Genomic DNA, 54,994 nt, shown 5'->3' on the forward strand with positions numbered 1-54,994 from the left:
CGCCGCCCTTCGGGTCGCCTTAACCAATCGCGTTCGGCTCTTGAAGGCTCAAGCTCTCTCCCATCGGGAGAGGGGAGCTCCCCGGCGCGGCGCCAAGCGAAGAGAGACAAATCTCAACGCTTGACGAAGCGGCCCTCGGCCAGATTGCGGGCCAGACGGTCATAGGCGCGCTGGGCGTCGGTCCATGTCGTGCTGCCGCGGGCGTCGGTCAGGGTCGGGGTGTAGTAGTCGAACTTGACCGGCTGGACCTCTCCCGAGGCGGTCGTCACCGTGCCCTCGACCGCCGCGCCGCCGATCGACAGGCTGCGCATGGAATCCAGACCCGGCTTGTCGGCCAGTTGCTGCATGGTCGGGCGGTTCGGCTTCAGATCGGTGATGACCAGTTCGACGCGGGCGCCGTCCAGGGCGTTGCGCTGGGTCAGCACGCGCTCGACCGTGCGGGTCATGTCGCTGACCTGCTGCTGGACGTCGCGCTCGCCCAGTTCGGCGGCGCCCTTGGCGAAGTCGGGGCTGACCGTCACGACGACGGCCGAGGGTTGGGCGGTCGCTGCGCCCGACAGGGCGAAGGCGGCGGCGAGCGGCGCGATAAAGGCGATATGGCGCATGGTTTCAGGCTCCAGATTCCAGGCCCCCCTGGAACACGGAACAAGATGGCGATGATTTTACCTTTTCGCTAGGGCGCGGCGTATTTTTGCTTGAGAAGCCGTCGGGAGGCCGGAATTCAGGCGAACGGATAGGGGCTGACGGACTTGGACCAGTCGTCGACCGTCAGGGCGCGGCCGACCGGCGGGGCGGCGCGTTCGGCGCAGGGGTGCCTCTCACAGAGTCTGCAGGCCGGGCCGATGGGGGTGACCTCGGGCTTTTGAAGGTCCAGGCCGCGCGCATAGGTCAGGCGGTGCGCGTGTTTCAGTTCACAGCCCAGGCCGATGGCCAGCTCATGCCCCTCGGTGAAGGCGTCCTGGCCCTGACGGTCGACGGTGCGGGCCAGGGTGAACCAGCGCGATCCGTCGGGCGTCTCGATGATCTGGGTGACGACGCGGCCGGGCGTTCTGAACGCCGAGTGCAGCCGCCAGCGCGGGCAGGCGCCGCCGAAGCGCGAGAATGGAAAGGCGCCCGACGCATAGCGCTTGGACACATTGCCCGCCTGATCCACCCGCATCAGGAAGAAGGGCACCCCGCGCGCCGTCGGTCGCGACAGGGTGGTCAGCCGGTGGGCGACCTGTTCGAAACCGACGCCGAACCGGGCCTGAAGCCGGGACAGGTCATAGCCGGTTTCCTCGGCCGTGCGCTGGAAGGCGGCGTAGGGCATCAGCACGGCGGCGGCCAGGGTGTTGGTCAGCGACGTCTTCAGCAGGTTGCGCGTCGGGGCGTCGGGGGCGTTCGCCGCCTCGGTCAGGGCCTGAAGTTCAGCGCCGTGCTCCATCAGGGCCAGTTGGTTGGCGACGGCGAAGGCGCGCGACGACGGGCCCAGCGCGTCGGACAGCAGCAGTCGCCCCCGGTGCGGATCGAAACGGCGGGTCCACTCGACCATGACCTCGGCGGGCAGGGTGCGGACCGTCAGGCCGTGACGGGCGAACAGGCGGGCGCGGGCCAGCGCCTCAAAGCCTTCGTCGGGGGCGGGGGCCTCGGCGTGCAGGGCGTCGTGCAGGGCCTCGCCCAGCGCATCGAGGTCGGGGAAGTGGTTTTGGCGCGACTGGACGTATTCGCGCACCCATTCGGACGGGCTGTCGGTTGGGGCCGCGCCGCCGCCCGCCTCGATCTCGGCTCGGTCGCGAACGCGGCGGTCGGTGAAGGCGCGGTAGAGGCGCAGCACGGCGTCGGCGGCGGCGGGCTGATCCTCGGCCAGTTGCATGATCTCGTGACGCGGCACGGCCAGCCCCTGAAACAGGGGGTCGGCGAAGACTTCGGACAGTTCCGCCTCTGACGCCGGGCCGCCGGACTGGCCGAGATTGCGCAGATCGACGTCATAGGTTTCCGCCAGACGCAGCAGAAGCTGGGCCGAGACGGGGCGCTGATTGCGCTCGATATGGTTCAGATAGGAGGGCGAGACGCCCAGATCCGCCGCCATCGCCGTCTGCGACAGGCCAAGCTCGCGCCGCAGCCGCTTGAGGCGGCCGCCCAGAAACAGCTTGCGATCAGCGGCGGCGTTCATGGCGCGATCATGTCACATCATGACTTCATGGCAAGTGTCATGATGTGACTGTTTGACTTGAATGATGGATGTGCAGGTGTGTCAATCATGACGGCGGCGTGTTCAGGTCTTTGGGACGGCGGCCCATTCTTCCTTCTTGGGGCCGCGCCTTATCGAGACCGAGACGAACATGACGACCTTCGCTGATCTGGTTCCTTCGCCCGCCGGCCGTTTCGACGGCATTGAGCGCCCCTATACGCCGCAGGATGTTCTGCGCCTGCGCGGGTCCGTGCCCGTCACCCATACGCTGGCTGAGCGCGGCGCTAACCGTCTGTGGGAACTGCTGCACTCAGAGCCCTATATCAACGCCCTGGGCGCCGTGACCGGCAATCAGGCGATGCAGATGGTTCGGGCGGGCCTGAAGGCCATCTATCTATCGGGCTGGCAGGTCGCGGCCGACGCCAATACGGCCAGCGCCATGTATCCGGACCAGTCGCTGTATCCGGCCAACGCCGCGCCGGAACTGTGCCGTCGCATCAACCGCACCCTGCAGCGCGCCGACCAGATCGAGCACGCCGAAGGCGGCGCTAAGCGCGACTGGTTCGCCCCCATCGTCGCCGATGCCGAGGCCGGTTTCGGCGGCCCGCTGAACAGCTTTGAAATCATGAAGGCCTTTATCGAGGCGGGCGCCGCCGGCGTCCACTTCGAGGACCAGCTGGCCAGCGAGAAGAAGTGCGGCCACCTGGGCGGCAAGGTTTTGATCCCGACCCAGGCGCATGAGCGCAACCTGATCGCGGCGCGCCTTGCGGCTGACGTCTGCGGCACGCCGACCCTGACGGTGGCGCGCACCGACGCGGAGTCGGCCCAGCTGATCACCTCGGACATCGACGAGCGGGACCACCCCTTCATCGACCGCGAGAACCGTACGCCGGAAGGCTTCTATCGCCTGAAGCCGGGCACGGGCCTGGACCACTGCATCGCGCGCGGCCTGTCCTATGCGAAATACGCCGACCTGCTGTGGTGGGAGACGTCGCACCCCGATCTGGACGACGCCAAGAAGTTCGCCGAGGCGGTCCAGAAGGAGCATCCGGGCAAGCTGATGGCTTACAATTGCTCGCCCTCGTTCAACTGGGAAGCCAAGCTGGACAAGGACACCATCGCCAAGTTCCAGCGCGAGCTGGGGGCTATGGGCTACAAGTTCCAGTTCGTGACGCTGGCGGGCTTCCACAGCCTGAACAACGGCATGTTCGAGCTGGCCAGCGGCTATCGCGATCGCGGCATGGCGGCCTATTCGGAGCTGCAACAGCGCGAGTTCGCCAATGAGGCGACCGGCTACACCGCCACCCGCCACCAGCGCGAGGTCGGCACCGGCTATTTCGACGATGTCGCCACGGTCATCTCTTCGGGTCAGTCGTCGACGACGGCCCTGAAGGACTCGACCGAAACCGCCCAGTTCAACGCCGCCTGAGTTCCACGTTTCACAGGAAAGGACGCATTATGGAACCGCTGAGCAGACCACAGGCCATCATCGACTTCTGTCTGGCGCCGCTGGGGCTCGACGGATCGGGCGAGGGCGAGCGTGAAGCGCGCCGCCGTCTGGAACACGTCATCAAGACGTTCCAGTCCAAGGCGAACCGGCCGCTGAGCGTGGACTTCTCGTCCATGCCCAGCCAGGTCATCAATGAAGCGGCGCACGGCTACGAATAGGCTGCGCCTCATCGCACAGACGAAACCTCAGGCCGCGGCGTTCGCGGCCTGAGGCGTTTTTGCGGTCAGTTCGGCGACCATGGCCAACAGGGCCTCGACGCTGAACGGCTTGGCCATGTGGCGGTCGGCCCCGGCGGCCAGCGCCTTCTCCAGATGTTCGGGCAGGGCGTTGGCTGTCAGCATGACCAGCGGCGCGCGCGGCAGGCCCATCGCCGCTTCGTGCAGGCGGATTTCCTGCACGGCGGTCAGGCCGTCCATCACCGGCATCTGCATGTCCATCAGCACCAGATCGAAGCTTTCCGCGCGATAGGCCTCGACCGCCTCGGCGCCGTTCTCGACCGAGACGAGGTCAAAGCGGGCGGCGTCCAGGATCAGCTCGACGACCCGCCGGTTCGTCGGATGATCGTCGGCGGCCAGAACGCGCAGGCGGGACGTGTCCGCCGCCTCCTGTCCCGGCGCATCGTCGAGGGCGGGGGGATCGGTAAACCCATCCGGCGGCGCGGCCGCCTTGAGCGGCAGGGTCAGGATGAAGGCGGCGCCTTCGCCCGGCGCGCTTTCGCAGCCCAGATCGCCGCCCATCATGGCGGCCAGTTCGCGACAGATGGCCAGCCCCAGCCCCGAGCCGCCATAATGGCGGGTGATGTCGCCGTCGGCCTGTTCAAACCGGTTGAACAGGCGCTGGTGGGTCTTGAGATCGAAGCCGATGCCGGTGTCCTGAACCACGAAACGCAGTTTTTGCGGCGCCTCGGCCGGGACGGCGTCCACCGTCAGGCTGACGAAGCCCGCCGCGGTGAACTTTACGGCGTTGGCCACCAGATTGGTCAGCACCTGTTTCAAACGCAGGGCGTCGCCCTGCACCCAGATCCGGGCCTCGGGGGCGATTTCGACAAGGAATTGCAGCCCCTTGGCCTGAGCGGTTTCGGCATAGAGGCGGGCGGCGTCTTCGACCGCACGAACGAGATCGAAGGGGTCTTCACTCAGCTCCATCCGCCCGGATTCGACCCGCGCCAGGTCCAGGATGTCGCTGAGCAGGGATTTCAGCGTCCGGCCCGAGGACTGGATCAGATCCAGCATCTCCTGCTGCTGGGGCGTCAGGTCGGTGCGCGACAGGGCCTGCGCCACGCCCATGACGCCGTTCAGGGGCGTGCGGATTTCGTGGCTCATATTGGCCAGAAAGCGGCTCTTGGCGCGGTTGGCGGCGTCGGCGGCGTCGCGCGCCTCGGCCAGAACCTCGGCGTTGCGCTTCAATGCGGTAATGTCCGAGCACAGGGTGACGACTCCGCCGCCGGGCGTGGGACGATCCTCGATCTTCAGCCAGCGGTCCCCCAGTTGAAGCTCGCGCGGCGGGGTGATGACGCGGTGGGTGGACAGGCACTGTTCGATCCAGACCTCTTCGCAACCGGCGGCGTCCGGAACCAGCCCGGCGTCCACCGTAGTCCGGACAAGGGTCTCGAAGGCGACGCCCGGTTTCAGCACGCGGCCGAGGTAGGGATTGATCTCTTGAAAGCGGCGGTTCCACAGGATCAGGCGGTCATCGGCGTCATAGACGCTGACGCCGTCGGGCATGGCGTGGATGGCCTCCAGCACCTGGCCCAGGGCGCTGCGCCGCGACCACCAGAGCATGCCGATGAAGAAGGCGGCGACGATGACCGTCAGGACGACGCCCAGCGCCGCCCACAGGGTGATCAGGGTCTGGCTGGCCGTCTGCGCGGGCAACAGCACCTGCGGCGCAGGCGTCAGGCCCACTGCGCCCATGGCGGTGAAATGCAGCCAGCATATGCCGGCCGCCATCAGCGCCGTGGTGGCCGCCAGCCGCCTCCACCGGCTGTTCAGGGGCACGACGGCTGAAGCCGCGAACAGAAGCAGGGCGCCTGTGATGGCCGCCAGCACCTTGGGCGTGTCCCAACTCAGCACGGCGCCGTCCATCCGCATGGCGGCCATGCCGATGAAATGCATGGCGACGACGCCCAGAGCCATGACGACGGCGGCGCTCAGGGAGGCGCGGCGACGCCACACCGTGTCGGCTCCGGCCAGATGCAGGCGCATGGCGGCGCAGAAGGACAGGGTGACGATCAGCAGGGAGGCGACCGTCAACAGGGCGTCGTAACGCACCGCCGCCCCGATGTCGTAGGACAACATGGCGATGAAATGGGTGGCCCAGACGCCCAGCCCTCCGACCAGCGGCGCGGACAGCAGATAGGGCCGCCGCGCGCGGGGCGACAGACGCCGGGCGCGATCGAACAGCACCATGGCGACGGCCAGGCTGAAGACGCAGACCACGACCGCGAAAGACGCGATCCGCCAGTCGTGCTGATGGATCAGCCCGTGCAGGAAGCCGTCCGTCATGACGCTATCCTTTCAACGCCTTGGCGTTCCGCCGTAAATCCGTGAAGAAACCAAGCTAGATACTGATCGTGCATCGACCCGGCCGAATCCGGCGGGCTGACGATGGGCAGTCTGTGTCAGGCTGTTGAACAATGAGATAACGTCGGTCGAAATGCCATACGATCATTCCCCGTCGCCGGTCGCGCCCACCGCTTCGTCCCGCCTGTGGACGGCGGGCGCCAGCGGCGGCGTGGCCATACTGGTGATGGCGGTGCTGGCGGTGATGAAGCCCGAGGTCGCGGGCTGGATGGCGGCGGGGGCGGTCGCGGTGGCCGTGGCGACATGGCTGGTCAACCGCAATCCCCTGACCGAGGTGGATGAGGCGACGTTCGAGCCGGGGGCGGTCGATCTGGGGCCGGACGCGGCCCTGCTGGGCGACGCCTTCGAGGCGCTGGACGATCCGCTGCTGATCATCAGCGGAGGCGAGGCGGACGACATCGCCGGGCGCCGCATCGCCCTGGCCAATGCGGCGGCGCGCGAACTGTTCAGACTGGGCGGAACCGGTGGCGGTCTGCTGGTGTCGGTCATCCGCGATCCGCGCGTGCTGGAGGCGGTGGACGAGGCCCTGTTCGGCGGCATCGGCGGCGAGGTCGACTATGTCGGCGGCGGCGCGCAGGAGCGGTACTGGAAGGCGCTGATCCGTCCCCTGCCGGCGCGCGAGGACTCAAGCTGGGGCGACGGGGCGCTGACGCTGCTGGCCCTGCGCGACGAGACGGACGTGCGCCGCATGGAGAAGATGCGCGTCGACTTCCTGGCCAACGCCAGCCACGAACTGCGTACGCCGCTGGCCTCGCTGTCCGGCTTCATTGAGACGCTGAAGGGCCATGCGCGCGACGACCCCAAGGCGCGCGACAAATTCCTCGACATCATGGCGGTGCAGGCCGACCGGATGCGGCGTCTGGTGGCCGATCTGCTGTCGTTGAGCCGGATCGAGCTGAACGAACACATCGCGCCGCTGGGGCGGGTCAATCTGGCGCGGGCGACGGCCGATGTGGTCGATGCGGTCAGCGTCATCTCGCGCGAGCGGCAGGTGACGGTCCACGCCGAACTGCCGCCCGGCGGCGCAGCCGTGACCGGCGACCGGGACGAGATCGCCCAGGTGGTGCAGAACCTGATCGACAACGCCCTGAAATACTCCAGCGCCGGCGGGACCATAGAGGTCGGCATCGAGATCGACCGCACCCTGGACGAGGCCATGTCGGCGCGGATGACCGAGGGCAACCGCCTGTCGCTGGCCACGCCGGACCGCGAGGCGGGCCAGCGCTACGCCGTCGTCACCGTGCGCGATCACGGGCCGGGCATGGCGCGCGAGCATCTGCCGCGCCTGACCGAGCGTTTCTATCGTGTCGAGGGCCAGAAAAGCGGCGATCGTCAGGGCACGGGTCTGGGACTGGCCATCGTGCGTCACATCATCATCCGTCACCGCGGCGGCCTGTCGGTGGACAGCGCGCCGGGCTGCGGCGCGATTTTCGCCGCCTGTTTCCCGCTGGCGCCGACCACGGAAAACTGAGTGAAACGAAGGAAATACGGTCGAACGCGGATTTCCCGTCACAGGACTGCGACATGACGGACCTGCGCCGTAACATAACTGTCATGCAGCCGTCTTAATCCGCTGACGTATCGCAGGCAGTTTCCGGGCCGAAACGCACCGCACCCGGCGCGTTCTGATTCCTGCGCTGATCGGACCGGATGATCTGGATATTCCTGCTGCTGCTGGTGGCGTTCGCCGTGCTGGCCTATCTGGCCGGGCGGGCGACGGCCGTTCGTCGGGGTCAGGGCGTGAAGTCGCATTCACGGCCCGGACAGCACGGGCTCTACGCCCTGATATGGGTCGGCATTCCGGCTCTGGTCGTGCTGATCGCCGCCTCGGTCTTCTCGACGCCGATCGAGCGTCAGATGATGCTGGCGGGCGCGCCGGACAGCGTGGTCGAGCTTGAACCCTTCCGCCGCGAGGCCTTCTTCGCCGACGCCCGCCTGGTCGGGGCAGGGCAGGAGGCGCGCCAGATCTGGCCCGCCCCCTATGCCGAGGAACTGCCCGCCGAAGGCCGCCGCGCCCACCGCATCGCCGCGAGCCTGAACTGGGGCGGGGGCGTCGCCGCCCTGATCGCCGCCGTGCTGGGCGGCCTGTTCGTCTTCACCCGCATCCGTCCGGACCTGCGCGCGCGCAACCGGGTCGAGGGCTGGATCACCGGCCTGCTGTTCGCCTGTTCGGCGGTGGCGGTGCTGACCACGGCGGGCATCATCTTCTCGCTGGTCATCGATTCCATGCGCTTCTTCAGCATGGTGCCGATCACGGAGTTCCTGTTCGGAACCAAGTGGAGCCCCCAGATCGCCATTCGCGCCGATCAGGTCGGATCGTCGGGCGCCTTCGGCGCCGTGCCGCTGTTCGCGGGCACCTTCCTGATCATGATCATCGCCATGGCGGTGGCGGCGCCCATCGGCCTGTTCTCGGCCATCTATCTGTCGGAGTATTCGGGCCGGAAGACCCGCGCCATGGTCAAGCCGGCGCTGGAGGTTCTGGCGGGCGTGCCGACCGTGGTCTACGGCTTCTTCGCCGCCCTGACGGTGGGTCCGGCGCTGCGCGTCTTCTTCAACAGCATCGGCGACATGCTGATCGGCGGGCCGCTGAACGATCTGGGCCTTTACCTGTCGCTGGTGCAGAACCAGATGGCGCTGGTCGCGGGCGCGGTCATGGGGATCATGCTGATCCCCTTCGTCAGCTCCCTGTCGGACGACATCCTGAACGCTGTGCCGCAGAGCTTGCGCGACGGCTCCTACGCCATGGGCGCCACCAAGTCCGAGACGATCAAAAAGGTGCTGCTGCCCGCCGCCCTGCCGGGCGTCGCCGGGGCCCTGCTGCTGGCCATGTCGCGCGCTATCGGCGAGACCATGATCGTGACCATGGCCGCCGGTCTGGCCGCCAAGCTGACCCTGAACCCGCTGGAGACGGTCACGACCGTCACCGTCCAGATCGTCACCCTGCTGACCGGCGACCAGGAGTTCAACAGCCCCAAGACCCTGGCCGCCTTTGGTCTGGGCCTGACGCTGTTCGTCGTCACCCTGCTGCTCAACATCGTCGCCATGCGCATCGTGCAAGCCTATCGGGAACAGTATGACTGACGCCGCCTCTCCCTCGACCGGCGTCAGCCCGCGCACCCAGCGCCTGAAGAGCCGCCTGCGCGCCCGCTATGCGCGTGAGAACCGCTTCCGCTGGTATGGCCGCGGCGCCATCGGCGTGGCCCTGGCGTTTCTGGTGATCCTGCTGACCAGCATCGTGGCTCAGGGCTACACCGCCTTCTACGCCCACACCGTCACCCTGCCGGTGCATATGGATCCGGCGCGGATCGACCTGGCCTATCCGCAGGGCGCCAATTTCGAGCAGATCGCCGCCGAGCAGCAGGTCCGCCGTCTGGGCGTTCAGGACGACGAAGAGGGGACGAAGGCGGCGGCCATGAAGTCGCTGCTGTCCTCGGAACTGAAGTTCCAGGCCGCCAAGATGGTGGCGCGCCAGCCCAGCCTGCTGGGCCAGACCGTGCCGATCGTCGCCCCCCTGTCGGACGACGCCGAAATGTATCTGAAGGGCAAGATCACCCGCGATCAGCCCGAGGACCAGCGCCGCGTCTCCAATGAGCAGATGGACTGGCTGGACCGGATGAAGGCCTCGGGCGCCATCCGCGCCCACTTCAACGCCGCCCTGTTCACCAAGGGCGACTCGACCCAGCCCGAGTTGGCGGGCCTGCTGGGCGCCGTGGTCGGCTCGGCCCTGATGCTGATGGTGACGGCCCTGATCGCCATTCCGGTCGGCGTCGGCGCTGCGGTGTGGCTGGAGGAGTATTCCCCCCGTAACCGCATCACGGCGATCATCGAGGTCAACATCAACAACCTGGCCGCCGTGCCGTCCATCGTCTACGGCCTGCTGGGTCTGGCGCTGTTCATCAACTTCATGCACCTGCCGCGCGCCAGTCCGCTGGTCGGGGGTCTGGTGCTGGCGCTGATGGCCCTGCCGACCATCATCATCGCCACCCGCTCGTCGCTGAAGGCGGTGCCGCCGTCGATCCGCGAGGCGGCCCTGGCCATGGGCGCCAGCCGCACCCAGACGGTGTTCGGCCACGTCCTGCCGCTGGCCATGCCCGGCGTGATGACCGGCGCCATCATCTCCATGGCCCATGCGCTGGGCGAGACGGCGCCGCTGCTGCTGATCGGCATGATCAGCTTCGTGCCGGGCGTGCCGCACGCCATCGACGAACCCGTCGGCGCCCTGCCGTCGCTGATCTACATCTGGGAGAATGCGTCCGAGCGCGCCTTCCACGAACGGACGGCGGCCGCCATCCTTGTCCTTCTCGCCTTCATGATCGTCATGAACGCCGCCGCAGTCCTGCTGCGCCGTCGCTTCGAACGCCGGTGGTAAATTTGATGAAGTCCCGCATTTTCCGCGCTCCCGAAGGCACGTCGAACGGCGCCGCCGCCGAGGCGACCGGCCTGTCGACCGCCCCGGCCGTCGGCGCACACGCCTCGGCGCCGCTGGGCCCGGTCAAGATCGCCGCGCGCGACGTCTGCGTCTTCTATGGCGAGAAGCAGGCCCTGTTCGACGTCTCGCTGGAGATTCCGGACAAGACGGTGACGGCGCTGATCGGCCCGTCGGGCTGCGGCAAGTCGACCTTCCTGCGGACGATGAACCGCATGAACGACACCATCCCCGGCACCCGCGTGACCGGCCGGATCGACATGGACGGCGAGGACATCAACGATCGCAAGATCGACCCGGTGCTTCTGCGCGCCCAGGTCGGCATGGTGTTCCAGAAGCCGAACCCCTTCCCGAAGTCGATCTATGAGAACGTGGCCTATGGCCCGAAAATCCATGGTCTGGCGTCGTCCAAGGGCGAGATGGACGAGATCGTCCAGAAGTCGCTGAAGCGCGCCGGTCTGTGGGACGAGGTCGCCGACCGCCTGCACTCGCCGGGCACCGGCCTGTCGGGCGGTCAGCAGCAGCGTCTGGTCATCGCCCGCGCCATTGCGGTCGAGCCCGAAGTCATCCTGATGGACGAGCCCTGCTCGGCGCTGGACCCGATCGCCACGGCCAAGATCGAGGAACTGATCGACGAACTGCGCGAGCGTTACTGCATCGTCATCGTCACCCACTCCATGGCGCAGGCGGCCCGGGTGTCCCAGCGCACGGCCTTCTTCCACATGGGCAAGCTGGTCGAGACGGGCGACACCGAAGAGATCTTCACCAACCCGCGCGAAAAGCGCACGCTCGACTACATCACCGGCCGCTTCGGCTGAGGACGCGACGATGAACCAGCATACGGTCAAGGCTTACGGCGACGAGCTGAACCAGTTGACGGCCGAGGTCGTCCGCATGGGCGGTCTGGCCGAGGCGCAGGTGGCGGACGCCATCGAATCCGTCGCCCGCCGCGATGTGGCCCTGGCGAAGGCGGTGGTCGAGCGCGACAACCGTCTGGACATCCTGCACCGCGACATCGAGAAGAAGGCGATCCGCCTGATCGCCCTGCGCCAGCCGGTCGCCAGCGACCTGCGCCGGACGCTGGGGGCGATGAAGCTGGCCTCGGATCTGGAGCGGACGGGCGATCTGGCCAAGAACATCGCCAAGCGGGCGCTGATCCTGGCCGAGGCCGAGCCGATGCAGCCGCTGACCCGCTCGATCGAGCGGATGGGGCGGCTGGTGTCGAACCGTCTGCGCGATGTGCTGGACGCCTATACGGCCTCGGAGATCGAGCGCGCCCTGTCGGTCTGGCAGACCGACGATGAGGTGGACGAGCACTACAACGCCCTGTTCCGCGAACTGCTCACCTATATGATGGGCGACCCGCGCACGATCACGGCCTGCACCCACCTGCTGTTCATGGCCAAGAACCTTGAGCGGATCGGCGACCACGCGACCAATATCGCCGAGACGGTCCACTATGAGATCACGGGCGAGGACATGCTGGGCGAGCGGCCCAAGGCCGTGCCCGGCCCCGGCGAAGAACCGACACCGACCCCGCATCTGTCTGCGTCTCCGGACGCGGCGGACGACTGATCGACCCTGTATTGCTGACGACTTCGACGAACCGGAGAGGCTGACGTGCAACCCTATATCCTGGTGATGGAAGACGAGGACGCCCTGGCCACCCTGCTTCAGTATAATCTGGAGAAGGAAGGCTATGACGTGGCCGTCGCCGCCGATGGCGAGGAGGGGATGCTGCAGGTCGATGAGCGCACCCCCGACCTGATCCTGCTGGACTGGATGCTGCCCAAGCTGTCGGGCATCGAGGTCTGCCGCCGCATCCGCGGCCGGGCCGAGACGCGCAACCTGCCGATCATCATGCTGACCGCGCGCGGCGAGGAAACGGACCGCGTGCGTGGTCTGGACACCGGCGCCGACGACTATATGACCAAGCCCTTCTCGATGACGGAGCTGACCGCGCGCATCCGCGCCGTGCTGCGCCGCATCCGTCCGGGTCTGGCCGACGACCGGGTCAACCACGCCGACATCATCATGGACCGCGTCGCCCACCGCGTCAGCCGCGCAGGCCGCGAGGTGCATCTGGGCCCGACGGAGTTCCGCCTGCTGGACCACTTCCTGAAGCATCCGGGCCGGGTGTTCAGCCGCGAACAGCTGCTGGACGCTGTCTGGGGCTCGGACGTCTATGTCGAGGCCCGCACGGTGGACGTCCACGTCGGCCGCCTGCGCAAGGCGCTGAACGTCGAAGGCACGGTCAACCCGATCCGCACCGTGCGCTCGGCGGGTTATTCGCTGGACCTGAATAACTGAGCCGATGACCCCTGCGGCGTGGGCTACGGCGCTCTACGACGCTCCACGGCGCCCACCCCCCCGCCGTCATCCTCGGGCTTGACCCGAGGATCCAGCCGTCCGCCTGCACGGCGTTGAACGGGTGAGCGCGCCGTCGCCCTGGATCCTTGGGTCAAGCCCAAGGATGACGGCGTGTAGAGGCGGGCAACGGCCCGTATGGGGGCGAAGTTCGGGCGTGTGGGGGCGGGGAGCAGAAGCTTAACTTTTCTTCATCTGCATCCGCCGCCCCCTGCCGCCGCCTCTGAACGACGACGTCGCATCGGGGGGAGGAAAGAGCCATGCCGAACGCAGTGATCGCCATGTTGGGCTGGGTCGGCGCGGTTGCGTTGGCGGGTGGGGCGGCGGCCGTGCTGTCGCGCGGCAAGGTGCGATGGGGCTGGCTGATCGCGGCCCTGTTGCTGATGGCCGTCTATGACACCGTGCTGACGCGCGGCTATGGCCATATCCCGCTGGATTTCGGACCCTCGCGCTGGAACTGGGAGGGCAAGACGCTGGCCGTCCTGCTGTCCCTGGCGGTCGCCAGCCTGCCTGTCGTCGGATGGCGGCGCAGCGGCCTGACCCTGCATCAGGACCGGCAGGGGCTGAAAGGGGCGCTGATCCTGTCGGGCCTGCTGGTCCTGCTGTTCCTCGGGCTGGCGATCGCGATGCCGGGCGAGGGGTTCGACGCCGACAGCCTGGCCTTCCAGCTGACCATGCCGGGGCTGGACGAGGAGATATTCTATCGCGGGGTGCTGCTGCTGATGCTGAACGAGGCGTTCGGGCGGCCGGTCCGCGTGCTGGGCGCGCAGATGGGCTGGGGCGCCGTGCTGACCGCGCTGGCGTTCGGCCTGACCCATGCGCTGGACTATCAGCACGGCGCCTTCACCTTCGACTGGGCGCCGATGGCGACGACGGGTCTGGCGGGGCTGCTGCTGGTCTGGCTGCGCGAAAAGACCGGCAGCGTGCTGCTGCCGGTCCTGCTGCACAACTACGGCAACGCCGTCTTCATGCTGATCTGAGGGATCAGGCCCCGGCCGTTTCCAGCTCGGCCGGGTCGATCTCATAGTGGGTCGAGCAGTATTCGCACGTCACGCGGATCTTGCCGTCGTCCTCGACCATTTCAGCGCGTTCTTCCGCCGGGAAGGATTGCAGCACCGTGGCGATGCGCTCCTTCGAACAGCGGCAGACGGCGGCCAGCGCCTTGGCGCCTTCCAGCCGCACGCCGTCCTCGTGGAACAGACGATACAGCAGGGTCTCGGCGCTGATCGTCGGGTCGATCAGTTCGTCGTCGCCGAGGGTGGCGAACAAGGCGCGGGTGCGCTCCCACACTTCCTCGGTCGAGCCCCGCGACTCGTCGCCGGCGATGACCTGAATCATCGCCCCGCCTGCGCGCCATGTGCGGCCTGCGTCCGTCTCGACCTCGCCGACGGCCAGGCGGACCTTGGTCGGCACCTGTTCGGACTGGGAGAAATAGTGTTCGGCGCACAGCGACAGGCTTTCGCCCTCGATGGGGGTCACGCCCTGGGTGCGTTCAAAGTCGGCGCCGCGGTCCACCGTCATGATGAAGACGCCGCCGCCCAGCAGGGTCTTGGCCCCCGGACGGGCGAAGCCCTCCGACGCCTTGGCCACTTCTTCCGCGTCGAAGCGGCAGAAGCCGCGCAGATGGCCGTCCGTGCCGTAGTCGGCGACGACATAGCGCACGGGGCCGTCGCCCTGGGCCTGAACGATCAGGCGGCCGTCGAACTTCAGCGCCGAGCCGACGATGGCGGCCAGCACGCAGGCCTCGCCCAGCAGGGCGGCGACCGGCTCGGGATAGGCGTGGGCCGACAGCACCTTGTCGACCGCCTCGCCCAGTCGGACCAGACGGCCGCGCACCGGCCAGCCTTCGATCTGGAAGGCGGCGGCGAAGTCGTCCGTCGGGGCGGCGATGGGGGCGTCGGGCGCGTGATCGGTCACGGCGTGAAATCCTGAAAACTGTCGGAAGCGGCGCAACATAGGAAGGCGCGCGCCGTTTGGTAAGGGGAGGGCGTGTCGCGGGCGCCACGGCAAAGCGTGGTTCGGCAAGCTTGACCGGAAGATGGGAACCCTTTGCGCTGAAGCTCGCTCCCTACAATGAAAACAACCGTATCTGTGCAAGAGGTCTGAACATGATGGATCGTGATTTCAACGTCGTGGACGAGGTCCGCAAGCATCCGGGAATCACGGCGAGCGTCGTGGCGGTTCTGGCGGGCGTCGGTCTGGCCGCCATCCTGCTGAACCAACGCAGCGGCCCGACCCGCTATGAGCGCATCAAGGAACGTATGGACCCGCGCGGCTGGTTCGACGCCGAGGCCCTGCGCCACCGCTTTGACGACATCGCGCGCGGCGTGCGCGACGGCGCCGACGATCTGGGCCAGCAACTGGGTCACCGCGCAGCCGAGTTCGGCGATCACGCGAGCGAGCGCGTCGGCCGCTTCAGCGATGAAGCCCGCGACCGCGCCGATGAATGGTATCGCCGCGCCAAGAAGAAGTCGCGCCGTCCGATGCGCCGCTACGCCAAGCAGGCGCGCCGCTATGCCGAGGACGCCGGGGACTTCGCCCGCGATCACGCCAAGGAAGGCGGCGCCCTTCTGGCCGTGGCGACCGTGGCGGCCATCCTGGGCGCCGTGGCGCTTGAAAGCCGCAATCGCTCCTGAAACGGCGACTGAAGGCTGAATTTCTGCCGCAAGCGGTAAATTCATGCGGAAAGGGGCGCGGATGCGCCCCTTTTTATTGCTGCGGATGCGAAGAGGGGCTAGAGGCCGCGCATGATCTCGCCTGTCTTCATCTTCGACTTCGATTCCACCCTGGTTCGCATCGAGACGCTGGAGGCTCTGGCCGACCTCGCGCTCCGGGATGCGCCCGACGCCGCCGAGCGCAAGGCCCGGATCGCGGCCCTGACCGACGACGCCATGAACGGCCGCATCGGCTTCGGCGAGGCGCTGAAACAGCGGCTGGAGCTGCTGGCCCTGCGTCGCGAACACGTCGAGGCCCTGACCGACCGGATTCTGGACGAGGCGACCGTCTCCATCCGCCGCAACGTCGACTTCTTCCAGCGCAACGCCGGGCGCATCTACATCCTGTCCGGCGGCTTCCGCGAAGTGATCGCGCCCCTGGCCGAGCGTCTGGGCGTGCCGGCCGATCATGTGCTGGCCAACGACCTGATCTATGACGACGAAGGCCGCGTGACCGGCGCCGACACGGCCAACCCCCTGTCGCGTGAAAACGGCAAGCCGGAAGTCATCCGCGCGCTGAACCTTGCCAAGACGCTTGGGGGCCCCGTGGTCATGGTCGGCGACGGCTGGACCGACGCCGAGGTCAAGATTCAGGGCGCGGCCGACCGCTTCTACGCCTTCACCGAGATCGTCAGCCGCGACAAGGTGGTCCAGGCCGCCGACGCCGTCGCCTCTTCGCTGGACGAGGTGCTGTACGCCGAGAGGGTGGCTGGGCGCTGGTCCTATCCGCGCAACCGCATCCGCATGCTGCTGCTGGAGAACGTCCACCCCGCCGCCGTCGAGCGGCTGGAGGAGGCGGGCTATTCCGTCGAGACGATGAAGGGCGCGCTGGACGAGGACGACCTGATCGAGGCGATCAAGGGCGTGCACGTTCTGGGCATCCGCTCCAAGACCAATGTCAGCCGCAGGGTGCTGGACGCGGCGGACCGGCTGATGGCCGTGGCGGCCTTCTGCATCGGCACCAATCAGGTTGATCTGGATGCAGCGGCGGACAAGGGCGTGGCGGTGTTCAACGCCCCCTATTCCAACACCCGCTCGGTGGTCGAACTGGCCATCGGCATGATGATCGTCCTGATGCGCGACGTGGCGGACAAGTCGCGCGAGATGCACAAGGGCAAGTGGAACAAGTCGGCGACCGGATCGCGCGAAGTGCGCGGCAAGACGCTGGGCATCGTCGGCTATGGCGCTATCGGCAGCCAGCTGTCGGTGCTGGCCGAGAACCTGGGCATGAGGGTGCTGTTCTACGACCTGTCGGAACGGCTGGCGCTGGGCAACGCCCGGCGGATGCGCTCGCTGGACGCCCTGCTGGCCGAGGCGGACGTGGTGACGCTGCACGTCGACGGCCGCAAGGAGAACACCGCCATCATCGGCGCCGATCAGTTCGCGAAGATGAAGCCGGGCGCCCTGTTCCTGAACCTGTCGCGCGGCCATGTGGTCGATGTGGATGCGATGGCGGCGGCGCTGAAGTCCGGCCGTCTGGGCGGGGCGGCGGTCGATGTCTTCCCCGAGGAGCCGCGCACCAACGCCGATCCGTTCGACAGCCCTCTGGTCGGTCTGGACAAGACCATACTGACCCCGCACATCGGCGGTTCGACCGAAGAGGCGCAGGAAGCCATCGCCGAGTTCGCGGCCGAGCGTCTGCTGGGCTATCTGAACCGGGGCGACACCACCTTCTGCGTCAATCTGCCGAACGTGCAGCTGGCCGAGGTGACGCGCGCGCACCGCCTGCTGCATATCCACCGCAACCAGCCGGGCGTGCTGGCTGAGCTGAACCGCGCCCTCTCGGATGCGGGCCTGAACATTCTGGGCCAGCACCTGAAGACGGACGAGCGGACCGGCTATGTCATCACCGACGTGGACCGCGATTATGACCGCGAGGCGCTGACGGCGCTGAAGCAGCTTCCCGGCACGATCCGCTTCCGCAGCCTGCACTAGGGCTGACTGGTCACCTGAAGGATTGAAGCGCTATCCGTGTAATCCCGCACATCCCGGCGGACGCCGGGACCCAGTGCTTTGGCGTCAACAAGAGTGGCCCAAAGGATAGCTGACCGACTGGCGCCCTTACTGGGTCCCGGCGTCCGCCGGGATGTGCGGGGCAGGGAGCCAGCCATTCCTTTCCCCTGCGTGACCTTGCGTCCTGAGAAAAGCGGCGCAAACTGGGCATAACGACCGCATACGGACGGTCGATGGAGGGAAAATCATGTCTCGTCTTCTTCGCGGAGCGGCGCTGGCCGCCCTGACGCTGGCCGCCGTATCTGTTGCGGGCGCCGCTTCGGCCCAGACCTACAGCCGTCTTGTGGTGTTCGGCGACAGCCTGTCGGACAACGGCAACCTGTATCTTGCGACGGGCGGAACGACGCCTGCGTCGCCGCCGTATGGCGCGGGGCGATTCTCCAACGGGCCGGTGTTCACCGAGCGGCTGGGTTTTGACGCCGCCAACTTCATGGGGCCGGTGACGGGCAGCATCAACTACGCCTTCGGCGGGGCCCGCACCGACAGTCAGGCCGCGCCGCTGGGGATGCGGCTGCAACTGGCCCAGTATCAGCAGCGCGGCGGCAAGTTCGGCGCGGGCGATCTGGTCAGCGTGTTGGGCGGCGCCAACAACATCTTCCAGGGCCTGCCCGCCGCGGGCGCCTCGGCCAATCCGACCGGCGCCATCGCCCCGGTGTCGCTGAGCGCTGCGGCCGACATGAACTTCATCGTGGACGCCATCGCGCAGGCGGGGGCGGGGACCATCCTTGTCACCAACCTGCCCAAGCTGAGCATTACGCCGCAGTTTCGCGGCACGCCCGCCGCGCCTCTGGCCGATTACGCCGTCACCACCTTCAACGGCGCCCTGCTGACAGGCCTGAACACGACGGCGGCGGCGCGGCCGGGGACCAACATCATCGTCATGGACCTGTTCAAGGTCGGCGATGTCATCGCGGGCAACCCCAGCGCCTTCGGCGTGTCGAACGTGACGCAGGCCTGTTTCGACGGCGCGACCCTGTGCTCGAACCCGGACGACTACTTCTATTTCGACGGGGTGCATCCGACGGCCAAGGGACACGCGGTGATCGCGCGTCTGAGCAACGACTACCTCTATTACGGCGATCTCGGCAGCCAGACGGCGGTGCTGGGCGAGACGACCTGGCGCCATCGCGAGGACGCGCTGAGCGATTCCACCGCCGCTCTGTCAGGCCGTGAAGCGTGGGCGGCCGGAACCAGCCTGTCGGTCGAGGCGCTGGCCGACCGCACCAAGACCGATGCGCGCGGTGCGATCGCGGAGGCCAAGTCCGACGGCTATGGCGTGCGGATCGCGCTGGAGAGCGGCACGGACAGCCTGCGCTTCGGCATGGCCGGGTCCTATCGCAACGCCGATGTGGATGCGGGGCCGTTGCGCGCCGACATCGACAGCTTCGGACTGGACCTCTACGGCGGCTGGCGCTCGGGCGATGTCTTCGTCAATGCGGCGGCGGGCGTGGCGCAAGACGACTTCAACGACATCAAACGCCTGACCAGTCTGGCGCCGATCGTTCACACCGGCTCGACGCGCGGCGTCTCGACGGGCGCGCGTCTGCAGGGCGGGATGTGGTTCGATGTGGGCGGCTTCGCCCTGTCGCCCCGCGCGGCGGTGGCGTGGATCAACGCCGATGTCGACGGCTTCTACGAGCAGGGTCCGGCGGCGCAATACAGCTATGCCGACCGCTCGGTGCAGGCGACGACAGCCGAGATCGCCCTGCGCGCCGAGGGCGGGACCGAGCGGGTGCGCTTCTACGCCGAGGGCGGCTATCGCGACAGTCTGAGCGACGACAGCGACGCCGTGCGCACCGGCATCCTGGGCAATCCGGCCAAGGTGCTGGCCCGCGATGTCGACCTGCCGTTCGGCGGGCAGATGCTGGCGGCTGTCGGAATCGAAGGCACGGTCATGGAGCGGCTGAAGGTGTCGATCGGCTATAAGGGTCGCTTCGGCGACCATGCCGACAGCCATATGGCGGCGGTGAAGCTGAGCCTGCCGCTGTAAGAGAGGCCTGTAAGCCCCCTGTCTTTGCTCATCGCAGGGCAGGGGCTGTAATCTTGTGGCCCTGTCTCGCCCCTTCGGCGCCCCATTCCTGTCGCGGTGGAATTGCAAAAGACGGTCAAATCTGGTCGTCGGTGACCTTGGGGCGATCCTGATTTCGCCATGTGTGCGCGTGTTTCGCGCCTGTTCTGACGGCTTTTCCGCGCTGGCGAAGCGCTCAGAATGAGTCGTCCGAGTATGCGTCTGCTTCCCCCGGCCCTGCGGCCGCATGTGATCCGTTTCGGCCAGACCGGCGTGCTGGCCGGGTTCGCCGTTCTGGCCGCCGCTGCTGCCCCTGCGGGCATGATCGCGGCGGCGCCCGACCGCAATATCGAGATATCCGTCCCCATCGCCCCGCCCGTGAAGGCGGTGGCCGAGCCCGCCGGTCCCGTCATGCGCAGGATCGTCTTCGAGGCGCCGCTGAAAGGCTATCGCATCAACTCGCCCTATGGCCTGCGCAAGCTGGCGATCGAGGCCAAGGCGCGGGCGCACAAGGGCGTCGACATCGCCGCTCCGAGCGGCACCAGCGTCTTCGCCACGACCGAGGGCAAGGTGCTGCGTTCCGGCTATGACGCGGGCGGTTACGGCAACTTCATCGAGATCCAGCACCCCAACGGCATGACCAGCCTGTACGGCCACCTCAGCCGCATCGACGTCCACTCGGGCCGGGCGGTGGAGGCGGGCGAACGCATCGGACTGGTCGGCTCGACCGGCTATTCGACCGGCCCGCACCTGCATTTCGAAGTGCGCCGCAACGGCGGCCAGGTCGACCCCGCCAAGATCGTGGGCCAGAGTTTCGAGGTTCGGGTGAAGGCGACGGGCTGACGATGCCGCCGCGACCACATGACCAATCGGTAATGTAAAAGTTGCTTTACGCGGAGCGGTCCGCGCCCTTACCCTCGATCCGTGGATTATCGCAGGGGGACCGAATGGTCGCGGCGCTGACGCTGGATGCAATCAGCAAGAGATACGGCGGCTTTCAGGCCGTCTCTGACCTGAGTTTTCAGGTGGAGAAGGGCTCGATCTGCGGCTTTCTGGGGCCGAACGGGGCGGGCAAGACCTCGACCCTGCGGATGATTCTGGGGCTGCAGCCGGCCACCAGCGGACGGATCGAGATTCTGGGCGCCGACGACGGGCGCAAGGTGCGCGACCGGATCGGCTTCCTGCCCGAGGAGCGGGGCCTCTACAAGAAGATGACGCCGGTGGACGCCATCGCCTTCTTCGGCGGGCTGAAGGGCCTGCCCCTGCCCGAGGGCCGCCGTCGCGGCCGCGAGATGCTGGAGCAGATGGGTCTGGGCGAGGCCAGCAGGAAGAAGATGAAGGAGTTGTCCAAGGGGATGGCCCAGAAGGTCCAGCTGATCGCCTCGGTGGTGCATCAGCCGGAGTTCGTGATTCTGGACGAGCCGTTCTCGGGCCTCGACCCGATGAACCAGCAGGGGCTGGAGGCCATGATCCGCGCCCTGGCCGACAATGGGGCGACGGTGCTGTTCTCGACCCACGTCATGCAGCACGCCGAGCGCCTGTGCGACAAGGTGGTGCTGCTGGCCCGCGGGCGTAAGGCGTTCGAGGGCACGGTGGATGAGGCGCGGGCGACCTCGCCGCGCTTCTTGGAACTGGAAGGGGCGCTGGACCGCAACGCGGTCGCCGCCCTGCCGGGCGTCAGCGGCATTGAGATTCTGGCTGAGGACGGCGCTGTCAGCACCCTGCGCGTCGGCCTGACGCCGGGGGCCGAGGCGCAATCGGCCCTGCGCGCCGCCTTCCTGGGCGGGCTGGACGTGCGGCGCTTCCAGATGAAGGAGCCGACGCTGCACGACGCCTTCATCGCCCTGACCGGCGATCACCCGGACGAGGATCAGACCGTCGGCCGGGCCGACAAGATGGAGGCCGCCCGATGAGCCGGATGCTTCTGATCGCGCGCCGCGAGTTTCTGGCCTACGCCAAGACGGTGGGCTTCTGGCTGTCGCTGCTGGCCTTTCCGATGTTCGCCGTGCTGGGCGGCGCCATTCCGATGCTGATGAAACACGCCGAGCCGGTGCGCGAGGCCGTCATCATCGACGAGACGCCGGCCGGGTCCGGTCTGGCCGCCGCCGTGCGTCAGGCGCTGGAGACGGAGCGCGGCCGCGCCGACATCACGGCCCTGCGCATGGCCGCTGTGCCGGAGGCCGGAACGGCGGGCGGCGACCGGGTCCGCGCGGCCGCCGAGCAGGGCGGCTTCGACGCCGGACTGGAGGCGCTGAAGAAGGAGGCGCCGCGCGCCGCCGCAGGCTTCAAGACGCCCAAGCGCGGGTTTGAACTGGTCGATGCGCCCGCCGATCTGGCGGCTGCTGCGCCGGGCGAGGCGCGCGACGCCTTGGCTCGCCGCTATGTCGACAAGGACGCGCCAGAGGGCGAGAAGCTGAACGCCGTGGTCTTCCTGACCGAGGCCGGGGGCAAGCCGGGCGCCCGCGTCTGGACCGGCCGCGCCACCGACGACGTGGTCGAAGGCGCCATCCGCGACGCCCTGAAATCCGCCAACCGCAGCCGCGTCTTCGTCGCCAGCGGCATCGACCCCGCCGTGGTGTCGGACACCGAGAAGTTCCGGCCGGACGTCTCAGTCTTCTCGCCGCGCGCAGCGTCGGGGGGCGAGGTGTCGTTCCGCGACAAGCTGCCGGTGATCGTCGGCCTGGCGGTCGGCTTCATCCTGTGGTCGCTGATCATCACCGGCGCCTCCATCCTGCTGAACAGCGTGATGGAGGAGAAGTCGAACAAGATCCTGGAGGTGCTGCTGTCCTCGGCCTCGGCGACCGAGATCCTGACGGGCAAGGTGCTGGGCGTGGCCCTGCTGACGCTGGCCGTGCTGGGCGCCTGGGGCGGGATCGGCGCCATCGGCCTGATGGCGACCATGCCGGATGTGGCGCGGGACATCGGCTCGGTGCTGCTGACGGATGGCCTGTTCGTCTGGTTCCTGCTGTTCCTGGTCGGCGGTTATCTGATGTATGCGGTGCTGTTCGCCGCGATCGGCGCCTTCTGCGACACGCCACGCGACGCCCAGACGCTGATGGGGCCGATCATGATGGTGCTGGTCGTGCCGATCCTGGTCATGCAGATGGCCATCCGCACCCCCGACGCCATGGTGGTGAAGGTGATCAGCCTGATCCCGCCCTTCACCCCCTTCGTCATGGCCGCGCGCGCGCCCAGCGGGCCGCCGTTGATCGAACTGATCGGCGGCCTGATCGGGATGTTCCTGTTCGCCGCCGTCATGGTTTGGGCCGCGGGCCGCGCCTTCCGCGCCGGCGCCCTTTCGGACGTGAAGCTGAGCTGGAAGAGCTTCATGGGCGCCGTGACGGGGCGGTGAGGGCGAGGGGAGAGAGGTGCGTGCCTCTCTTGCCCCCTCTCCCCATTCTCTCCGTCATCCTCGGACTTGATCCGAGGATCGAGCTACGCCGCCCGCGCTATTTCAAGGATCCAGACCTAGTCCGCGTCGCGGGTCTGGATCCTCGGATCAAGTCCGAGGATGACGGCGAAAGGAACCGGAGCGGGGCATAGTCATCAGGCAAAGAAAAAGGCCGCTCCGGCGATCCGGGGCGGCCTTTGATCTTTCAGGCGTCAGCGGGTCTTAGCGACCGCGACCCTTCGGGGCCGGCAGCAGGCCTTCGCGCTGGGCGCGCTTGCGGGCCAGCTTGCGGGCGCGACGGACGGCTTCAGCCTTTTGGCGAGCGCGCTTTTCCGACGGCTTTTCAAAGTGAACGTGACGCTTCATTTCGCGGAAGCTGCCTTCGCGCTGCATCTTCTTCTTCAGGGCTTTCAGCGCCTGATCGACATTGTTGTCGCGGACAAAAATCTGAACCAGGGGTCTCTCTCCTTTGGCCGCCCGCCGCGTCCTTTCCAAGGGAGACGGGCAGACAAAACAAAACCACGCTCGAGAGGAGGGCCTCTCAAGTGAAGGCGCGCTGATACATGATCGGGGGGGGCGTGTCCAGATCGTCGCGCCTAATCGTGATGGGTCGAAACGCCCGCCGGATGGGCGTATCGTATGGCCCATGACCGAGACAGCCGACACCGCTCCGAAAGGGGATTGGGCCGACCGCACAGAACAGGCCGTTCTGGACGCAGCCATAGAACGCGCGCCCGCGCTGGGCTGGAACGCGCGCCTGACGCGCGCCGCGTGCGAGGCCTGCGGCCTGTCGCTGGGCGACCAGGAACTGCTGCTGCCGAACGGCCCGCGCGATCTGGCGGTCCTGCTGTCGCGACGCCATGACGCGCGCGCGCTGAAGGCGCTGGAAGCCACGCCCGCCGCCACGATGAAGATTCGCGAGCGAATCGCTGCCGCCGTCTCGGCGCGGATGGAGGCGGGGGCTGAGGACATCGAGGCGGCCAAGCGTTGTGCCGGTTTCCTCAGTCTGCCGACCAATGTCGATCTGGGCTTCAAGCTGGCGTGGGAGACGGCGGATCATCTGTGGCGCTGGGCCGGGGATACGGCGACAGACCAGAATCACTACTCCAAGCGGGCGATTCTGGGCGGCATCCTGATTCCCGCCCTGACCATGCGCTGGTTCGACGGCCGCGAGGCGGCGGAAGGCTTTGTCGCCCGCCGCATCGAAAACGTCATGGCCTTCGAGAAGTGGAAGGCGGGCAAGGATTTCGACGCCCCGGTGCGGACGATCACCGATGCGTTGGGGCGGCTGAGATACGGCGCCAAGGCATAACACCCTCTCCCGATGGGAGAGGGCTTGAGCCTCCAAGAGCGCAGCGATTGGCAAGGCGAAAGGGTGAGGGTTCCCGGCTTGCCGTTGTCTCTCACGGCCCGCACAGTCTTGTCATGCTATCCTCGCGAACCGACCGTGCACGTGGGTTGCGTCAGTCTTCAGGGCGCGCCGAAGAGCGTGTCTGGGCGCTTCTGCGCGGTGGCAAGATCGACGGACACAAGTTCCGCCGTCAGCATCCCGTCGGGCCGTACTACGCAGACTTCGCTTGCGACCGGCTGCGTCTGATCATCGAGATCGACGGCGGGGTGCATCGGCTGGACGAGGTAGCGGCGCGCGATGTCGAACGGCAGCAGGCGCTTGAGGCGCTCGGCTGGACCGTGATCCGGGGGACGAACGATCAGGTCTTTGAGGCGCCGGAGTTCTTGGTTGAAGCAGTCAGGTTGCACGCGCGATGTCTGAACGGCTGAGCGTCGACCCTCACCCTTTCGCCTAGCCAATCGCTTCGCTCTTGGAGGCTCAAGCCCTCTCCCATCGGGAGAGGGTTTTTTCAGAGGATGCGGTTGATGTGCGCCATCTTGCGGCCGGGGCGGGCGTCGTGCTTGCCGTAGAGGTGCAGGCGGGCGTTCGGTTCGGCGGCAAGGGTGCGCCACTGCTCGACTTCATCGCCCAGCAGATTGGTCATCTCGATGCGGGCGTGGGCCTGCGTCGGGCCCAGAGGCCAGCCGACGACGGCGCGGATATGCTGTTCGAACTGGTCGCAGACGCAGCCGTCCTGGGTCCAGTGGCCGGTGTTGTGGACGCGCGGGGCGACCTCGTTCACCAGCAGTTCGGGCTTTCCTTCAGAATCGGGGCCCATGTCGAACAGTTCGATGCCCATGACGCCGATGTAGTCGAGGCCGTCCAGAACGGCGGCGGCGATCTGTTCGGCGCGGCCTTGCGTGGCCGGATCGACGGCGGCGGGGGCGGTGGTGGTCTTCAGCACCCCGTTCTGGTGGACGTTCTCGCCCAGAGGATAGACGGCGACCGCGCCGTCGCGGCCCCGCGCGGCGATGACCGACAACTCGCGCTGGAAGACGGCGGCGGCTTCCAGCACGGCGGGGCGGCGGCCGATGGCGTCGAAGGCGGCCGCGGCGTCGGCGGCGTCGCGGATCCAGACCTGACCCTTGCCGTCATAGCCCTCGCGTCGGGTCTTCAGCAGGGCGGGCAGGCCAAGCGCGTCGATGGCGTTGGTGAGGTCATCCAGCGTCGTCACGGCGGCGAAGGCCACGGTCGGGGCGCCGACGGCGTTCAGATAGGTCTTCTCGTCCACCCGGTCCTGAGCGACGGCCAGCGCCGTCGGCCCCGGCGCGACCAGGGCGCCCGCTTCGGCCAGGGTCTCGACCGAGGCGGCGGGGACGTTCTCGAACTCGAAGGTAACGACGTCGCACAGGCGGCCCAGCGCCTGCAGGGCGTCGGGGTCGTCATAGGGGGCGGTGATCTGGGCGCGCGAGACGCGGGCGGCCGGGCAGTCGGGCTGGGGATCGAGGATCACCACGTCGAAACCGAGGCGCGAGGCGGCCTGACCCAGCATCCGGCCCAACTGGCCTCCGCCCAGAATGCCGAGGGTCGAGCCGGGGGCCAGGGGCAGCTTCTCGGGGAAGGCGGGCATCAGTCCTCGACGCTTTCGGCGACGGATTCGGTCTGGGCGGCGCGGAAGGCCGACAGGCGCTCGGCGATGGCGGGGTCGGACAGGGCCAGAATCTGGGCCGCCAGAATTCCAGCGTTGGCGGCGCCCGCCTCGCCGATGGCCAGGGTCGCGACGGGCACGCCGCCGGGCATCTGGACGATGGACAGCAGGCTGTCGAGGCCCTTCAGCGCCTTGGACTGAACCGGCACGCCCAGCACCGGCAGGTCGGTCATCGACGCGGCCATGCCCGGCAGGTGGGCCGCGCCCCCGGCGCCGGCGATGATGACCTTGAAGCCCTTGTCCTTGGCCGTGGCGGCGAAGTCATAGAGGCGCTGGGGCGTGCGGTGGGCGCTGACGACCTTGGCTTCCCAGGCGACGCCCAGCTGATCCAGACGGTCGGCGGCCAGCTTCATCGTGGGCCAGTCGGAGCGGCTGCCCATGATGATGGCGACGGAAACGGGCGGCGTGGAGGCGGTCATGCGCAAAGGCTCCCCATGCGGAAAGCGGCCGGTTACAGCACCCGCGTTGCACCCGCAACCGGGGACGCTAGACTCAAAGTCGTCGCCAGGCCCTGAGTCGGCCGGATTTGCGACGCCGGAGCCTGCCTTGAACCACCTGGCCGAACAGATGACCGCTCCGGATGCAGATGCGGACCTGCGCGCCGAGATCATGCGCCTGCGCGCCGAGGTGGCGGCCCTAAAGGAACGGGCCGAGCGGGCCGAGGCGCTGGCCGACCACGATGTATTGACGCCTGCGCTGAACCGGCGCGGCTTCATGACGGTGCTGTCGCGCAACCTGGCTTATTGCCGCCGTCACGGGGTCGAGGCGGCGCTGCTCTATCTGGATCTGGACGGGTTCAAGGGCGTCAATGACACTCTGGGCCATGCGGCGGGCGACGCCGCCCTGATCGCCGTGGCCGAGCTTCTGCTGGCCAATGTGCGCGAATCCGACGCCGTGGGCCGGATGGGCGGCGACGAGTTCGCCATTCTGCTGATGAACGCCGGACTCGATGATGCGCGCGAAAAGGCGCGGCGTCTGGGCCTTGCGCTGCAAAGCGAAGGCTTCATCTGGAATGAAACCCTTGTGACGCTGGGCGGATCAATCGGTGTTCGCGCCTTTTCGGGGCAGGACGATGCCGAAATCTGGCTGTCAGAGGCCGATGCTGCCATGTGGCTGCGAAAGCGGGCACGGCCCGAGGCGCGGCGCTGACATTGGTGTAATCGGTGATTTGTAACGCCGCGTGAATTTAATTTCTCCGCGCCACTGAATATCCGAAGCTTTCTTTTGTGGCGAAATGGTAGCGATTTAGAGGCCGGTGAGGGACCGGACAGACGCTGGCAGGGCCGATGGCCCTCAATCTTGGGAGGGATTGCGGCTTGCGAACGACGTTTGGGGTGAAGTCCCTTTGCAAGAGTGCAGGCGCAGCGTGCGCCGCCGCCTTGATGGTCGCCTCCTTTTCCGCGGGCGTGTCGTCGCCTGCTGAGGCTCAGGCGCAGGCCGCGCCCGCGCGGGCGACGCTGAACCCGGCGCCGCCGCGTCGCGCCGACGAAGGCTTCGGCCCCTATCCGCTGATGGTGGTGCGCGGCGCCATGCTGATCGACGGGACCGGCGCGCCGCCGATGGGGCCGGTCGATATCGTCATCGAAAACGACAAGATCACCGACATCATTCAGGCGGGCTGGCCCGGACTGCCGGAACGTGAAGGCCGTGCGCCGCTGAACGCCGCGCATGAGATCGACGCGCGGGGCATGTATGTCATGCCGGGCTTTGTCGACGCCCACGCCCACGGCGGCAGCCCCCAGAAGGCTGCGGATCTGGAATATGTCTACAAGCTGTGGCTGGCCCACGGCGTGACGACGGTGCGCGGCGTCAGCCTGGCGCCGCAGGACATCGCCCTGTCCGAAAAGAACCGCTCGGCGCGCGGCGAGATCGTCGCGCCGCGCATCTACAACTATCAGACGCTGGGTTCGGGCTGGTCGCGCGGGCGCATCCGCAACGAACAGATGGCGCGCGAGTGGGTGCGCTGGGGCGCGGCCAACGGCATCGACGGCATCAAATTCTTCCTGCGCGGCGATGAGACGCCCGAGGTGGTTCTGGCCGCCATCGACGAGGCCAAGAAGAACGGCATGGGCACCGTGGCCCACATCGCCCAGCCGGGCGTGGCCCAGCTGAACGCGCGCGATCTGGCCGAGGCGGGGCTGGGCACGGTGACCCACTTCTACGGCCATTTCGAAGCCCTGCTGGGCGGTCGCAGCATCCAGAACTATCCGACCGACTACAACTTCTATGATGAGCAGATGCGCTTCGGCGAGGCGGCTGAAATCTGGAAGGAGGTCGAGCCGGGCACGCCCCAGTGGTTCGAATATCTGGAAGAGCAGAAGAAGACGGGCGTCGTCTTCGACCCGACCATGACCATCTATGCGGCGTCGCGCGACCTGATGCGCGCCCGCAATGCGCCGTGGCACCAGATCTACACCCTGCCGACGCTGGCGGATTATTTCCAGTCCACGCGCGACAACCACGGCAGCTACTTCTTCGACTGGACGACCTCGAACGAGGTGGCGTGGCGCCGCTTCTATGAGCGGTTCATGCGTCTGGTGAACGGCTACAAGAAGATCGGCGGCCGGGTGACGGTGGGGTCGGATTCCGGCTTCATCTGGAAACTGTACGGCTTCGGCTACATCGAAGAGCTGGAACTGCTGCAGGAGGCGGGCTTCAACCCGCTGGAGATCGTGCGGGCGGCGACGATGGACGGGGCGACGACCCTGGCCGAACCGACGGGCAAGGCGCCGACCTTCGGCGTGGTGCGGCCCGGCATGAGCGCGGATCTGGTCATCACGACCGAGAATCCGCTGGCCAACTTCAAGACGCTGTACGGCACCGGACACGAACGCCTGAGCCCCGACAACCGCATCGAGACGGTCGGCGGGGTGCGTTGGACGGTGGCGCGCGGGGTCGCCTACGACGCTCCGGCCTTGTTGGCCGACGTCCGGGCCATGGTCGATCGGCAAAAAGCCGAACGGGGGACGGCGCCCTAAAGGCGCCGATCCGAAACAGGCCGCCGCGCGCCGAATGGGGATGACGCGCCCGGCAGCCCAATCATAAACGAGGGGAGCTCCTATGAGACTGTCTGCTTATCTGAAAGCGGGCACGATGATGGCTGGCATGGCCATGATCGTTGCTGCACAACCGGCCCTGGCCCAGAGCGCGTCGTCGGACGACCAGGCCAGCGCCGTCGCCGACATCGTGGTGACCGGATCGCGCATCCGCCGCCCGAACGTCGAAGCCTCGACGCCGGTCAACGTCGTCGACGCCCAGGAAATCGAGAACATCGGCGTCACCAACCTGATCGACGCCATGGCGCGCCAGCCGCAGGTCGGCCTGGGCAGTTCGGCGTCCAGCAGCACCAACTCGGTTGCAGGGCAGGGTCTGGCGACGCTGAACCTGCGTAACCTCGGCTCGAGCCGGACGCTGGTTCTGGTCAATGGCCGCCGTCACGTGGCGGGCTCCAGCGGCACCAGCGCCGTTGACGTGAACACCATCTCCAAGACCACGATCGCCCGTGTCGACACGGTGACGGGCGGTTCGTCGGCGGTCTACGGCGCTGACGCCGTGGCGGGCGTGGTCAACTTCATCACCAAGCAGGATTTCGACGGCATCGCCGTTCAGAGCCAGTACGGTTCGGCCGATGGTCCGAACACCTATTACGGCTCGGTCGCGGTGGGTCGTAACTTCAACGACGGCCGCACCAACGTCATGGCCGCCGCGACCTATGACAAGACCGAGGGCCTGTACCGCCACGAACGCGACTATGCCATGAGCGGTCTGGCCTACATCCCCAACCCGAACAAGAAGAGCCCGGATGACGGACAGCCGTCCTTCATCATGGCGCGGGATGTCTACACCAACATCACCAATGACTCCTTCACCCCGGTGATCGTCACGCCGATCGGCTCCAACGCCGCCTACAGCCTGACCTTCACGCCGGACGGCAAGCTGGTCCCGTTCGATCGCGGTGAAGTGGTCGTGGATGGCAACGGTCGCCCGCAGAAGGTTTCGATCGGCGGCGACGGTTTCAAGTTCCGCGAAGATGCGATGCGCACGCCGGTCGAGCGCTACGGCGGCGAACTGCAGCTGCGTCACCAGTTCCAGCCGACGAACGAATATATCAGCGAACTGAACCTGTTCGCCGAGGGCAAGTTCTTCCATACCGTAGCGACCAGCCAGCGTGAAAACGGCACCTTCGCCGGCGATATCGATGGCAGCAAGCATGTGACCGGCAACGCCTATCGCATTCAGGCGGATAACGCCTTCCTGCCTTCAGACCTTCAGGCCATGCTGTCGGCGGCCGGCGTCAAATACTTCGATATCAGCCGCAACGACCGTGATTTCGGCATCCGCACCTATGAGAGCGAGTATGACACAGCCCGGTTCGTGACGGGTGTGGACGGCGCCTTCAGCAACGGCTGGCGCTTCGAGGCCTACATCAACTACGGCGAGGCCAAGTCCAAATTCACCAACTTCGATCGCCTGCAGAAGGAATTCTACGAGTCGATCGACGCCGTGAACAAGAACGGCCAGATCGTCTGTCGTAGCGAAGAGGCGCAGGCGCGCGGTTGTCAGCCGCTGAACCTGTTCGGCGCCGGCGTCGCCTCACAGGAAGCGATCGACTACTCCTACATCCACACTGTTCGTAACGACGTGTCGCGTCAGTGGAACGCGGTGGCCAGCGTCAACGGGGAACTGTTCTCCTATCCGTCGCTGTTCAGCGGAACCAGCCTGCCGGTTTCGTTCGCGGCGGGTGTCGAATGGCGCAAGGAATACGGTCGCTCCGTGCCGGATATCGCCTCGCAAAAGGGGCTGATCTTCCAGAACTCACAGCAGATCACCGAAGGCAGCTATGAATCGAAGGAAATCTTCGGTGAAGTGAATGTGCCTCTGCTGGCCGATCTGCCGGGCGTCCAGTATCTGGATCTGACGGCGGCCTATCGCTATCAGGACTATACGACGACCGGCGGCGACAGCAGCTATGGCCTGGGTCTGGAATGGACCGTCAATCGCGACATCCGCTTCCGCACCAACTTCGCCAAGGCGGTGCGCTCGCCCAACATCAACGAACTGTTCGGCGGCGGCAGCGAAGGCTACAATCAGATCGAGGATCCGTGCGATGCGACGCGCCTGAATCTCGGTAACTTCTCGGCCAACCGCAAGGCGAACTGTGCGGCTCTGGGCCTGACGCCTGACTTCGTTCAGTCGACGGCGACTCGTCCGGTGGTCAGCGGCGGCAATCCGAACCTGAATCCGGAAGAGGGCGAGACCCTGACTGTCGGCGTGGTTCTGACGCCGTCCTTCCTGCCGGGGCTGGCGATCACGGTTGACCACTATGACATCAAGATCAGCGATGTGATCGCCTCGCTGGGCTGGCGCAATATCATCAACAACTGCGTCGACAGCCCGGACCTCTCCAACGCGTTCTGCAACAGCGTTTCGCGCGGCTCGGACGGCAACATCACCAAGGTGGTGAACCAGGTTCTGAACGTGGCCGAGTACACCAACTCGGGCTGGGACGTGACGGCTTCGTACCGCACGGACCTGGTGAAGCTGGGTCTGCCGGACTATGGTTCGCTGTCATTCAATGCGGCGGCCGGTTTCCTGGACGAACTGACCTACGATCCGGTTCCGGGCGACGCCAGCGTGCGTGACGAGCAGGCGGGCCAACTGCCCAATCCCAAGCGCCGCATCAACTTCCGCGTCAGCTGGGATTACGAGCGGGTGTCGCTGTCCTATGCCAACCAGTATCTGAGCAGCATGGTTCGCAGCAACCGCGATCCGGCCGGCGCCTATGAACCCTATAAGGCGCCGTCCTGGTTGACGCATGATATTCGTGCCGAATATCGGTTCGACAACTTCTCGGTGTTCGGCGGGGTCAACAACCTGTCGAATGAGGAGCCGCCGCAGACGCCGTTCACCTGGACGGGTACTTCGCTGAATACTGGTTTTAACGCCAGTATTTACAACAACCTCGGGCGATATGTTTACATTGGCGTAAACGCCCGTTTCTGATCCAATAAGGGAAGCCGCCCGGCGACGGGCGGCTTCTCGCCTTGAGGATGTCCGTGTGGCGTCCGCGTGATCTCTTTGGGGGAAAGATTTTGAAAACCTTGACTGCTTTCAGTGCGATGGCGTTTGCCGCCGGAATCCTGACCGTGGGCGGCGTCGCCGCGCCGCACTCGGCCCATGCCGCACCGGCTGCGGCTGCGGCCGTGGCCGCTGCGCCGTCGGCGCTCGACGCTCAGTTTGAGGCCATCGCCGCCGAGGAGTGGGCCTGGCGCCAGAAAGAGATGCCGGGCCGCAACGCCAAGACCAGCACCCTGCCGGACGTCAGCGCCGCTACCCAGCAGCGCCGTCTGGAATACTGGACCGCGATCCAGCGCCGTCTGGACGCCATTTCACCGGACCAGCTGTCGCCGGATCAGCGCACCAACTATGCGGTCTACAGGCACCAGATCGACAACTTCGTCGATGACGGCCGTCACCGCCTGTATGAAATGCCCTTCAACTCGGACAGCGCCTTCTGGTCGTCGCTGACGGGGCTGGGCGGCGCGAACTTCGCCTCGGTCGAGGACTATGAGCGCTATCTGTCCCAGATGCGCGACGTGCCGCGCTATTTCGACCAGCAGATCACCAATATGCGCGCCGGTCTGGCGCGTGGCTTCACCCAACCCAAGGCCTCTCTGGTCGGGCGGGACGTGTCGATCCTGGCGGTCACGGACCCGACGGACGTCACCCAGAACCCCTTCTACAAGCCCTTCCTGACCATGCCGGCCAATATGTCCGAGGCGGACAGGACGCGCCTGAAGGCGGCGGCGGTTCAGGCCATCCAGCAGCAGGTCGTGCCCGCGCACCGCACCCTGTTGAGCTTCATCCGTGATGAATACATGCCCGGCGCGCGCGAGACGCTGGGCGCCAATCGCCTGCCGGACGGGGACGATTTCTATCAGACGCAGATCCGCCAATACACCAGCGTCAACCTGACCCCCGATCAGATCCACCAGATCGGCCTGTCCGAAGTCTCGCGCATCCGCGCCGAGATGGAGACGGTGATGCGCAGCACCGGCTGGACCGGCGACTTTGCGGGCTTCATCCACTTCCTGAAGACTGACCCCCAGTTCCACTATGACAAGCCGGAACACCTGCTGTGGCACGGCGCCTGGGTCATCAAGAAGGTCGACGGCAAGATCGGCCAGTATTTCAACCTGAAGCCGCGCGACACCTTCAGCCTGATCCCCGTGCCGGACGCCATCGCGCCCTATTACACGGCCGGGCGGGGCGGCAACGGCGTCTGCCTGCTGAACACCTATGACCTGCCGTCGCGACCGCGTTACAACATCCCGGCGCTGACGGTGCACGAGTGCAACCCCGGACACGCCTGGCAGGGCAATCTGCGCCGCGAACACCCGCCGATGCCCGACTATCGCGCCCAGACCTACATCTCGGCCTTCGGCGAGGGCTGGGCCCTGTATACCGAGAAGCTGGCCGTCGAGATGGGCATCTATGAAGACGCCTATGAGGACTTCGGCCGCCTGACCTATGAGATGTGGCGTGCGGCGCGTCTGGTCATCGACACGGGCATCCACTCCAAGGGCTGGACCCGCGAGCAGGCGGTGGCCTTCCTGAGCAGCAACACGGCCCTGTCGGACCATGAGGTCGGCACCGAGATCGACCGCTACATCACCTGGCCGGGGCAGGCCCTGTCCTACAAGCTGGGCGAGATCGAGATCGTGCGCCTGCGCCGCAAGGCCGAGGCGGAACTGGGCGCCGACTTCGACATTCGCGCCTTCCACGACCATCTGCTGGCCATCGGCGTGGCGACCATTCCGGCCATGACGGCGGAAATGGAAGCCTTCATCGATCAGAGCAAGCAAGCCGCGGCGACGAAACGATCGGGGCGGTAAAAAAAGCGGGCCGGCGCGTCATGCGCCGGCCTCCGACGCTCGCAATCGCGTTGCGCATTTATCGCGGGTTTGTCAGTGTCGGGAATCTGTAAAGCGTAGGGGGAGAGAGCGCATGAGCGCCGGGGAATACAAACTGGACGATGCAGACCGCCGCATCCTGAGGGTGCTGCAGCAGGACGGGCGGATCACCAATCAGGATCTGGCCGCGTCGTGCAACATGTCGGCGTCATCGTGTTTCGAGCGTGTGCGTCGGCTGCGCGAGCGCGGGGTCATCACGGGCTATACGGCCCTGATCGATCCGAAGTTCGCAGAGCGCGAACTGCTGATCTTCATCGAGGTGCTGCTGGACCGCACGACCTCGGACATCTTCGACCAGTTCGCCGAGCGCATCCGCCGCTCGCCCGAGGTGTTGGAGTGCCACATGGTGGCGGGGGGCTTCGACTATCTGGTCAAGGTGCGGATGAAGGACATGGCGGCCTACCGCATCTTCCTGGCCGACACCCTGATCGTCATGCCGGGCGTGCGCGAAACCCGCACCTATGCCGTGATGGAAGAGGTCAAGGACACCTCGGTCCTGCCGCTGTAGGGCAGGGTATTTGATCTAAACAGAGAACGTCGTTTTCGTTTATGAATCCTCCCCGGGCGACCGGGGAGGATTTTTCATGAAGGCGGTGTTTCTGGCGATCGGAATGGCGTTGATGGGCGCGCCTGCTGTTGCTGCTTCTGAGGCAACTGATCCTGCCCGGTCGGTTCGTGAAATCGCCGATGTGATCGAGGAGAGTTTCTTCGATGCTGGCGTGGGGCGGGACGTGGCCGCGGGGCTGCGCTCCGATGCGGCGGCGGGGACCTTTTCCTCATATTCCGACGAAGCGTTGGCGAAAGAACTGACTTCGCGATTGAAGAAGGTTGATGGCCATTTCCGCGTCGGCGCGCCTGTTGCGGCGGGCGCGCAGGCCAATCCTTCGCCTTCGATTGAATATGAGGATCAGGTTCGGCGGATCAATTTCGGATTTCGCAGCGTAGAAATATTGCCCGGAAATGTCGGCTACATCGACCTTCGCTTCTTCGCGGACTTCGATAGCGTTGATGCGCTCGAACGATTGGCCGCCGACGCCGCGCTGCAGATGATCGCCCATACCGATGCGGTCATCATCGACCTGAGAGACAATGGGGGCGGCTCGCCTCCTATGGCCGCCTATCTCGCCAGCGCCTTCCTGCCGCCGCACAGCCGCGCCTATATGGCGGAGCACTATCGATCGGGAGAGGTCATCAGCCAGACGCCGGAAACGCCGGTTGATCCGGAGCGGCGCAGATTGAACACGCCGCTGATCGTCATGATCAGCGCGCGGTCGGCATCGGCGGCGGAGGCTTTGGCCTATACGCTCCAGTCCGTGCAGCGCGCGGTTGTGGTGGGACAGCCCAGCATGGGAGCGGCCAGTATGGCGAGACCTGTCGCAACGCCGTCGGGCTTTGTCGTCTTTGCGCCCTACGCCTCAACCCTCAGCCCACTCACGAATGCGAACTGGGAGGGGACGGGCGTTATTCCTGACGTGGCGGGCCCGGTCGCTGATGCGAAAAATCATGCGCACCAGATGGCTTTGCGCATGGCGACTGAACGTCTCACGAGGGCGGCCATGATTACTGAGAACCGCTGGATTCTTGAGGCGCTGGAAAAGCCCGCGGCCGAAGTCGCACTCGACGATTACGCCGGGCTTTATGGCGAGGTGGCGGTGAGCGTGTCTGGCGCGGGATTAAGCTATCGCCAGGGCGCGCGTCCGCCGTTGATGCTGCAACCCCTGGAGACGGATCTGTTCACCGTCGTTGATGAGCCGACCCAGCGGGTGCGCTTTAAACGGGACGGTTCAGGACGGGTCAGCGGGCTCAATCGGCTCTGGTCAGAGGGCACGGTTGAACCGACTCTGGCGAGGGAAGTCGCCCCTGTTCACTGAAGCCTAGGCGATGATGTCGGGCAGGATGCGGTTCTGCAGCTTTACGATGTCGTCGCGCAGGGCCAGTTTCTTGCGCTTCAGGCGGGCGATCATCAGCTGGTCGGGGGCGGGCATGCAGCCCAGCGCCTCGATCGAGGCGTCAAGGTCAGCGTGTTCCTGCAGCAGGCGCGCCAGCTCGGCGCGCAGCGCCTCGTCTTCTTCGGACAGGTAAGGTTCGTCGTCGTTCATCGTAAGCCCCGCACCGGTGTGGGGTTATAGCTTGGCCGGGGTCAGGCTGGAAGCAGTTCGGACAGGGTTCTGAGCGCCGGGCGCGGCACCACGCGGTCCCACAGGCGCGCGGTGTCGGCCATGGCGTCCAGCGGGGCGCGCGCCGGGCCGGACGGGGGCGGGGACAGGGCTTCAAGCCCTTCCAGCAGATGACGCTCTGCAGCCAGTTCGGCGGCCTTCACCTGTTCGCGCACGGCCAGGCGGGCGTCGGTTTCCAGGTCCGGCACGGGCGTTTTCAGCGTGCGGCGCACGGCGCGCAGCGGGACGATGGTGGTGGTCTGCCAGGCGCGGGCGGTGTCGCAGGCGGCCTCGATGGTTTCCTCGTCGGGCCGGCGCCCGGTGACGGCGGTCCAGGCGGCCCACAGCAGCAGGGGGACGTTCTGTTCGTGATAGTCCTGAAGCGACAGACAGGCGTCGGCGACGTCAGGCGCAGCATAGGCGGCGCAGGCCCAGGTCCACAGATCGTCGCTCATGCCTCGGCGCCGCCCTTCAGGCCTTCCCAGCGGCGCACGGCCGACCAGTCCAGACCAAAGACATCCAGCGCCCGGCCGACCGACTGGTCGATCATCTGCTCCAGACTGTCAGGTTTTGCGTAGAAGGCGGGCAGGGGCGGGGCGATGACGGCGCCCATTTCGGCCAGCGCCGTCATGGTGCGCAGGTGGCCCAGATGCAGCGGCGTTTCGCGCACCATCAGCACCAGGGGGCGGCGCTCTTTCAGCGTCACGTCGGCGGCGCGGGTCAGCAGGGTCGAGGTCAAGCCGGTGGCGATCTCGCTCATGGTCCGCACCGAGCAGGGGGCGACAATCATGCCCAGCGTGCGGAAGGAGCCGGAGGAGATGGTGGCCCCCACATCGTTCAGACGGTGGACCACATCCGCCTTAGCCGTCAGGTCGTCGGGGCTGAGATCCGTCTCCTGCGACAATGTGAGCAGGGCGGCGCGGGTGACGACCAGGTGGCTCTCGACTCCCAGTTCGCGCAGAGCGTCCAGCACGCGCGCGCCATAGATGACGCCCGAAGCGCCAGAGATTCCAACGACTAGCCGGGAGGGCGCGGGCGCCCGAACGGTCGAGTTCATAACATCGGCCAATTTCGCCTCCAACCTGTCCGGGTCCGGAGCGGCGAGGGTCACTGCAATGTGATTCCACACCCCGCCGAACCGGGCGCTCAGTGTAGTGGTCCCTTAGACATGGAGGCGCAAGCCATGACCATCGAGGCGCGTATTCGCGAACTGGGTAATCGGCATCGGTCGTTGGATGAGACCATCCAGCAGGAGATGCGGCGGCCCACCGCGGACCCGACACACCTCAGGGAGATGAAGCAGCGAAAACTGCGACTGAAGGAAGAGATCAACAGTCTGGAAGCCCGAGCCCACTGACGCGGCTTCCCACCTGAAATGACGACGGCCCCGGAAGAGCGATCTTCCGGGGCCGTTTTGTATCTGCTGACGGACCGAAGGATCAGTCGCGCGAGCCGAACACCGACTCGGCCGTGGGCTCGGCGCCCTTGGCGTAGTCGTCTTCCGCCTCTTCGACGGCGGCTTCGGGTTCAGCCTCGGCTTCGACGGGCTGAAGGACGCCGTTCTTGGCGTCGTCCTTGGCCTTTTTGTCGGCGGCCTTGCGGACCACTTCGTCCAGTTGCAGCTGGCCGGTCAGGCCCAGCGTCACCGGGTCCACCGGCTTGATGTTGGCCGAGTTCCAGTGGGTGCGGTTGCGCACGCTCTCGATCGTGGCCTTGGTGGTGCCCAGCAGCTTGGCGATCTGGGCGTCGGTCACTTCGGGGTGGTTGCGGACGAACCACATGATGGCGTCCGGGCGGTCCTGACGACGCGAGACGGGCGTGTATTTCGGACCCGACTTGGCGGGCTTCAGCAGTTCAGCGTGGCGGCTGACCACGGCCTTCATGCGGTAGTTCGCGTCGTTCTGGGCCTTGTCCAGCTCTTCGCGGGTCAGCTGGCCGTTGACGATCGGATCGGCGCCGCGGATGTCGCGGGCGACGTCGCCGTCGGCGATGCCGCGCACTTCAAGCGGGTGCAGCCCGCAGAAGTCGGCGATCTGCTCGAACGAGAGCGAGGTGTTGTCCACCAGCCAGACCGCGGTGGCCTTGGGCATCAGGATGTCGGTCATGGGCATGGATCCCGGCGGTTGCGGCCCGAAAAACGGGCGTTTGAATCGACGGCGCCCGACCTTTTCGGCCGGGCGCGAGAAGCCCTTTATAGTTGATTTCAGGGGAAATGAAAACGTCGTCTGTCGTTCTCATAAAGCGAAGGTTCATCTTGTCTGGGCAAGATTGGGGGCCAGGGCGCGATGTGCGCCCTAAGAAGGCTCCAAGGAGGCCGATCCATGAAGAAGTTCGTGATTGCCGCGGCAGGTCTGGCCCTGACAGCCGGTGGTTTCAGCGCCCTCGGCGCAGGTACGGCCGAGGCGCAGCAGCGAGGCGCGCCGCGCGGATCCTATGCGCAAAGCTGCGAAGGCTCCTATGTGAACCAAGGGCGGCTGTATGCCGACTGTCGCGACATGCGCGGCAATATGCGCTCCACCTCCATTGAACTGGCGCGGTGCTCCAGCAGCGATGTCGCCAACAACGACGGCCGGCTGGTTTGCGGCAATCATCGCGGCGACTTCGAGAACAGCCGTCCGGGCGGCGGTCGTCCCGGCGGCGGTTGGGGCGGCAACAACAGCTCTGGCCACGGCTCGGGCCATGGGTCAGGGCAGGGCGGCTGGAGCCAGTCCTCGATCACCGTCTATCGGGACTCCAACTATCGCGGCCAGTCGATGACCTTCCGCGAAGAGGTCTCGAACCTGCGCAACACGGGCATGAACGATGCGATCAGCTCGATCCGCCTGTCGCGCGGCGCATGGGAGGTCTGTGAGGACGCCAACTTCCGGGGCCGCTGCGAGATCATCCGCAACGACACCCGCGACCTGAACCGGATCGGCATGAACGACAAGATCTCGTCCATGCGCCCGGTCCGCAGCGGCGGCGGCCGCTGGTAGGCCGCGCAGGCGTTTGAAGAGAGAGGGCGGGGGGCTTCGGCTTCCCGCCCTTTTTCTTGGCGGGGTTCACATTCGATACCGGTCTACCGCCCTTACTACCGCTCATCCCGGCGGACGCCGGGACCCAGTGCTTTGGCTTCAAAGCTCTCAGCTCAAAGGCCAAGCCGCCTGTTCGGCGCTCTTACTGGATCCCGGCGTCCGCCGGGATGAGCGGTAATCAGCGTGGAGCGCTAACGGCCCATATGCCGACTCACGCCAACAGCATCACCTTGCCGACGTGTGCGCCCGCTTCCAGATGGGCGTGGGCGGCGGCGGCTTCGGCCAGAGGGAAGGTCGCCTCGATCCGGGCCTGCACGGCGCCGGACGCGACCCAGGGCCAGACCCTCGCCTCGACGGCGGCGGCCAGACGGGCTTTCTCGTCAGCCGGGCGGCTGCGCAGGGTCGAGCCGGTCAGCACGATCCGCTTCAGCATGATCCGCATCAGGTCGATCTCGGCCTTGGCGCCGGTTAGGGTGGCGATCACCACCCAGCGCCCGCCGGGCTTCAGGGCGTTGAGGTTCAGTTCGGCATAGGCGGCGCCGACCATGTCCAGCACCACATCGGCGCCGCCTTCGGCCTGAATGGCGGCGGCCAGATCGTGTTCGGTCGCATCCAGACTGATGTCGGCGCCCAGGGCGCGGGCGGCCTCGGCCTTGGCGGCGCCGCGCGAGGTGGCGATGACGCGGGCGCCCGCCGCCTTGGCCATCTGGATGGCCATGACGCCGATGCCGCTGGTGGCGCCGTGGATCAGCAGGGTCTCGCCCGCCTTCAGCCCGCCGCCCTCGAAGACGTTGGCGAAGACGGTGAAGGCGGTCTCAGGCAGGGCGGCGGCCTGAACAAAGTCCAGACCGGCGGGGATCGGCAGGGCGTGCCGGGCGTCGACCACGGCGTATTCGGCGTATCCCCCGCCGCCCAGCAGGGCGCAGACCCGGTCGCCGACGGCCCAGCGCGTCACGCCATCCCCGATGGCGTCGACCTCGCCTGCGACTTCCAGCCCCAGAATGTCCGAGGCGCCCGGCGGCGGCGGATAGCGGCCCTCGCGCTGGACGATATCGGGACGGTTCACGCCCGCCGCGCGCACGCGGATGCGGATTTCGCCGGGGGCGGGTTCGGGCAGGGGCCGCGTCGTCAGGCGCAGGGCGTCGGCGGGGCCGCGTCCGTTCTCGATCTCTATGGCCTTCATGGCGACGGGCATGGCGGGGCTCCCTTGGCTTGCATTCCGGATCAATGCGGCGTTCACATAGGAGTTCATGCCTGAAATGGCCAAGGAGGCGAGGATGAGTTTCGAAGATCTGGAGCCCCGGCCGCAGCGCGGCGAGGCCATCACCGCCCTGGGCCGCGAAGACCTGGACCTTTACGCCGTCGACGAACTGCAGGAGCGGATCGCCGCCCTTGAGGCCGAGATCGCCCGGTCCCGCGCCGCGATCGACGGCAAGTCCTCGCAGCGCAGCGCCGCCGATGCGCTTTTCAACTTCCGCTGAGTTTCAACCTGGGGGCGGTTTGTCAGGGCCTCTCCCGCAGGGACGGTTTACATGGCATGACGATTGCACCCTGCGGATGCATGAGATTCATGGATAGACGCCCGTGACCGCCATTGAAGCCAACCCGACCCCGGCAGGCCTGCCGGGCGCCGAAGTGCTGGACTTCGCGCGCTCTGAACTGTTCGAGCGCACTTTCCGCGAAGGCATGGAGCTGGTCGAGGAGACAGCCGCCTATCTGGACGGCGATGGGCGCCAGGATTCGCGCCTGCTGTCGCGCGCGGCGGCCCTGTCCTATGCGGGCGAGAGCATGAAGCTGACCACGCGGCTGATGCAGATCGCCTCATGGCTGCTGGTCCAGCGCGCCGTGCGCGAACAGGACATGAGCGCCGAGGCGGCGGGCGACCCCCGCTATCGTCTGGCCGACCGTCGCATAGAGACGGAGCCGCGTCGCGGCGACCTGCCCATCGCCCTGATCGAATATGCGGTGCGGGCGGAGAAGCTGTACGACCGCGTCCTGCATCTGGATCGCCAGATGTATGTCGCCCCCGCAGAGCCGCCTGCCAATCCGGTGCAGAATCAGATGGATATGCTGCGCGCGGCGTTTGGCTGAGGTTCTCCTCCCCATTTCATGGGGAGGTGGATCGGCGGCGCAGCCGTCGAGACGGAGGGGGCGCGAAACCGCTTCACGCCCCATCAGCGATAGCTGACCCCTCCACCGCTACGCGGTCCCCCTCCCCACGCAGTGGGGAGGAAAGAGGCGCGCGCGGCTTTACGGCGTGACTTCGTTCGGGTCGATCGGGGCGTCGGCGACGACCTGCGGCAGGTTGACGGCGATGCCCAGCGCATCGGCCAGTTTGGCGTCGCGCTTATAGACGTCCTCGCGGAAGGCGACGCGGCCCTGACCGTCGACGAAGGCGGTCCAGTACAGCAGGCGCACCCCGATGTTGCGGCCGGTGGTCACGCGCTTCGTCTCGCCGCTGGCCTGGGCCGCGTCGAATACGGCCAGCCGCTCGGGATCGGGCGACAGCAGCAGACGGGCGAAGCCGATGGCGTCCTGCACGCGCACGCAGCCGTGGCTGCGCTGGCGCACCGACAGGTTGAAGGCGCCCCGCGCCGGCGTGTCGTGCAGGAAGATGGCGTAGCTGTCCTGCAGTTCGAACTTCACATTGCCCAGCGACGACTTCGGCCCGGCGCGTTGGACCACCCAGCCGTCGGCGTTGACGTACATGTCGTTGGCCGCGAGGTAGCCGGGGCCCTTGGGCAGGATTTCACGACGCGCGATGCCCATCGGCACGGTCCACGGCGGATTGGCCACGACCGAGGCGAACGGTTTTTCAAGGCTGGGCGTCTGGTTGGACGCGGTGCCGACGACGACGCGGTTGGAGTGAACCGGCTTGCCGTCTTTCCAGTAGACCATGATGGCGGCGGCGGTGTTGACCTCGATCCGCTCGGGATTCAGGTCGCGCTTCAGCCAGCGGCGGCGCTCCAGGTTCAGGGCGATCTGACGGGCGCGGTCCTCGGCCGTCGCAGTCAGCGAGCGCTGGGTCGCGCCGCCGATGCGGCCGTCGGCGCCCAGACCGTGGCGGGTCTGGAAGCTGCGCACCGCCTGCTCCAGATCGGGGCCATAGGTCAGATTGCCCTTCAGGCGCTGGGCGTTGGCCGCGCTCAGGTCGCCCTCGGCGGCCAGACGGGCGGTCAGGGCGGGAATGCGCGGGTCGCTGGTCCCCGGCTCGATCGTGCCGCCGACGCGGAAGGCGGGCCAGCCGCCCTGACGCGCGATGCGGCGATAGCGGGCGTAACCGGCCGACAGATTGGTGTAACCCAGATCCGTCGGGGGCAGGGCGTCGAACCATTCGCTCAGCTTGTTGGCGGACACGGCCTCGACCAGACCGCGCGGCAGGTCGACGCTGTTCTTCTGCATCTCCCACAGCTCTTCGACCGTCTCGGGCCGGACGCGGCCCTCGGCCAGAACCTTGGCGTAGGCCAGGGCGGCGGCGGTGGAGCGGATCTCGGCCGTCTCACGGTCGGCGGCCAGACCGACGAAGTCGAAGAAGTCGCCGGGGGCCAGGCCGTGACGCTCGGCGCCCTGCGCCACTTCCTGCAGGATGCGCAGGCGGTCGGCGGTCCAGATCGGCTTGCCTTCGGTGAGCTGATAGACAGCGCGCACCCCGGCCTGCTGGGCGGCGGGCAGGCGGCCGGCCTGGGCGTCAAAGCCCGCGATGAAGATCTGGGGATCGGTGGTGCGCGTCTGCGCCAGGGCGCCAGAGGCCGCAGCCATCGTCAACGTCGTCGTGGCGACGCCCAGGCCCAATTCCCGTCGGTTCATCGTTTGAAACTCATAAGGTCCGATATCGGCCCAGACACGGCGTCTGCGCCCCGAGTGATCGAACGCGCTGATATTACCGGCGTTCCGGATAACAAAAAAGCGCCGGTCCGAGGACCGACGCTTTTGTGGCGAACTTGTCGCAGCAAGCGCAGCTTACTTCTTGATGAAGCCGCCGAACTTGTTGTTGAAGCGCGACACGCGGCCGCCGCGGTCCATCAGGTGCTGGTTGCCGCCGGTCCAGGCCGGGTGCGTCGACGGATCGATGTCGAGGTTCAGCGTTGCGCCTTCTTTGCCGTAGGTCGAACGGGTCTGATAGGTCGTTCCATCCACCATGGTCACGGTGATGAAGTGGTAGTCGGGGTGCGTGTCCGCTTTCATCGATCTTGTCCGTCTCTGCGCGACGACGATGCCGACCGTCACTGCGCGTAATTAGAGAATCCCGCCACAGGGCGCGACGGGAGCGAGGGGCGGCGTTTACACCGGGGGGCGTTCCGGGGCAAGAGCGCTGCCATGACCCACGCTGAACCCCAACGTCACGCCCAACCGGCAGGCCGCCCCGGCGCCGGGGCCGTTCTGGCCGAACAGATGGACGAGGCGGGCGGCAAGCGCGCCAAGAGCCGCAACATCCGCCCTCTGGGCCGTTTGCTGCCGTTTCTGGCCCGGCACAAGGTGGATGCGGGCATTTCGGCCATCTGGCTGATCGGCTCGACCGTCGCCTCGCTGGCGCTGACGGCGACGGCGCGCGGCGCCATCGACCACGGCTTCGAGAACGGCGGGGCGGACATCGACCGCTGGTTCCTGATTCTGGGCCTGAACGCCGTGGTGCTGGGGCTGGCGACGGCGCTGCGCTATTTCTACGTGACCAAGACCGGCGAGCGGATCATCGCTGACCTGCGCACGGCCCTGTTCCAGCGTATCCTGACGCTGGACCCCGTCTTCTTCGCCCATATGCGCACGGGCGAGGTGCTGTCGCGCCTGACCACGGACATTCAGCTGGTCGATACGCTGCTGACCACATCGGTCAGCTATGCCCTGCGCAACTTCCTGACCCTGATCGGCGGGGTGATCCTGCTGTTCTTCGTCAGCCCCAAGCTGACGGGCTTTGTCCTGCTGATCGTGCCGGTGCTGATCGTGCCGCTGTTCCTGTTCGGCCGGGTGGTGCGCCGCCTGACGGTGCAGTCGCAGGACACCTTCGCCGGGGCCGTGGGCTTCGCCGGTGAAAGCGTCGACGCCATAGAGACGGTGCAGGCCTTCGGCCGCGAAAAGAGCGCCATCGGCCGTTTCGGCGCGGCGGTGGAGGAGGCGTTCGCCGTCTCGCTGAAGCGGATGCGGGCGCGCGGCGTGATGACCGCCATGATCATCATGGTGATGTTCGGCGGCGTGACCCTGGTGCTGTGGCTGGGGGCGCAGGACGTGATCGCCGGAACCATGACGCCGGGCGCCCTGCTGCAGTTTGTCCTGCTGTCGGTGTTCGCCGCAGGCGCGGTCGGGGCGCTGGGCGAAAGCTGGGGCGACGTGCAGAAGGCCGCCGGAGCGATGGAGCGGATCGACGAACTGATGCGGGCGACCCCCGCCATCGCGCCGCCCGCCAGTCCGGTCGCCCTGCCTCAGCCGCCGCGCGGCGAGGTGTCGATGTCGGCGGTGGACTTCGCTTATCCGGGCCGTCCCGACCTGCCGGCGCTGAAGGGCTTCAGCCTGACCGTGCGGCCGGGCGAGACGGTGGCTCTGGTCGGGCCGTCGGGGGCGGGCAAGTCGACGGTCTTCCGCCTGCTGCTGCGCTTCTATGACCCGCAGTCGGGCCTGGTGTCGGTGGATGGCGTGGACGTGCGCGCAGCCGACCCGGTCGATGTGCGCAACCGCTTCGCCTGGGTATCGCAGGAGGCGCCGCTGTTCTCGGGCTCGGCGCTGGAGAACATCCGCTTCGGCCGCGAGGCCGCCACGCTGGACGAGGCCCGCGCCGTCGCCGCCGAGGCGCAGGCGCTGGGCTTCATCGACGCCTTGCCGGAAGGTTTTGACACCCCTCTGGGCGAGCGCGGCAAGAGCCTGTCGGGCGGCCAGCGCCAGCGTCTGGCCATCGCGCGGGCTCTGGTGCGCGAGGCGCCGATCCTGCTGCTGGACGAGGCGACCAGCGCACTCGACGCCGAGAACGAGCGTCTGGTGCAGGCCGCGCTGGATCAGGCGATGGAGGCGCGCACCACCCTGGTTATCGCCCACCGTCTGGCGACCGTGCTGCGTGCCGACCGCATCGTGGTCATGGACGGCGGCCAGGTGGTCGAGGAAGGCACGCACGCCGAACTGACGGCCAGGGGCGGGCTGTATGCGCGTCTGGCCAAGCTGCAGTTTCAGGGGACGTGAATAATACCCTCTCCCGGCGGGAGAGGGGCTAGCGTGCGTTGACGGCGGCGGCGGGAAAATCGCTGAATACGGCGTCGACTCCCAGCGCGTAGATCGCCTTCAGCCAGCCAGCCAGATCGCCGTGATCAGCGGGCGCGTCGCCCACGCGATACTGCGCGGCCAGGAACAGGTTCTCCGCCCGGAAGGTCCAGACCACGACATTCAGGCCCGCCGCATGGGCATCCTTCGTCAGAGGCGACGCCTCCAATGCTCGGCCCGCATCGTCGCGCGGCACGACCATCAGATCCTGCACCCCGACTGCACCGGCATAGCGGGCGATCTCGGCCAGACCCTGCGGCGTCGCCATTTCGGCATAGGTCGCGTCCGGCCGGTCGGCGGGGCCGCCGCCCGCCTGCATCAGCTGCAGCAGGGGCGCGTCGATGCGCGCCTTCAGCCGCTCCAGCGTCCCGACTTCGAAACACTGGATCAGGATAGGGGCGTCGGCGCCGGTCAGGCCGTGGCGCTCCAGCGCCGCGACGAAGGCGTCCTCCATCGGCAGGCCAAGGGTGGCGAAATGGCTGGGGTGTTTCAGTTCCGGCGCGACGCCGATGACGCGGCCGGTGCGGGCGCTGGCCTCACGGGCGATCTCGACCACGTCGTCGAAGGTCAGGATCGGCTCCTGCCCGTCGAAGGCGGCCGAGGCGGGGCGCAGGGCGGGCAGACGTTCGCGGGCGCGCAGCGTCTTCAACTCGGCCAGGGTGAAGTCTTCGGTGAACCAGCCGGTGATGGGCACGCCGTCCACCGCGCGGGTGGTGCGGCGTGCAGCGAACTCAGGCCGGTCGGCGATGTCGGTGGTCTCGCCGATCTCGTTCTCGTGGCGGACGACCAGGTGGCCGTCGCGGGTCATGACCAGATCGGGCTCGATGAAGTCGGCGCCCTGTTCGATGGCCAGCTCATAGGCGGCGCGGGTGTGTTCGGGCCGCTCGCCCGAGGCGCCCCGGTGGGCGATGACGACAGGGCGGGGAGGCGGCGTGGACATGGCCGGTTGGCTCGACGACAGGAGGACGGCGGTCAGAATGGCGGCGATCATGCGCCAAGGGTAGGGGCCGCACGTGACAGGCGCGTGATTTTTCCTTCTCGGAGCGGAGATGGTGAAACGCGCGCTTCGCCATTGTTGAAACACGCCCGAACGCCTATCTTGCGCAGCGGCGGGTCCTGCTGCGGCTCACGTCGAAGACAACATATCCTTCTGACCTTAATTCACTCATAGGGATCTGTCCCTGTCCGGGCTCGAGGGCCTGGGCATACGGAGCCCACCTGGCTACCCAGGTCGAGAGGATTTAAACGTTCTTCACGGCTCACGCGGCGCCGCCAACCCTTCTCTTTTTTTGCGCTATCGTTCGCGACGCGGTCGCTCACTGCTTGAGCGCGTTTGTGCGCTATCGCTCGCCGCGCGGCGGCTTGCTGTTTGAGCGGGTTTCGTGCGGTTATCGCCTGCCGAGCGGCGTCTGCTGCTTGAACGCGTCTGGGTGCGCTTTTCTTCACCGGCTTCTTCTCCCGCCGTCATCCTCGGGCTTGACCCGAGGATCGGGTTGGGCGACGCGCTCTGCTTGTCGGCGTTCAGCGCGCCGTTGGGCTGGATCCTCGGGTCAAGCCCGAGGATGACGGTGGAATTTGGCAAAGGGCCGAGCGTCCCATGACCCCCAAGCAAGAACTCCGCGCCGCCATGCGCGCCCTGCGCAAGCGTCTGGCCGGAGCCGACCCAGAGGCCGCCGAGCGCGCGGCAGGGCATGCCGACGCCCTGCCCTCCGGCGAGACGGTCGCCCTGTATCGCGCCATGGGGTCTGAGCTGGACGCCGACGCCCTCGCCAACATCCTGCATCAGTCCGGCCGCCGCCTGTGCCTGCCCGTGGTGCTGGAGCGTGACGCGGCCATGATCTTTCGCCTGTGGGCGCCGGGCGATCCGCTGGAGCTGGACGCCGCCGGTTGCCCCGCGCCCCTGCCGCTGGGGGAGGTGGTGACGCCGGATCTGATCCTGACGCCCCTGCTGGCCTTCGACGGCAACGGCGGGCGGTTGGGGCAGGGGGGCGGCTACTACGACCGGACCTTCGCGGCGCTGCCGGACGCACGCCGCATCGGCTTCGCCTATGCCGGACAGGCGGTCGACCGCCTCGATCTGGAGCCTCACGACATCCGCCTGCATGGCGTTTTGACCGAGACCGGCTATAGAGCTTTCCCATGAGATTGGCGTTTTTCGGTGATGTGGTCGGCAAGTCCGGGCGCGATGGACTTTCGGATCATCTTCCGGGGCTGAGGCGCGACCTCAGGCTCGACTTCGTGGTGGTCAACGCCGAGAACGCGGCGGGCGGCTTCGGCATCACCGAGAACACCGCCAACGACATCTTCAACGCCGGGGCCGATGTCCTGACGCTGGGTAACCACAGCTGGGACCAGCGCGAAGCCCTGACCTATATCGTGCGCGAGCCGCGCCTGATCCGCCCGGCCAACTATCCGCGCCTGATGGACGCGCCGGGGCGCGGCGCCGACGTCTTCGTCACCCCGGACGGCCGCCGGGTGCTGGTCATCAATGTGCTGGGCCGCGTCCACATGGACCCGATGGACGACCCCTTCAGCGCGGTGGAGCGCGAGCTGGAGGCCGCGCCTCTGGGCGTCGTCGCCGACGCCGTCATCGTCGACATGCACGCCGAGGCGACCAGCGAGAAGATGGGCATGGGCCACTTCTGCGACGGCCGCGCCAGTCTGGTGGTCGGCACCCACACCCACGTTCCCACGGCGGACGCGCAGATCCTGCCCGGCGGCACGGCCTATCAGACCGATGCGGGCGGCTGCTGCGACTATGACTCCGTCATCGGCAACGACAAGGAAGAGCCGTTACGCCGCTTCACCACTCGTCTGTCGGGCGGGCGCTACACCCCCGCCAGCGGCCCGGCCACCATCTGCGGCGTCTTCGTCGAGACGGACGACCGCACGGGTCTGGCCAAGCGGGTCGAGCCGATCCGCGTGGGCGGGCGTCTGAGCCAGGCGATCCCGCAGGTCTGAGGGCGTTCAGGCGCGCTTGGCCTGCACCAGCCGCTGACGCAGGGCGGCCAGATGTTCGGCGCGGTGCTGCGGCGTGTGGGTCTGCGCCACATAGGTCTGGGCCGCGCGGGCCATATCCAGCCGAAGCTCAGGCGCCTGCACGAGCTGGTTGATGGCGTCCTCCAGCGTCTGCAGCGTCACCTCGTCGACATAGAGGGCGTGCGGGCCGCTGGCCTCGCGCAGTCCGCCGCGTCCTGATGAGATCAGGGCCGCGCCCGCCGCATGGGCCTCCAGCGCGGTCAGGCCCAGAGGCTCGGCCCAGACCGAGGGCGTCAGGGCGATGGCCGCGCGCTGCATCTCGGCGCGCACCTGCGCCAGCGGCGCCGACTTCAGCACCCGGACCCGCTCGCCGAACCGTTCCAGCGGCGCAATGTGAGGCGCGGCCCAGTCCGCATGACGCTCCCAGTCGTTCAGCATCAGCACGGCGCGCCAGTCAGGATGGCGCTCCAGCACGGCGGGCAGGGCGGCGCAGATCACGTCCACGCCCTTTTCCGGCATGGCCCGTCCGGCGAAGGCGATCAGCGGCTCGCGCCCCTCGACCGGCGCGCGCCACAGGTCCACGTCGATGGGGTTGGACACGGCGAGGGCCTTGGCCTGCAGCCGGGGAAAGTCCTTCAGGAAATCCAGCCGCGCCGCTTCGCTGACGAAGATCAGCCCGTCCATCCGGTCATAGCGCCGCTCATAGCGCCAGCGGTCGATGAGGTGGCGCGGAGGCTTCACCGCATTGTGGCGATAAAGGGTGATCGCCGCGTTCGGGAAATGCGGGGCGAGCGCCACGGCCTGCTGCGTCTGCTGATGGAATTCGATGACGTCGGAGCGATAGTCGTCCAGCGCCTGACGCAGGGCTTTCAGCCGGTTTGCGGCGGGCAGAGTCTGCACCGGCAGGTCGCCGTGACTTTGCGCGCCTTCGCAGCAGAAGATGCGGATCTCGCCGCTGTCGGCCTGCGCCAGGGTGCGCGCCACCGTCTCCATCGAGTTCGGCTGGTGCAGGTCGAAGCGCGCGCCGACAGGCATGACGACGGCGGTTCTCATGGCCTGCGTGTCTCCGGTCAGTCGGGGGGTCAGTCGGGGGTTCGGGCGGCGGCGCGGGCTTCCAACGCGCGCAGGCTGGCTTCTTCGGCCTTCAGGTCTTCGGTCAGTTGGGCCTTCAGCGCCGGATCAGCGATGGCGGCCAGCGCCGTGCGCGTCTCCTGCACCGCCTGACGGCGGGCGGCGATCAGGCGCGACAGTTCATCCGCTTCATGCAGGGCAGGGCCGGAGGCGGTCGGGCGACGGATGGCCTCGACCTCCTGTTCTTCGGTGGTCTTCAGCGCGGCGGCCTGCCGGGCGGCGGCCGCATCGCGCAGGGCGTGCTGGACGGGATCGCCGCCCTCAAATTCACAGGCCGACAGCAGGGCGGCGCCCGCGACGACGAGGATGAGGGCGGCGCTTCTCATCAGCCTTCGATCCAGTTCGGCATCCAGCCTTCGTGGAACTCGCGCACATGGGCGACCGGCAGGCGGAACAGCTCGCCCGCGGCGCCGGATGCGGCGAAGTCCGCGCCCTTGACCCGGCCGATGACGGCGGCGTGCAGCCCGGCCGCCTTGGCCTTGGCGATCAGGGCGTCGGCATCGGCGACGGCGACCAGATAACGGGCCTGGTCCTCGCCGAACAGGAAGGCGTGGGCGTGGGCGTGGCCGGAGGCGTCCAGTTCCACGCCGACGTCCGAGGCCAGGGCGATGTCCGCCGCCGCCCCGACCAGGCCGCCATCCGACAGGTCGTGGACGACCGTCAGTTCGCCCGCTTCGATCAGGCTGCGCACGAAGTCGCCGGTCTTGCGTTCCAGCTTCAGATCGACCGGCGGCGGGGCGCCGTCTTCGCGGCCCAGAACTTCGCGCAGATAGACGGAGGCGCCCAGTTCGCCGTTGGTCTGGCCGATCAGCACCAACTGGTCGCCCTCGGCCGCGCCGCCGAAGCCGGTGGTCACGTCATAGTTGGTCAGCAGGCCCACGGCGCCGACGGTCGGCGTCGGCGGAATGGCGACGCCGTTGGTCTCGTTATACAGGCTGACGTTGCCGCTCACGACCGGGAAGTCCAGCTCGCGGCAGGCCTCGGCCATGCCGTCGGTGGCGCGCACGATCTGGCCCATGATCTCGGGCCGCTGCGGGTTGCCGAAGTTCAGGTTGTCGGTGATGGCGATGGGACGCGAGCCGACAGCGGTCAGGTTGCGCCACGCCTCGGCCACGGCCTGCTTGCCGCCTTCATAGGGGTCGGCCTGAACATAGCGCGGGGTGCAGTCGCTGGTGACGGCCAGACCCTTTTCCGTGCCATGGACGCGGATCACGCCCGCATCGGCGCCGGTGGAGGAATCCTGAAGCGTGTCGGCCATGACGTGACGGTCGTACTGCTCCCAGATCCAGCGCTTGGACGCCATGTCGGGGCAGGCGATGACCTTGATCACCGCGTCATTCCAGCTTTCCGGGGCCGGGACCTCGGCCGGGTCGAGACGCGGTTGCAGCTCAGGCTGGACCCACGGGCGGTCGTACAGCGGCGCATCGTCGAACAGCGGGGCCAGCGGCACGTCGCAGACGACCTCGTCGTGGTGCTTCAGCACCAGATGGCCGGTGTTGGTGGTCTTGCCGATAATGGCGAAGTCCAGACCCCACTTCTGGAAGATGCGGTAGCCGACGTCTTCATAGCCGGGCTTCAGCACGGCCAGCATCCGCTCCTGGCTTTCCGACAGCATCATCTCATAGGCGGTCATGCCGGTTTCGCGCTGGGGCACCTTGTCCAGGTCCAGCTCGACGCCGACGCCGCCCTTGCCCGCCATCTCGACGGACGAAGAGGTCAGACCCGCCGCGCCCATGTCCTGAATGGCGGCCACGGCGCCCGAGGCCATCAGCTCCAGCGTGGCTTCGATCAGCAGCTTCTCGGCGAAGGGGTCGCCGACCTGCACCGTCGGGCGCTTGGCGTCCGACTCATCGTCGAACTCGGCCGAGGACATGGTGGCGCCGTGGATGCCGTCGCGGCCGGTCTTGGAGCCGAAATAGACCACGTCGTGGCCCGCTTCCGGCGCGGCCGAATAATAGATCTCGTCGGCGCGGGCCAGGCCGACGCACATGGCGTTGACCAGGATGTTGCCGTTGTAGCCCTTGTGGAAGTTGGTCTCGCCCGCCACGGTCGGCACGCCGACGCAGTTGCCGTAGCCGCCGATGCCCGCGACCACGCCCTTGACCAGACGCTTCGACTTCTCGTGCGACGGATCGCCGAAGCGCAGGGCGTTCAGCAGGGCTACCGGGCGCGCGCCCATGGTGAAGACGTCGCGCATGATGCCGCCCACGCCCGTCGCCGCGCCCTGATAGGGCTCGATGTAGGAGGGGTGGTTGTGGCTCTCCATCTTGAAGATGCAGGCGTCGCCGTCGTCGATGTCGATCACGCCCGCGTTCTCGCCGGGGCCGCAGATGACGCGCTCGCCCGTCACCGGGAACTTCATCAGCTGCTTCTTGGACGACTTGTAGGAGCAGTGCTCGGACCACATGACCGAGAAGACGCCCAGCTCGACCTGATTGGGCTCGCGGCCCAGCCGGTCCAGCAGGACCTGATATTCATTGGGGGCGAGGCCGTACTCTTCGGCCAGTTGGGCGATTGTTTTTTGGGGCGCGCTCATGGGCGGGCCTTCTAGCCGTCTCTGGGGCGTCTGTCAGCCCATCAGCGGCGTTCGACGCCGCGCCTCAGACCGAAGGTGAAGATGACGCCCGCGACCACCAGGGCGAAGGCCGCCGCCAGCGCCATGAAGGCCAGCACCGGCTTGACTTCCTGCTCGGCCACGAAGGCCCCGACCAGCCCCCAGGCCAGCGGCAGAGGATAGGCCAGCGTCCGCAGCGCCCAGGTGATTCCCACGCCCGCCAGCGTCGTGACGACGACGGCCAGCAAGGCCCATCCGGTCGGCGACAGGGCGGCGGGCAGGGCGTCGAATGCAGTCGCCGCCGTGATCAGGTTCAGCGGCGCGGCGACCGTCAGCCATCCCGCCAGCGCCGCCAGCGGCCAGATCAGGAACCAGCGGTCACGCTCCATCATCCCGGTGTCGCGGATGGTCTGGAAACTGGCCAGCATCGGCAGCAGCAGGGCCAGCAGCGCGGCGAAGATGACCACCACGCTGGCCGCCATCAGATTCATCGCCGCCATGATGATCCAGAAGCCGATGCCGAAGAAGGCCACGACAGTCGGCCAGCCCATGCGGTTGATCAGCGTGCTCTCGCCTGTCTGCGGCAGAGCCTGCCGCCCCGCATAGACCAGCACGCCCAGATACAGCAGCCCCCAGATGGAAAAGGCGTATCCCGCCACCCGCAGGGTCTGATCGCCTTGAGCGGCGAACTCGGCCTGGCTCAGACCGAAGCCGCCCAGCATCTGAACGGCCGGAACCGCCACGGCGAAGACGGCGGCGGCCAGCACGGCCAGACGGCGCGTCTGCTGGGCGGGGGTGGGGCGGGCGATGGCGGTCATGCGTCTCTCCGGCTCAGCTTCGCCTTCATCTACGCGCCGCGCGACGGAAGGTTCACCGCAGGCGCGCGGAACCGCTCGGGCGCATTCGGCCTTGCTTCTTCAGAACAGACGACAGGAGACCATGATGGCCGAGAAACAGACCCCCGCCGATCCGACGATCAATGAGGAAGTCGCGACCAACCGCGCCCTTGAACAGGGTCTGGGCGTCGGCGCCCGCGAACTGGCCGCCATCCACGAATCCGGCGCCGAAGGCACGCTGGAGCGCGACCTCGACGAGGATGGCGAACCTGCGGATGAAGCCACGCAGGTCAGCGACGCCGGGCGCAGCGCCAGCGTGCTGGATCGCAAGGGCGGCTGATCCGCTTGACCGCTGCATCAGACGGCGGTTCCATTGATCCATGACCAATGTTCTTCATGGCGATCGGCGCCTTCAGGCTGATGCGCTGGCCCGCCAGGCGTATCAGGCGCGTGAGCGGTCGGATGCGGCGGCCCTGACGGCGGCTGCGGATGCCTTGCTTCAGATCGATCCGCGTGATGTGCGCGGCCTGGTGCTCAAGGGCGACGCCCTGAGCGCGCAGGGCGACGACCGCTCGGCCATGAGCTTCTATGGCGCGGCTCTGGCGCAGGCGCGTGCGATCGCCGCTCCCGGGCCGGAGTTACGCGCCGAGCTTCAACATGCCGCCGCCGCACAGGCGCGGGGCGCTCGCCGTTTCGAGCAGGGGTTGCGCGAGGGACTGGCGCGGCGGGGCTTTGATCCGGCAACCTCCAGCGCGCGATTTGCGGCCTCTCTGGATCTGATGACCGGACGCAGGCAGCTGTATTATCAGCAGCCGAGATTCTACATGTTTCCGGGTTTGCCGCAGATCGAGTTCCAGCCGCGTGAGACCGTCGCCTGGCTGGCTGGCGTTGAAGCGGCGGCGCCCGCCATCCGCGCCGAACTGGACGCCATCCTGGCCGAACCGGCCCTGTTCGCCCCCTATATTGAAGATCGCGCCAACCGGCCCCGCAACGATCAGGCGGGGTTGCTGGGCAATGACGCCTGGAGCGCGGTCTTCCTGTGGAAGGACGGGGTTGAGGTTCCCGAAATCGCCGAACGCTGCCCGCAGACGATGCTGGCGCTGGCGGCGGCGCCCCTGTGCCGTATTCCCGGCCGTTCGCCGTCGATCCTGTTCTCGAAGCTGCAGGCGGGCGCGACGATCCCGCCCCATCACGGCCTGATCAACACGCGGCTGATCTGTCACCTGCCGCTGGTCGTGCCGCCAGACTGCTGGTTCCGCGTGGGCGGCGACGAACGCCAGTGGAAGGCGGGCGAAGCCTGGGCCTTTGACGACACTATCGAGCATGAGGCGGCGAACGATAGCGATCAGGATCGAACCATCCTGATCTTTGATGTTTGGAAACCCGAGATCACCGCCGAGGAACAGGACCTGATCCGCGCCCTGTTCGCCACGATCGACGCCAGCGGCTCAGGCGCGCCCAAACTGGGCGTTTAAGCCGCTGCGTAGATGCTCTGGAACAGGGTGGCGCCGTCGGCGCTGCCCAGTTCGGCTTCGAACGCACGGTCCGGGTGGGGCATCATGCCCAGAACGTTGCCGCGCTCGTTCTGCAGGCCCGCGATGTCGCCGACCGAGCCGTTGGGGTTGTCGACGTAGCGGAAGACCACCTGACCTTCGCCCTCGATACGCTTCAGCGTCTCGGCGTCGGCGAAATAGTTACCGTCGGCATTGCCCTGGGTCATGACGACTTCGCGCTGGCCCTGATAGCCCGAGGTGAAGCGCGTCTGGGCGTTGGCGACCGTGATGCTGATCGGCTTGCAGATGTATTTCAGGCTGCTGTTGCGCATCAGGGCGCCCGGTAGCATCCCGGCTTCGCACAGGACCTGGAAGCCGTTGCAGATGCCGACCACGGTG

At 67.2% G+C, this 54,994-nt stretch carries 52 protein-coding genes and 1 other RNA gene (1 of these 53 only partly in view); 33 read left to right on the top strand and 20 right to left on the bottom strand.

From position 1 onward, the window contains the following. Positions 1 to 113: 113 nt before the first annotated feature. Together ABE454_RS03010 and ABE454_RS03015 are read right to left on the bottom strand one after the other, a co-directional pair. Entirely contained in the window at positions 114 to 605 is a 492-nt protein-coding gene (locus tag ABE454_RS03010; RefSeq protein ID WP_346528900.1) for a hypothetical protein, read from the bottom strand. A gap of 116 nt (positions 606 to 721) precedes the next feature. Next, on the bottom strand, positions 722 to 2,152 hold the full coding sequence (locus ABE454_RS03015) for a helix-turn-helix domain-containing protein (RefSeq protein ID WP_346528902.1): 1,431 nt from the start codon (positions 2,150 to 2,152) through the stop codon (positions 722 to 724). 169 nt (positions 2,153 to 2,321) lie between these two features. Between ABE454_RS03015 and aceA the strand changes: the two genes are divergently transcribed. Both aceA and ABE454_RS03025 read left to right on the top strand, forming a co-directional pair. Continuing rightward, the gene (gene aceA, locus ABE454_RS03020; RefSeq protein ID WP_346528903.1) at positions 2,322 to 3,599 is read left to right on the top strand and encodes an isocitrate lyase; all 1,278 of its coding nucleotides are present in this window, start codon (positions 2,322 to 2,324) and stop codon (positions 3,597 to 3,599) included. A gap of 29 nt (positions 3,600 to 3,628) precedes the next feature. Next, complete coding sequence (locus ABE454_RS03025) at positions 3,629 to 3,838, top strand: hypothetical protein (protein WP_003168852.1); 210 nt, start codon at positions 3,629 to 3,631, stop codon at positions 3,836 to 3,838. Between the two features lie 27 nt (positions 3,839 to 3,865). Here the strand turns inward: ABE454_RS03025 and ABE454_RS03030 are convergent, their stop codons facing one another. Further along, entirely contained in the window at positions 3,866 to 6,184 is a 2,319-nt protein-coding gene (locus ABE454_RS03030; RefSeq protein WP_346528905.1) for a hybrid sensor histidine kinase/response regulator, read from the bottom strand. Between the two features lie 151 nt (positions 6,185 to 6,335). Here ABE454_RS03030 and ABE454_RS03035 point away from each other — a divergent pair, with 151 nt between their 5' ends. From ABE454_RS03035 to ABE454_RS03065, 7 genes are all read left to right on the top strand, one after another. Beyond that, positions 6,336 to 7,733 (top strand): sensor histidine kinase, encoded by a 1,398-nt coding sequence (locus ABE454_RS03035; protein ID WP_346528907.1) that lies wholly within the window; start codon positions 6,336 to 6,338, stop codon positions 7,731 to 7,733. A gap of 179 nt (positions 7,734 to 7,912) precedes the next feature. After that, on the top strand, positions 7,913 to 9,343 hold the full coding sequence (gene pstC, locus ABE454_RS03040) for a phosphate ABC transporter permease subunit PstC (RefSeq protein WP_346528908.1): 1,431 nt from the start codon (positions 7,913 to 7,915) through the stop codon (positions 9,341 to 9,343). Then, the gene (gene pstA, locus ABE454_RS03045; RefSeq protein WP_346528910.1) at positions 9,336 to 10,631 is read left to right on the top strand and encodes a phosphate ABC transporter permease PstA; all 1,296 of its coding nucleotides are present in this window, start codon (positions 9,336 to 9,338) and stop codon (positions 10,629 to 10,631) included. Before pstC ends, pstA begins: the two co-directional genes overlap by 8 nt. 5 nt (positions 10,632 to 10,636) lie before the next feature. After that, complete coding sequence (gene pstB, locus ABE454_RS03050; RefSeq protein ID WP_346528912.1) at positions 10,637 to 11,506, top strand: phosphate ABC transporter ATP-binding protein PstB; 870 nt, start codon at positions 10,637 to 10,639, stop codon at positions 11,504 to 11,506. A 10-nt stretch (positions 11,507 to 11,516) separates the two neighbouring features. After that, complete coding sequence (gene phoU / locus ABE454_RS03055; protein ID WP_346528913.1) at positions 11,517 to 12,263, top strand: phosphate signaling complex protein PhoU; 747 nt, start codon at positions 11,517 to 11,519, stop codon at positions 12,261 to 12,263. A gap of 45 nt (positions 12,264 to 12,308) precedes the next feature. Beyond that, a complete protein-coding gene (phoB, locus tag ABE454_RS03060) occupies positions 12,309 to 12,998 on the top strand; it encodes a phosphate regulon transcriptional regulator PhoB (protein ID WP_346528915.1) in 690 nt (229 codons plus the stop codon). Between the two features lie 317 nt (positions 12,999 to 13,315). After that, positions 13,316 to 14,035, top strand: a complete 720-nt coding sequence (locus tag ABE454_RS03065; protein WP_346528917.1) for a CPBP family intramembrane glutamic endopeptidase, BDIM_20840 family — start codon at positions 13,316 to 13,318, stop codon at positions 14,033 to 14,035. 4 nt (positions 14,036 to 14,039) lie between these two features. On the opposite strand, the gene ABE454_RS03070 is transcribed toward ABE454_RS03065, so the two are convergent. After that, on the bottom strand, positions 14,040 to 14,972 hold the full coding sequence (locus ABE454_RS03070) for an Hsp33 family molecular chaperone (RefSeq protein WP_346528920.1): 933 nt from the start codon (positions 14,970 to 14,972) through the stop codon (positions 14,040 to 14,042). Between the two features lie 191 nt (positions 14,973 to 15,163). Here ABE454_RS03070 and ABE454_RS03075 point away from each other — a divergent pair, with 191 nt between their 5' ends. The 6 genes from ABE454_RS03075 to ABE454_RS03105 all read left to right on the top strand — a co-directional run bounded on the left by ABE454_RS03075 (position 15,164) and on the right by ABE454_RS03105 (position 23,142). Further along, positions 15,164 to 15,691: a hypothetical protein gene (locus ABE454_RS03075; protein WP_346528922.1), complete on the top strand. Its 528-nt coding sequence runs from the start codon at positions 15,164 to 15,166 to the stop codon at positions 15,689 to 15,691. A gap of 111 nt (positions 15,692 to 15,802) precedes the next feature. After that, positions 15,803 to 17,704, top strand: coding sequence for a phosphoglycerate dehydrogenase (serA, locus tag ABE454_RS16145; protein ID WP_430825524.1), 1,902 nt, complete (start codon positions 15,803 to 15,805; stop codon positions 17,702 to 17,704). A gap of 265 nt (positions 17,705 to 17,969) precedes the next feature. Further along, a complete protein-coding gene (locus tag ABE454_RS03090; RefSeq protein ID WP_346528924.1) occupies positions 17,970 to 19,772 on the top strand; it encodes an autotransporter domain-containing protein in 1,803 nt (600 codons plus the stop codon). 234 nt (positions 19,773 to 20,006) lie between these two features. Beyond that, entirely contained in the window at positions 20,007 to 20,633 is a 627-nt protein-coding gene (locus ABE454_RS03095) for a M23 family metallopeptidase (protein WP_346528926.1), read from the top strand. Positions 20,634 to 20,737: 104 nt separating this feature from the next. Continuing rightward, complete coding sequence (locus tag ABE454_RS03100) at positions 20,738 to 21,703, top strand: ABC transporter ATP-binding protein (RefSeq protein WP_346528928.1); 966 nt, start codon at positions 20,738 to 20,740, stop codon at positions 21,701 to 21,703. Continuing rightward, a complete protein-coding gene (locus ABE454_RS03105; protein ID WP_346528929.1) occupies positions 21,700 to 23,142 on the top strand; it encodes an ABC transporter permease in 1,443 nt (480 codons plus the stop codon). The genes ABE454_RS03100 and ABE454_RS03105 overlap by 4 nt, the downstream gene beginning before the upstream one ends. Positions 23,143 to 23,403: 261 nt before the next feature. Here ABE454_RS03105 and rpsU read toward each other — a convergent pair whose 3' ends face one another. Continuing rightward, positions 23,404 to 23,637, bottom strand: coding sequence for a 30S ribosomal protein S21 (rpsU, locus tag ABE454_RS03110; RefSeq protein WP_087139870.1), 234 nt, complete (start codon positions 23,635 to 23,637; stop codon positions 23,404 to 23,406). Between the two features lie 190 nt (positions 23,638 to 23,827). Here rpsU and ABE454_RS03115 point away from each other — a divergent pair, with 190 nt between their 5' ends. Continuing rightward, a complete protein-coding gene (locus ABE454_RS03115; protein ID WP_346528931.1) occupies positions 23,828 to 24,493 on the top strand; it encodes a COQ9 family protein in 666 nt (221 codons plus the stop codon). Positions 24,494 to 24,606: 113 nt separating this feature from the next. Beyond that, the gene (locus ABE454_RS03120; protein ID WP_346528933.1) at positions 24,607 to 24,960 is read left to right on the top strand and encodes an endonuclease domain-containing protein; all 354 of its coding nucleotides are present in this window, start codon (positions 24,607 to 24,609) and stop codon (positions 24,958 to 24,960) included. Positions 24,961 to 25,040: 80 nt separating this feature from the next. Here ABE454_RS03120 and ABE454_RS03125 read toward each other — a convergent pair whose 3' ends face one another. Continuing rightward, positions 25,041 to 26,141, bottom strand: a complete 1,101-nt coding sequence (locus ABE454_RS03125) for a 5-(carboxyamino)imidazole ribonucleotide synthase (protein ID WP_346528934.1) — start codon at positions 26,139 to 26,141, stop codon at positions 25,041 to 25,043. Then, positions 26,141 to 26,638: a 5-(carboxyamino)imidazole ribonucleotide mutase gene (gene purE, locus ABE454_RS03130; protein WP_346528937.1), complete on the bottom strand. Its 498-nt coding sequence runs from the start codon at positions 26,636 to 26,638 to the stop codon at positions 26,141 to 26,143. The genes ABE454_RS03125 and purE overlap by 1 nt, the downstream gene beginning before the upstream one ends. Before the next feature lie 127 nt (positions 26,639 to 26,765). Here purE and ABE454_RS03135 point away from each other — a divergent pair, with 127 nt between their 5' ends. From ABE454_RS03135 to ABE454_RS03160, 6 genes are all read left to right on the top strand, one after another. Then, positions 26,766 to 27,368, top strand: a complete 603-nt coding sequence (locus ABE454_RS03135) for a GGDEF domain-containing protein (RefSeq protein ID WP_346528939.1) — start codon at positions 26,766 to 26,768, stop codon at positions 27,366 to 27,368. 233 nt (positions 27,369 to 27,601) lie between these two features. Then, positions 27,602 to 29,197, top strand: coding sequence for an amidohydrolase family protein (locus ABE454_RS03140; RefSeq protein WP_346529095.1), 1,596 nt, complete (start codon positions 27,602 to 27,604; stop codon positions 29,195 to 29,197). 82 nt (positions 29,198 to 29,279) lie between these two features. Then, complete coding sequence (locus tag ABE454_RS03145) at positions 29,280 to 32,222, top strand: TonB-dependent receptor domain-containing protein (protein WP_346528942.1); 2,943 nt, start codon at positions 29,280 to 29,282, stop codon at positions 32,220 to 32,222. 98 nt (positions 32,223 to 32,320) lie between these two features. Further along, the gene (locus ABE454_RS03150) at positions 32,321 to 34,114 is read left to right on the top strand and encodes a DUF885 domain-containing protein (RefSeq protein WP_346528944.1); all 1,794 of its coding nucleotides are present in this window, start codon (positions 32,321 to 32,323) and stop codon (positions 34,112 to 34,114) included. 112 nt (positions 34,115 to 34,226) lie between these two features. Next, positions 34,227 to 34,700 (top strand): Lrp/AsnC ligand binding domain-containing protein, encoded by a 474-nt coding sequence (locus ABE454_RS03155; protein WP_346528946.1) that lies wholly within the window; start codon positions 34,227 to 34,229, stop codon positions 34,698 to 34,700. 76 nt (positions 34,701 to 34,776) lie between these two features. After that, positions 34,777 to 36,063, top strand: a complete 1,287-nt coding sequence (locus ABE454_RS03160; protein WP_346528948.1) for a S41 family peptidase — start codon at positions 34,777 to 34,779, stop codon at positions 36,061 to 36,063. A 3-nt stretch (positions 36,064 to 36,066) separates the two neighbouring features. Here ABE454_RS03160 and ABE454_RS03165 read toward each other — a convergent pair whose 3' ends face one another. The 3 genes from ABE454_RS03165 to ABE454_RS03175 are packed head-to-tail and all read right to left on the bottom strand — an operon-like array spanning position 36,067 to position 37,405. Next, positions 36,067 to 36,291, bottom strand: coding sequence for a YdcH family protein (locus tag ABE454_RS03165; protein ID WP_346528950.1), 225 nt, complete (start codon positions 36,289 to 36,291; stop codon positions 36,067 to 36,069). A 41-nt stretch (positions 36,292 to 36,332) separates the two neighbouring features. Next, positions 36,333 to 36,803, bottom strand: coding sequence for a TIGR02444 family protein (locus ABE454_RS03170; protein ID WP_346528953.1), 471 nt, complete (start codon positions 36,801 to 36,803; stop codon positions 36,333 to 36,335). Continuing rightward, the gene (locus ABE454_RS03175) at positions 36,800 to 37,405 is read right to left on the bottom strand and encodes a UbiX family flavin prenyltransferase (RefSeq protein ID WP_346529098.1); all 606 of its coding nucleotides are present in this window, start codon (positions 37,403 to 37,405) and stop codon (positions 36,800 to 36,802) included. The genes ABE454_RS03170 and ABE454_RS03175 overlap by 4 nt, the downstream gene beginning before the upstream one ends. 126 nt (positions 37,406 to 37,531) lie before the next feature. Here ABE454_RS03175 and ABE454_RS03180 point away from each other — a divergent pair, with 126 nt between their 5' ends. Then, positions 37,532 to 37,705 (top strand): YdcH family protein, encoded by a 174-nt coding sequence (locus ABE454_RS03180; RefSeq protein ID WP_346528955.1) that lies wholly within the window; start codon positions 37,532 to 37,534, stop codon positions 37,703 to 37,705. A gap of 82 nt (positions 37,706 to 37,787) precedes the next feature. On the opposite strand, the gene ABE454_RS03185 is transcribed toward ABE454_RS03180, so the two are convergent. Continuing rightward, positions 37,788 to 38,453 (bottom strand): DUF1013 domain-containing protein, encoded by a 666-nt coding sequence (locus tag ABE454_RS03185; RefSeq protein ID WP_346528957.1) that lies wholly within the window; start codon positions 38,451 to 38,453, stop codon positions 37,788 to 37,790. A 216-nt stretch (positions 38,454 to 38,669) separates the two neighbouring features. Between ABE454_RS03185 and ABE454_RS03190 the strand changes: the two genes are divergently transcribed. Continuing rightward, on the top strand, positions 38,670 to 39,323 hold the full coding sequence (locus tag ABE454_RS03190) for a beta/gamma crystallin-related protein (protein WP_346528959.1): 654 nt from the start codon (positions 38,670 to 38,672) through the stop codon (positions 39,321 to 39,323). Positions 39,324 to 39,573: 250 nt separating this feature from the next. Here the strand turns inward: ABE454_RS03190 and ABE454_RS03195 are convergent, their stop codons facing one another. Then, positions 39,574 to 40,557 (bottom strand): NAD(P)H-quinone oxidoreductase, encoded by a 984-nt coding sequence (locus ABE454_RS03195; protein WP_346528961.1) that lies wholly within the window; start codon positions 40,555 to 40,557, stop codon positions 39,574 to 39,576. Between the two features lie 82 nt (positions 40,558 to 40,639). Here ABE454_RS03195 and ABE454_RS03200 point away from each other — a divergent pair, with 82 nt between their 5' ends. Together ABE454_RS03200 and ABE454_RS03205 are read left to right on the top strand one after the other, a co-directional pair. Continuing rightward, on the top strand, positions 40,640 to 40,843 hold the full coding sequence (locus ABE454_RS03200) for a DUF1192 domain-containing protein (RefSeq protein ID WP_346528963.1): 204 nt from the start codon (positions 40,640 to 40,642) through the stop codon (positions 40,841 to 40,843). 103 nt (positions 40,844 to 40,946) lie between these two features. Then, entirely contained in the window at positions 40,947 to 41,453 is a 507-nt protein-coding gene (locus ABE454_RS03205; protein ID WP_430825534.1) for a DUF1465 family protein, read from the top strand. A 159-nt stretch (positions 41,454 to 41,612) separates the two neighbouring features. Here ABE454_RS03205 and ABE454_RS03210 read toward each other — a convergent pair whose 3' ends face one another. Beyond that, a complete protein-coding gene (locus ABE454_RS03210) occupies positions 41,613 to 43,169 on the bottom strand; it encodes a L,D-transpeptidase family protein (RefSeq protein ID WP_346528964.1) in 1,557 nt (518 codons plus the stop codon). A 153-nt stretch (positions 43,170 to 43,322) separates the two neighbouring features. Beyond that, complete coding sequence (gene rpmE / locus ABE454_RS03215) at positions 43,323 to 43,547, bottom strand: 50S ribosomal protein L31 (protein ID WP_346528965.1); 225 nt, start codon at positions 43,545 to 43,547, stop codon at positions 43,323 to 43,325. 132 nt (positions 43,548 to 43,679) lie between these two features. On the opposite strand from rpmE, the gene ABE454_RS03220 reads away from it, so the two are divergent. Beyond that, positions 43,680 to 45,524 (top strand): ABC transporter transmembrane domain-containing protein, encoded by a 1,845-nt coding sequence (locus tag ABE454_RS03220; protein ID WP_346528968.1) that lies wholly within the window; start codon positions 43,680 to 43,682, stop codon positions 45,522 to 45,524. Between the two features lie 28 nt (positions 45,525 to 45,552). Here the strand turns inward: ABE454_RS03220 and ABE454_RS03225 are convergent, their stop codons facing one another. Then, the gene (locus ABE454_RS03225; protein WP_346528970.1) at positions 45,553 to 46,593 is read right to left on the bottom strand and encodes a glycerophosphodiester phosphodiesterase; all 1,041 of its coding nucleotides are present in this window, start codon (positions 46,591 to 46,593) and stop codon (positions 45,553 to 45,555) included. 122 nt (positions 46,594 to 46,715) lie between these two features. On the opposite strand from ABE454_RS03225, the gene ssrS reads away from it, so the two are divergent. The 3 genes from ssrS to ABE454_RS03240 all read left to right on the top strand — a co-directional run bounded on the left by ssrS (position 46,716) and on the right by ABE454_RS03240 (position 48,563). Beyond that, positions 46,716 to 46,876: non-coding RNA, 6S RNA (gene ssrS / locus ABE454_RS03230), on the top strand. A gap of 323 nt (positions 46,877 to 47,199) precedes the next feature. Further along, complete coding sequence (locus ABE454_RS03235) at positions 47,200 to 47,745, top strand: 5-formyltetrahydrofolate cyclo-ligase (protein ID WP_346528973.1); 546 nt, start codon at positions 47,200 to 47,202, stop codon at positions 47,743 to 47,745. Further along, on the top strand, positions 47,742 to 48,563 hold the full coding sequence (locus ABE454_RS03240) for a TIGR00282 family metallophosphoesterase (protein ID WP_346528975.1): 822 nt from the start codon (positions 47,742 to 47,744) through the stop codon (positions 48,561 to 48,563). The genes ABE454_RS03235 and ABE454_RS03240 overlap by 4 nt, the downstream gene beginning before the upstream one ends. A gap of 6 nt (positions 48,564 to 48,569) precedes the next feature. On the opposite strand, the gene ABE454_RS03245 is transcribed toward ABE454_RS03240, so the two are convergent. The 4 genes from ABE454_RS03245 to ABE454_RS03260 are packed head-to-tail and all read right to left on the bottom strand — an operon-like array spanning position 48,570 to position 53,084. After that, complete coding sequence (locus ABE454_RS03245) at positions 48,570 to 49,634, bottom strand: glycosyltransferase family 4 protein (RefSeq protein ID WP_346528976.1); 1,065 nt, start codon at positions 49,632 to 49,634, stop codon at positions 48,570 to 48,572. Between the two features lie 29 nt (positions 49,635 to 49,663). Further along, a complete protein-coding gene (locus tag ABE454_RS03250; RefSeq protein WP_346528978.1) occupies positions 49,664 to 50,038 on the bottom strand; it encodes an indole-3-glycerol-phosphate synthase in 375 nt (124 codons plus the stop codon). Next, positions 50,038 to 52,248, bottom strand: a complete 2,211-nt coding sequence (gene purL, locus ABE454_RS03255; RefSeq protein ID WP_346528980.1) for a phosphoribosylformylglycinamidine synthase subunit PurL — start codon at positions 52,246 to 52,248, stop codon at positions 50,038 to 50,040. Before purL ends, ABE454_RS03250 begins: the two co-directional genes overlap by 1 nt. 41 nt (positions 52,249 to 52,289) lie before the next feature. Beyond that, entirely contained in the window at positions 52,290 to 53,084 is a 795-nt protein-coding gene (locus ABE454_RS03260) for a hypothetical protein (protein WP_346528982.1), read from the bottom strand. A gap of 121 nt (positions 53,085 to 53,205) precedes the next feature. On the opposite strand from ABE454_RS03260, the gene ABE454_RS03265 reads away from it, so the two are divergent. Together ABE454_RS03265 and ABE454_RS03270 are read left to right on the top strand one after the other, a co-directional pair. Beyond that, positions 53,206 to 53,442 carry a hypothetical protein gene (locus tag ABE454_RS03265; protein ID WP_346528984.1) on the top strand — a complete coding sequence of 79 codons (237 nt, stop codon included), beginning with the start codon at positions 53,206 to 53,208 and terminating at the stop codon, positions 53,440 to 53,442. A gap of 40 nt (positions 53,443 to 53,482) precedes the next feature. Then, the gene (locus ABE454_RS03270; RefSeq protein ID WP_346528986.1) at positions 53,483 to 54,577 is read left to right on the top strand and encodes an aspartyl/asparaginyl beta-hydroxylase domain-containing protein; all 1,095 of its coding nucleotides are present in this window, start codon (positions 53,483 to 53,485) and stop codon (positions 54,575 to 54,577) included. Here the strand turns inward: ABE454_RS03270 and purQ are convergent. After that, positions 54,574 to 54,994 carry the 3' portion of a phosphoribosylformylglycinamidine synthase subunit PurQ gene (gene purQ / locus ABE454_RS03275; protein ID WP_087141086.1) on the bottom strand. 242 nt of this gene lie beyond the right edge of the window, so only the last 421 of its 663 coding nucleotides appear in the window; its start codon lies off the right edge, out of view; it ends in the stop codon at positions 54,574 to 54,576. The genes ABE454_RS03270 and purQ overlap by 4 nt on opposite strands.

The sequence above is a fragment of the Brevundimonas diminuta genome, assembly GCF_039673845.1.
In the GTDB taxonomy this organism is placed as follows: Bacteria; Pseudomonadota; Alphaproteobacteria; order Caulobacterales; family Caulobacteraceae; genus Brevundimonas; species Brevundimonas diminuta_E.

What these genes read in the sequence shown, in the direction of transcription:
- ABE454_RS03260 (WP_346528982.1), bottom strand. Translation starts at nt 53,084, where the DNA reads ATGACCGCCATCGCCCGCCCCACCCCCGCCCAGCAGACGCGCCGTCTG.
- ABE454_RS03145 (WP_346528942.1), top strand. Translation starts at nt 29,280, where the DNA reads ATGAGACTGTCTGCTTATCTGAAAGCGGGCACGATGATGGCTGGCATG.
- ABE454_RS03220 (WP_346528968.1), top strand. Translation starts at nt 43,680, where the DNA reads ATGACCCACGCTGAACCCCAACGTCACGCCCAACCGGCAGGCCGCCCC.
- ABE454_RS03190 (WP_346528959.1), top strand. Translation starts at nt 38,670, where the DNA reads ATGAAGAAGTTCGTGATTGCCGCGGCAGGTCTGGCCCTGACAGCCGGT.
- ABE454_RS03015 (WP_346528902.1), bottom strand. Translation starts at nt 2,152, where the DNA reads ATGAACGCCGCCGCTGATCGCAAGCTGTTTCTGGGCGGCCGCCTCAAG.
- ABE454_RS03090 (WP_346528924.1), top strand. Translation starts at nt 17,970, where the DNA reads ATGTCTCGTCTTCTTCGCGGAGCGGCGCTGGCCGCCCTGACGCTGGCC.
- ABE454_RS03125 (WP_346528934.1), bottom strand. Translation starts at nt 26,141, where the DNA reads ATGCCCGCCTTCCCCGAGAAGCTGCCCCTGGCCCCCGGCTCGACCCTC.
- pstB (WP_346528912.1), top strand. Translation starts at nt 10,637, where the DNA reads ATGAAGTCCCGCATTTTCCGCGCTCCCGAAGGCACGTCGAACGGCGCC.
- ABE454_RS03095 (WP_346528926.1), top strand. Translation starts at nt 20,007, where the DNA reads ATGCGTCTGCTTCCCCCGGCCCTGCGGCCGCATGTGATCCGTTTCGGC.
- ABE454_RS03180 (WP_346528955.1), top strand. Translation starts at nt 37,532, where the DNA reads ATGACCATCGAGGCGCGTATTCGCGAACTGGGTAATCGGCATCGGTCG.
- pstA (WP_346528910.1), top strand. Translation starts at nt 9,336, where the DNA reads ATGACTGACGCCGCCTCTCCCTCGACCGGCGTCAGCCCGCGCACCCAG.
- ABE454_RS03235 (WP_346528973.1), top strand. Translation starts at nt 47,200, where the DNA reads ATGACCCCCAAGCAAGAACTCCGCGCCGCCATGCGCGCCCTGCGCAAG.
- ABE454_RS03245 (WP_346528976.1), bottom strand. Translation starts at nt 49,634, where the DNA reads ATGAGAACCGCCGTCGTCATGCCTGTCGGCGCGCGCTTCGACCTGCAC.
- ABE454_RS03025 (WP_003168852.1), top strand. Translation starts at nt 3,629, where the DNA reads ATGGAACCGCTGAGCAGACCACAGGCCATCATCGACTTCTGTCTGGCG.
- ABE454_RS03265 (WP_346528984.1), top strand. Translation starts at nt 53,206, where the DNA reads ATGATGGCCGAGAAACAGACCCCCGCCGATCCGACGATCAATGAGGAA.
- ABE454_RS03155 (WP_346528946.1), top strand. Translation starts at nt 34,227, where the DNA reads ATGAGCGCCGGGGAATACAAACTGGACGATGCAGACCGCCGCATCCTG.
- purL (WP_346528980.1), bottom strand. Translation starts at nt 52,248, where the DNA reads ATGAGCGCGCCCCAAAAAACAATCGCCCAACTGGCCGAAGAGTACGGC.
- phoU (WP_346528913.1), top strand. Translation starts at nt 11,517, where the DNA reads ATGAACCAGCATACGGTCAAGGCTTACGGCGACGAGCTGAACCAGTTG.
- ABE454_RS03140 (WP_346529095.1), top strand. Translation starts at nt 27,602, where the DNA reads ATGGTCGCCTCCTTTTCCGCGGGCGTGTCGTCGCCTGCTGAGGCTCAG.
- ABE454_RS03075 (WP_346528922.1), top strand. Translation starts at nt 15,164, where the DNA reads ATGATGGATCGTGATTTCAACGTCGTGGACGAGGTCCGCAAGCATCCG.
- ABE454_RS03065 (WP_346528917.1), top strand. Translation starts at nt 13,316, where the DNA reads ATGCCGAACGCAGTGATCGCCATGTTGGGCTGGGTCGGCGCGGTTGCG.
- serA (WP_430825524.1), top strand. Translation starts at nt 15,803, where the DNA reads ATGATCTCGCCTGTCTTCATCTTCGACTTCGATTCCACCCTGGTTCGC.
- aceA (WP_346528903.1), top strand. Translation starts at nt 2,322, where the DNA reads ATGACGACCTTCGCTGATCTGGTTCCTTCGCCCGCCGGCCGTTTCGAC.
- ABE454_RS03035 (WP_346528907.1), top strand. Translation starts at nt 6,336, where the DNA reads ATGCCATACGATCATTCCCCGTCGCCGGTCGCGCCCACCGCTTCGTCC.
- ABE454_RS03210 (WP_346528964.1), bottom strand. Translation starts at nt 43,169, where the DNA reads ATGAACCGACGGGAATTGGGCCTGGGCGTCGCCACGACGACGTTGACG.
- ABE454_RS03120 (WP_346528933.1), top strand. Translation starts at nt 24,607, where the DNA reads ATGCTATCCTCGCGAACCGACCGTGCACGTGGGTTGCGTCAGTCTTCA.
- ABE454_RS03170 (WP_346528953.1), bottom strand. Translation starts at nt 36,803, where the DNA reads ATGAGCGACGATCTGTGGACCTGGGCCTGCGCCGCCTATGCTGCGCCT.
- ABE454_RS03200 (WP_346528963.1), top strand. Translation starts at nt 40,640, where the DNA reads ATGAGTTTCGAAGATCTGGAGCCCCGGCCGCAGCGCGGCGAGGCCATC.
- purE (WP_346528937.1), bottom strand. Translation starts at nt 26,638, where the DNA reads ATGACCGCCTCCACGCCGCCCGTTTCCGTCGCCATCATCATGGGCAGC.
- ABE454_RS03195 (WP_346528961.1), bottom strand. Translation starts at nt 40,557, where the DNA reads ATGCCCGTCGCCATGAAGGCCATAGAGATCGAGAACGGACGCGGCCCC.
- ABE454_RS03100 (WP_346528928.1), top strand. Translation starts at nt 20,738, where the DNA reads ATGGTCGCGGCGCTGACGCTGGATGCAATCAGCAAGAGATACGGCGGC.
- ABE454_RS03010 (WP_346528900.1), bottom strand. Translation starts at nt 605, where the DNA reads ATGCGCCATATCGCCTTTATCGCGCCGCTCGCCGCCGCCTTCGCCCTG.
- ABE454_RS03160 (WP_346528948.1), top strand. Translation starts at nt 34,777, where the DNA reads ATGAAGGCGGTGTTTCTGGCGATCGGAATGGCGTTGATGGGCGCGCCT.
- ABE454_RS03270 (WP_346528986.1), top strand. Translation starts at nt 53,483, where the DNA reads ATGACCAATGTTCTTCATGGCGATCGGCGCCTTCAGGCTGATGCGCTG.
- ABE454_RS03240 (WP_346528975.1), top strand. Translation starts at nt 47,742, where the DNA reads ATGAGATTGGCGTTTTTCGGTGATGTGGTCGGCAAGTCCGGGCGCGAT.
- ABE454_RS03250 (WP_346528978.1), bottom strand. Translation starts at nt 50,038, where the DNA reads ATGAGAAGCGCCGCCCTCATCCTCGTCGTCGCGGGCGCCGCCCTGCTG.
- pstC (WP_346528908.1), top strand. Translation starts at nt 7,913, where the DNA reads ATGATCTGGATATTCCTGCTGCTGCTGGTGGCGTTCGCCGTGCTGGCC.
- rpmE (WP_346528965.1), bottom strand. Translation starts at nt 43,547, where the DNA reads ATGAAAGCGGACACGCACCCCGACTACCACTTCATCACCGTGACCATG.
- ABE454_RS03225 (WP_346528970.1), bottom strand. Translation starts at nt 46,593, where the DNA reads ATGATCGCCGCCATTCTGACCGCCGTCCTCCTGTCGTCGAGCCAACCG.
- ABE454_RS03105 (WP_346528929.1), top strand. Translation starts at nt 21,700, where the DNA reads ATGAGCCGGATGCTTCTGATCGCGCGCCGCGAGTTTCTGGCCTACGCC.
- ABE454_RS03185 (WP_346528957.1), bottom strand. Translation starts at nt 38,453, where the DNA reads ATGACCGACATCCTGATGCCCAAGGCCACCGCGGTCTGGCTGGTGGAC.
- ABE454_RS03165 (WP_346528950.1), bottom strand. Translation starts at nt 36,291, where the DNA reads ATGAACGACGACGAACCTTACCTGTCCGAAGAAGACGAGGCGCTGCGC.
- ABE454_RS03115 (WP_346528931.1), top strand. Translation starts at nt 23,828, where the DNA reads ATGACCGAGACAGCCGACACCGCTCCGAAAGGGGATTGGGCCGACCGC.
- ABE454_RS03175 (WP_346529098.1), bottom strand. Translation starts at nt 37,405, where the DNA reads ATGAACTCGACCGTTCGGGCGCCCGCGCCCTCCCGGCTAGTCGTTGGA.
- ABE454_RS03030 (WP_346528905.1), bottom strand. Translation starts at nt 6,184, where the DNA reads ATGACGGACGGCTTCCTGCACGGGCTGATCCATCAGCACGACTGGCGG.